The 57,671-nt window shown below is 37.0% G+C and carries 56 protein-coding genes (2 of these 56 running past the window's edge); 44 read left to right on the top strand and 12 right to left on the bottom strand.

Annotation, left to right across the window (positions count from 1 at the left end; genetic code table 11):
* The 18 genes from dltB to phnE (AN964_RS19510) all read left to right on the top strand — a co-directional run.
* Window positions 1-274 carry the 3' end of a D-alanyl-lipoteichoic acid biosynthesis protein DltB gene (gene dltB / locus AN964_RS19595; protein ID WP_055741506.1) on the top strand. It extends 893 nt beyond the left edge of the window, so 274 of the gene's 1,167 nt are visible here — the last part of the coding sequence; its start codon lies off the left edge, out of view; its stop codon occupies window positions 272-274.
* Window positions 275-372: 98 nt separating this feature from the next.
* The gene (gene dltC, locus AN964_RS19590; RefSeq protein WP_055741505.1) at window positions 373-606 is read left to right on the top strand and encodes a D-alanine--poly(phosphoribitol) ligase subunit 2; all 234 of its coding nucleotides are present in this window, start codon (window positions 373-375) and stop codon (window positions 604-606) included.
* Window positions 603-1,790, top strand: a complete 1,188-nt coding sequence (gene dltD / locus AN964_RS19585; RefSeq protein WP_055741504.1) for a D-alanyl-lipoteichoic acid biosynthesis protein DltD — start codon at window positions 603-605, stop codon at window positions 1,788-1,790. Before dltC ends, dltD begins: the two co-directional genes overlap by 4 nt.
* 361 nt (window positions 1,791-2,151) lie before the next feature.
* Window positions 2,152-3,597, top strand: a complete 1,446-nt coding sequence (locus AN964_RS19580; RefSeq protein WP_055741503.1) for an amino acid permease — start codon at window positions 2,152-2,154, stop codon at window positions 3,595-3,597.
* Between the two features lie 273 nt (window positions 3,598-3,870).
* Window positions 3,871-5,058, top strand: a complete 1,188-nt coding sequence (locus AN964_RS19575) for a serine hydrolase domain-containing protein (protein WP_055741502.1) — start codon at window positions 3,871-3,873, stop codon at window positions 5,056-5,058.
* Between the two features lie 254 nt (window positions 5,059-5,312).
* Entirely contained in the window at window positions 5,313-5,780 is a 468-nt protein-coding gene (locus tag AN964_RS19570) for a MarR family winged helix-turn-helix transcriptional regulator (RefSeq protein WP_055741501.1), read from the top strand.
* 9 nt (window positions 5,781-5,789) lie between these two features.
* Entirely contained in the window at window positions 5,790-7,517 is a 1,728-nt protein-coding gene (locus AN964_RS19565) for an ABC transporter ATP-binding protein (protein WP_055741500.1), read from the top strand.
* Window positions 7,514-9,403, top strand: coding sequence for an ABC transporter ATP-binding protein (locus AN964_RS19560; protein ID WP_055741499.1), 1,890 nt, complete (start codon window positions 7,514-7,516; stop codon window positions 9,401-9,403). The genes AN964_RS19565 and AN964_RS19560 overlap by 4 nt, the downstream gene beginning before the upstream one ends.
* Window positions 9,404-9,589: 186 nt before the next feature.
* Window positions 9,590-9,901 (top strand): helix-turn-helix domain-containing protein, encoded by a 312-nt coding sequence (locus tag AN964_RS19555; protein WP_055741498.1) that lies wholly within the window; start codon window positions 9,590-9,592, stop codon window positions 9,899-9,901.
* A 74-nt stretch (window positions 9,902-9,975) separates the two neighbouring features.
* Window positions 9,976-10,854 (top strand): IS3 family transposase, encoded by an 879-nt coding sequence (locus AN964_RS19550; protein WP_244885895.1) that lies wholly within the window; start codon window positions 9,976-9,978, stop codon window positions 10,852-10,854.
* Between the two features lie 770 nt (window positions 10,855-11,624).
* Window positions 11,625-12,380: a threonine/serine exporter family protein gene (locus AN964_RS19540; protein ID WP_055741496.1), complete on the top strand. Its 756-nt coding sequence runs from the start codon at window positions 11,625-11,627 to the stop codon at window positions 12,378-12,380.
* A gap of 39 nt (window positions 12,381-12,419) precedes the next feature.
* Window positions 12,420-12,863 (top strand): threonine/serine exporter family protein, encoded by a 444-nt coding sequence (locus AN964_RS19535; RefSeq protein WP_055741875.1) that lies wholly within the window; start codon window positions 12,420-12,422, stop codon window positions 12,861-12,863.
* 190 nt (window positions 12,864-13,053) lie between these two features.
* Complete coding sequence (asnB, locus tag AN964_RS19530; protein ID WP_055741495.1) at window positions 13,054-14,901, top strand: asparagine synthase (glutamine-hydrolyzing); 1,848 nt, start codon at window positions 13,054-13,056, stop codon at window positions 14,899-14,901.
* A 128-nt stretch (window positions 14,902-15,029) separates the two neighbouring features.
* Entirely contained in the window at window positions 15,030-16,277 is a 1,248-nt protein-coding gene (locus AN964_RS19525) for a DEAD/DEAH box helicase (protein ID WP_083489478.1), read from the top strand.
* A gap of 71 nt (window positions 16,278-16,348) precedes the next feature.
* Window positions 16,349-16,486 carry a protein YpzF gene (gene ypzF / locus AN964_RS26790; protein WP_163258634.1) on the top strand — a complete coding sequence of 46 codons (138 nt, stop codon included), beginning with the start codon at window positions 16,349-16,351 and terminating at the stop codon, window positions 16,484-16,486.
* A gap of 338 nt (window positions 16,487-16,824) precedes the next feature.
* The gene (gene phnC, locus AN964_RS19520; protein WP_055741494.1) at window positions 16,825-17,595 is read left to right on the top strand and encodes a phosphonate ABC transporter ATP-binding protein; all 771 of its coding nucleotides are present in this window, start codon (window positions 16,825-16,827) and stop codon (window positions 17,593-17,595) included.
* Window positions 17,595-18,371, top strand: a complete 777-nt coding sequence (phnE, locus tag AN964_RS19515) for a phosphonate ABC transporter, permease protein PhnE (protein WP_055741493.1) — start codon at window positions 17,595-17,597, stop codon at window positions 18,369-18,371. Before phnC ends, phnE (AN964_RS19515) begins: the two co-directional genes overlap by 1 nt.
* Window positions 18,368-19,165 carry a phosphonate ABC transporter, permease protein PhnE gene (gene phnE / locus AN964_RS19510; protein WP_055741492.1) on the top strand — a complete coding sequence of 266 codons (798 nt, stop codon included), beginning with the start codon at window positions 18,368-18,370 and terminating at the stop codon, window positions 19,163-19,165. Before phnE (AN964_RS19515) ends, phnE (AN964_RS19510) begins: the two co-directional genes overlap by 4 nt.
* A gap of 99 nt (window positions 19,166-19,264) precedes the next feature.
* On the opposite strand, the gene AN964_RS19505 is transcribed toward phnE (AN964_RS19510), so the two are convergent.
* A complete protein-coding gene (locus tag AN964_RS19505) occupies window positions 19,265-20,191 on the bottom strand; it encodes a phosphate/phosphite/phosphonate ABC transporter substrate-binding protein (protein WP_055741491.1) in 927 nt (308 codons plus the stop codon).
* 291 nt (window positions 20,192-20,482) lie between these two features.
* Between AN964_RS19505 and AN964_RS19500 the strand changes: the two genes are divergently transcribed.
* From AN964_RS19500 to AN964_RS19485, 4 genes are all read left to right on the top strand, one after another.
* Window positions 20,483-22,057: a bifunctional metallophosphatase/5'-nucleotidase gene (locus AN964_RS19500; RefSeq protein WP_083489477.1), complete on the top strand. Its 1,575-nt coding sequence runs from the start codon at window positions 20,483-20,485 to the stop codon at window positions 22,055-22,057.
* 164 nt (window positions 22,058-22,221) lie between these two features.
* Window positions 22,222-23,610 carry an L-cystine transporter gene (locus AN964_RS19495; RefSeq protein WP_055741489.1) on the top strand — a complete coding sequence of 463 codons (1,389 nt, stop codon included), beginning with the start codon at window positions 22,222-22,224 and terminating at the stop codon, window positions 23,608-23,610.
* Window positions 23,611-23,754: 144 nt separating this feature from the next.
* Complete coding sequence (locus tag AN964_RS19490) at window positions 23,755-24,267, top strand: GNAT family N-acetyltransferase (RefSeq protein ID WP_055741488.1); 513 nt, start codon at window positions 23,755-23,757, stop codon at window positions 24,265-24,267.
* An 11-nt stretch (window positions 24,268-24,278) separates the two neighbouring features.
* Complete coding sequence (locus AN964_RS19485; RefSeq protein WP_055741487.1) at window positions 24,279-24,461, top strand: SE1832 family protein; 183 nt, start codon at window positions 24,279-24,281, stop codon at window positions 24,459-24,461.
* Between the two features lie 141 nt (window positions 24,462-24,602).
* On the opposite strand, the gene AN964_RS19480 is transcribed toward AN964_RS19485, so the two are convergent.
* A complete protein-coding gene (locus AN964_RS19480) occupies window positions 24,603-25,442 on the bottom strand; it encodes an alpha/beta fold hydrolase (RefSeq protein WP_161809296.1) in 840 nt (279 codons plus the stop codon).
* Window positions 25,443-25,612: 170 nt separating this feature from the next.
* Here AN964_RS19480 and AN964_RS19475 point away from each other — a divergent pair, with 170 nt between their 5' ends.
* The 10 genes from AN964_RS19475 to recQ all read left to right on the top strand — a co-directional run bounded on the left by AN964_RS19475 (window position 25,613) and on the right by recQ (window position 39,278).
* Window positions 25,613-26,701: a PRK06851 family protein gene (locus AN964_RS19475; RefSeq protein WP_055741486.1), complete on the top strand. Its 1,089-nt coding sequence runs from the start codon at window positions 25,613-25,615 to the stop codon at window positions 26,699-26,701.
* 564 nt (window positions 26,702-27,265) lie between these two features.
* The gene (locus AN964_RS19465) at window positions 27,266-28,444 is read left to right on the top strand and encodes a MalY/PatB family protein (RefSeq protein WP_083489475.1); all 1,179 of its coding nucleotides are present in this window, start codon (window positions 27,266-27,268) and stop codon (window positions 28,442-28,444) included.
* Window positions 28,445-28,767: 323 nt separating this feature from the next.
* Window positions 28,768-29,616, top strand: coding sequence for a MurR/RpiR family transcriptional regulator (locus tag AN964_RS19460; RefSeq protein WP_055741484.1), 849 nt, complete (start codon window positions 28,768-28,770; stop codon window positions 29,614-29,616).
* A gap of 133 nt (window positions 29,617-29,749) precedes the next feature.
* Window positions 29,750-30,634 carry an N-acetylmuramic acid 6-phosphate etherase gene (murQ, locus tag AN964_RS19455; protein ID WP_055741483.1) on the top strand — a complete coding sequence of 295 codons (885 nt, stop codon included), beginning with the start codon at window positions 29,750-29,752 and terminating at the stop codon, window positions 30,632-30,634.
* Window positions 30,635-30,650: 16 nt separating this feature from the next.
* Complete coding sequence (locus AN964_RS19450) at window positions 30,651-32,024, top strand: PTS transporter subunit EIIC (RefSeq protein ID WP_055741482.1); 1,374 nt, start codon at window positions 30,651-30,653, stop codon at window positions 32,022-32,024.
* A 57-nt stretch (window positions 32,025-32,081) separates the two neighbouring features.
* On the top strand, window positions 32,082-33,149 hold the full coding sequence (locus AN964_RS19445) for a DUF871 domain-containing protein (protein WP_055741481.1): 1,068 nt from the start codon (window positions 32,082-32,084) through the stop codon (window positions 33,147-33,149).
* Window positions 33,150-33,383: 234 nt separating this feature from the next.
* Window positions 33,384-34,574, top strand: coding sequence for a glycine C-acetyltransferase (locus tag AN964_RS19440; protein ID WP_055741480.1), 1,191 nt, complete (start codon window positions 33,384-33,386; stop codon window positions 34,572-34,574).
* Window positions 34,575-34,634: 60 nt separating this feature from the next.
* Window positions 34,635-35,582, top strand: coding sequence for an L-threonine 3-dehydrogenase (locus AN964_RS19435; protein WP_055741479.1), 948 nt, complete (start codon window positions 34,635-34,637; stop codon window positions 35,580-35,582).
* Window positions 35,583-35,880: 298 nt separating this feature from the next.
* Window positions 35,881-36,978, top strand: a complete 1,098-nt coding sequence (locus AN964_RS19430; RefSeq protein WP_235950718.1) for an ATP-binding protein — start codon at window positions 35,881-35,883, stop codon at window positions 36,976-36,978.
* A gap of 161 nt (window positions 36,979-37,139) precedes the next feature.
* Complete coding sequence (gene recQ, locus AN964_RS19425) at window positions 37,140-39,278, top strand: DNA helicase RecQ (RefSeq protein ID WP_152982434.1); 2,139 nt, start codon at window positions 37,140-37,142, stop codon at window positions 39,276-39,278.
* 52 nt (window positions 39,279-39,330) lie between these two features.
* Here the strand turns inward: recQ and AN964_RS19420 are convergent, their stop codons facing one another.
* Window positions 39,331-40,206 carry a polysaccharide deacetylase family protein gene (locus AN964_RS19420; RefSeq protein WP_083489474.1) on the bottom strand — a complete coding sequence of 292 codons (876 nt, stop codon included), beginning with the start codon at window positions 40,204-40,206 and terminating at the stop codon, window positions 39,331-39,333.
* Between the two features lie 278 nt (window positions 40,207-40,484).
* On the opposite strand from AN964_RS19420, the gene AN964_RS19415 reads away from it, so the two are divergent.
* A complete protein-coding gene (locus AN964_RS19415; RefSeq protein WP_055741476.1) occupies window positions 40,485-41,351 on the top strand; it encodes a Cof-type HAD-IIB family hydrolase in 867 nt (288 codons plus the stop codon).
* A gap of 174 nt (window positions 41,352-41,525) precedes the next feature.
* Here the strand turns inward: AN964_RS19415 and AN964_RS19410 are convergent, their stop codons facing one another.
* From AN964_RS19410 to AN964_RS19400, 3 genes are all read right to left on the bottom strand, one after another.
* Window positions 41,526-42,179 carry a TetR/AcrR family transcriptional regulator gene (locus tag AN964_RS19410; RefSeq protein WP_055741475.1) on the bottom strand — a complete coding sequence of 218 codons (654 nt, stop codon included), beginning with the start codon at window positions 42,177-42,179 and terminating at the stop codon, window positions 41,526-41,528.
* A 187-nt stretch (window positions 42,180-42,366) separates the two neighbouring features.
* On the bottom strand, window positions 42,367-43,374 hold the full coding sequence (locus tag AN964_RS19405) for an ABC transporter permease (RefSeq protein WP_055741474.1): 1,008 nt from the start codon (window positions 43,372-43,374) through the stop codon (window positions 42,367-42,369).
* A complete protein-coding gene (locus AN964_RS19400) occupies window positions 43,364-44,095 on the bottom strand; it encodes an ABC transporter ATP-binding protein (RefSeq protein ID WP_055741473.1) in 732 nt (243 codons plus the stop codon). Before AN964_RS19400 ends, AN964_RS19405 begins: the two co-directional genes overlap by 11 nt.
* Before the next feature lie 189 nt (window positions 44,096-44,284).
* On the opposite strand from AN964_RS19400, the gene AN964_RS19395 reads away from it, so the two are divergent.
* Complete coding sequence (locus tag AN964_RS19395) at window positions 44,285-44,836, top strand: RDD family protein (RefSeq protein WP_055741472.1); 552 nt, start codon at window positions 44,285-44,287, stop codon at window positions 44,834-44,836.
* 24 nt (window positions 44,837-44,860) lie between these two features.
* Here AN964_RS19395 and bshB2 read toward each other — a convergent pair whose 3' ends face one another.
* The 3 genes from bshB2 to pdxK form a co-directional block, all read right to left on the bottom strand.
* A complete protein-coding gene (bshB2, locus tag AN964_RS19390; RefSeq protein ID WP_055741471.1) occupies window positions 44,861-45,544 on the bottom strand; it encodes a bacillithiol biosynthesis deacetylase BshB2 in 684 nt (227 codons plus the stop codon).
* A gap of 24 nt (window positions 45,545-45,568) precedes the next feature.
* Window positions 45,569-45,919 (bottom strand): YojF family protein, encoded by a 351-nt coding sequence (locus AN964_RS19385; RefSeq protein ID WP_055741470.1) that lies wholly within the window; start codon window positions 45,917-45,919, stop codon window positions 45,569-45,571.
* A gap of 453 nt (window positions 45,920-46,372) precedes the next feature.
* A complete protein-coding gene (gene pdxK, locus AN964_RS19380) occupies window positions 46,373-47,188 on the bottom strand; it encodes a pyridoxine/pyridoxal/pyridoxamine kinase (protein ID WP_055741469.1) in 816 nt (271 codons plus the stop codon).
* A 789-nt stretch (window positions 47,189-47,977) separates the two neighbouring features.
* On the opposite strand from pdxK, the gene rsgA reads away from it, so the two are divergent.
* The 6 genes from rsgA (at window position 47,978) to AN964_RS19350 (ending at window position 52,084) form a co-directional block, all read left to right on the top strand.
* On the top strand, window positions 47,978-49,036 hold the full coding sequence (rsgA, locus tag AN964_RS19375; protein ID WP_055741468.1) for a ribosome small subunit-dependent GTPase A: 1,059 nt from the start codon (window positions 47,978-47,980) through the stop codon (window positions 49,034-49,036).
* A gap of 303 nt (window positions 49,037-49,339) precedes the next feature.
* Complete coding sequence (locus AN964_RS19370) at window positions 49,340-49,735, top strand: VOC family protein (protein WP_055741467.1); 396 nt, start codon at window positions 49,340-49,342, stop codon at window positions 49,733-49,735.
* 5 nt (window positions 49,736-49,740) lie between these two features.
* On the top strand, window positions 49,741-50,352 hold the full coding sequence (mobA, locus tag AN964_RS19365; protein WP_055741466.1) for a molybdenum cofactor guanylyltransferase: 612 nt from the start codon (window positions 49,741-49,743) through the stop codon (window positions 50,350-50,352).
* 10 nt (window positions 50,353-50,362) lie between these two features.
* Window positions 50,363-50,827: a molybdenum cofactor biosynthesis protein MoaE gene (locus AN964_RS19360; protein ID WP_055741465.1), complete on the top strand. Its 465-nt coding sequence runs from the start codon at window positions 50,363-50,365 to the stop codon at window positions 50,825-50,827.
* On the top strand, window positions 50,820-51,053 hold the full coding sequence (gene moaD / locus AN964_RS19355) for a molybdopterin converting factor subunit 1 (protein ID WP_055741464.1): 234 nt from the start codon (window positions 50,820-50,822) through the stop codon (window positions 51,051-51,053). Before AN964_RS19360 ends, moaD begins: the two co-directional genes overlap by 8 nt.
* A 14-nt stretch (window positions 51,054-51,067) precedes the next feature.
* Window positions 51,068-52,084 (top strand): ThiF family adenylyltransferase, encoded by a 1,017-nt coding sequence (locus AN964_RS19350; protein WP_055741463.1) that lies wholly within the window; start codon window positions 51,068-51,070, stop codon window positions 52,082-52,084.
* A 240-nt stretch (window positions 52,085-52,324) separates the two neighbouring features.
* Here the strand turns inward: AN964_RS19350 and AN964_RS19345 are convergent, their stop codons facing one another.
* Entirely contained in the window at window positions 52,325-52,678 is a 354-nt protein-coding gene (locus AN964_RS19345) for a YflT domain-containing protein (protein ID WP_055741462.1), read from the bottom strand.
* 190 nt (window positions 52,679-52,868) lie between these two features.
* On the opposite strand from AN964_RS19345, the gene AN964_RS19340 reads away from it, so the two are divergent.
* Complete coding sequence (locus tag AN964_RS19340; protein WP_055741461.1) at window positions 52,869-53,132, top strand: YwdI family protein; 264 nt, start codon at window positions 52,869-52,871, stop codon at window positions 53,130-53,132.
* Between the two features lie 54 nt (window positions 53,133-53,186).
* Complete coding sequence (locus AN964_RS19335; RefSeq protein WP_055741460.1) at window positions 53,187-53,558, top strand: DUF423 domain-containing protein; 372 nt, start codon at window positions 53,187-53,189, stop codon at window positions 53,556-53,558.
* Between the two features lie 285 nt (window positions 53,559-53,843).
* Here AN964_RS19335 and gerQ read toward each other — a convergent pair whose 3' ends face one another.
* Window positions 53,844-54,275, bottom strand: a complete 432-nt coding sequence (gerQ, locus tag AN964_RS19330; protein ID WP_055741459.1) for a spore coat protein GerQ — start codon at window positions 54,273-54,275, stop codon at window positions 53,844-53,846.
* 434 nt (window positions 54,276-54,709) lie between these two features.
* Window positions 54,710-55,462, bottom strand: coding sequence for a hydrogen peroxide-dependent heme synthase (gene hemQ, locus AN964_RS19325; protein ID WP_055741458.1), 753 nt, complete (start codon window positions 55,460-55,462; stop codon window positions 54,710-54,712).
* A gap of 213 nt (window positions 55,463-55,675) precedes the next feature.
* Between hemQ and pta the strand changes: the two genes are divergently transcribed.
* Window positions 55,676-56,647 carry a phosphate acetyltransferase gene (pta, locus tag AN964_RS19320; RefSeq protein ID WP_055741457.1) on the top strand — a complete coding sequence of 324 codons (972 nt, stop codon included), beginning with the start codon at window positions 55,676-55,678 and terminating at the stop codon, window positions 56,645-56,647.
* 192 nt (window positions 56,648-56,839) lie between these two features.
* Window positions 56,840-57,671: the 5' portion of an octanoyl-[GcvH]:protein N-octanoyltransferase gene (gene lipL / locus AN964_RS19315; RefSeq protein ID WP_055741456.1), read on the top strand. The gene runs 11 nt beyond the window's last position; the window shows 832 of its 843 coding nt (coding positions 1-832); it begins with the start codon at window positions 56,840-56,842; its stop codon lies beyond the right edge, outside the window.

Here is a 57,671-nt window from a genome sequence, read left to right as displayed (position 1 = left end):
GAAGAAATGGATTAAAGATCGTTACACCGTTTCCAATATTGGTTATTTATTATTATTTTTAATTATGGGTTTCTGGCATGGAATTGCCCTACAATATATTGTTTATGGTTTATACATGGCAGCTTTAATGATTGGGTATGACTTTTTCGATAGGTGGAATAGACAGCATAAATTTTGGCCGAAAAACAAGTTTACACATGTAGTTTCCGTGATCATAACATTTCACTTTGTTTGTTTCGGTTTATATATCTTTTCAGGACAAATATTTCGTTAAAGGCTCTTTTCTTAAACTAAGCAGTTTATGATGAAGGAATAGCCTTTTAAGAAATGTAACACCTATACGAAAAATACTATTAAAGGAGAATGATTATTATGGAAAAACAAGATATTATCAATTTATTAGCAGAGATTTGTCAGGATGATGTTGTAAAGGAAGATCCTAATATTGATCTTTTCGAAACAGGGCTATTAGATTCATTTGGTACTATTAACTTTTTAGTTGAGGTGGATGAGCGTTTCGGTATTAATATACCGATTACAGAATTTAATCGTGAGGAGTGGAATACTCCGAATAATATAGCTGAGAAATTAGCTGAACATCAATGAAAAAGTACACTTTTGGTCCACTTATTTTAGCGATTGTGCTATTTTTAGTGTTTTTATTTATCCCGAATGCTTGGATAGGACATTTAATTTCTAATAAGAAGATTGAAAAGGATGCTACAAGTCTAAGTCCATTAATGTTCCAAGGAGACTATATACAAAGCAGGATGTTGGATAACAAAAAGTATTTCCCTATGTATGGGTCATCAGAATTATCAAGGTTTGATCCTTTTCATCCATCTAATTATTTTAAAGCAAATCCACAGGGATTTACTCCCTTTTTAGTGGGTCGCGGCGGTACGCAATCTTTAATTGAGTTTATGAACTTGGCAGCACATTCCAATCAATTAAAGGGGAGGAAAATGGTTTTAATTATTTCTCCCCAATGGTTTCACAAGAAAGGAATTAATAGCGTCCATTTTGATCCAAACTATTCAATGTTACAGGCATATGATCTCGCATTTAACCATAACATTGATCCAAAGTTAAAGAAGGAAGCTATTCATAGGCTGTTAAAGTTTGATGTTGTAAAAAGGGATTATATGCTTTCGACTATGTATCGTTCGGAAATTGGTCGTGCCAATCCATTAAAGGCAACTATCATAAGACCACTAGCGTTTTTGAATTGGAAGCTGCTTGAAAAGAAAGATTTGTATTATTCTCTTTACAATGGTTATCCACGTAAACGATATGAAAATCCTTCGCTAGTTAAAGGCAAATCGTGGGAAGAATTGAAACGTAATGCCAGCAATTATGGGAGGAAAGATGCAAAGAGAAACCCTTTTTATATTTCACATAGTGTTTATAAAAAGAAAATCCGTCCAATTGAACATAAGATGAAGAATTATAATGTAAACGGATCCTATGGTAAATCTGTAGAGTATAAAGATTTACAGATGATTTTAGATCTTTTGAAGGAAAAAGGTGCCGAGCCATTATTTGTTTCGATTCCTGTTAACGGAAGATGGTACGATTACACTGGATTTCCAAGAGAAGGACGCGAAGTTTATTATAAGAAGCTACATCAGCAAATAAGAGCTGCCGGATTTCCAATCGCCGATCTATCTGGCCACGAATATGACCCTTACTTTTTAAAAGACACCTTGCATATAGCTTGGAAAGGGTGGGTCTATGTAGACAAAGCGATGGAACAACACTGGAAGACTAAAAACCCACACGTCGATTGACTTGTGGGTTTTCTTCGTCATAAATTACTAAAATTTCACTTATTTGAACGCTAGAACTGCGGTGCTAGCAGATTTGTTCCTATCTACCAAACTTCATTAAGTTTACTTATATTTACCACTGATGTTTTATCGTATTATCACTTTACCAAAGTAGAGAATTGAAGTATGCTTAACCCATGAACTCAATGATTGGCTCTATTAAATATATTGTTGATTAGTTTAAAACTCCTTTGGCGTGCATGGTCATTAGCTTATTTCATAGAATAATCTATTCGCATGACATACCAAAGTCAAAATCAACAACGAACATAAAGATTGCCTAGCGATTAAATGATGACATCTCAGGAAAAGGTGATATAGGATGGAAACGAAAAAATGGGGGTTATGGATTTTAACCACATTTGTAATTGGTAATATGGTAGGCGGCGGTATTTTTATGCTTCCAGCTAATCTAGCACATGTAGCTAGTCCAACTGGGTCTACACTTGCATGGTTAGCAACTGGACTTGGTGTATTTATGATTGCACTAGTATTCGGTAATCTAGCAACGAGAAAACCGGAGTTAAAGGCGGGGCCGCAAAGCTATGCTCAAAACTTATTTCCTTCTCCAAAGGCTGGAAAAGTAGCTGGATACAGTATGGCATGGGGATATTGGGCGGCTAATTGGGCAGCAACGGCATCCGTTATCATTTCATTTGCAGGGTATTTAACAACATTTTTTCCTATAATGCAAAGCAAGAAAATCCTATTTTCAATCGGAAACTTTCAATTAGAGTTTGGTAAATGCCTAACTTTCATAATATGTACTATCATGCTATGGGGAATTCAATTCATTCTATCTAAAAGTTTCAATGCAGCCGGAAAATTAAATCTTACGGCTACTATTACAAAGGTAATTGGTTTTCTGCTATTTGTCATTGTAACAGTATTTGTGTTTGATGTAGCAAATTTAGGAAATGCAAAGGCATTTGTGGATGCAACAGGTAACAAAGTTGGTCTTGGGGGACAAGTGAATGCAGGGGCGATTTCTACGCTTTGGGCGTTCATCGGAATAGAATCGGCGGTTATGCTATCCAATCGTGCTAAGTCACAAGGCGATGTAAAGAAAGCAACAATGATTGGTTTAGTCATTTCTCTATTAATCTATGTGGGTATTACTTTGTTAACGATGGGGGCACTTCCGCAAGATCAGCTCAAGGAATCACAAAAGCCCCTAGTTGATGCATTAGGTATGGTTATTGGGCACAGCGGAACTTATATTATGGCATTATTAGCACTTATTTCTTTATTCGGTTCTACAGTAGGTTGGATTGTCGTAAGCTCTGAAGTGCCATATCAAGCTGCGAAGGTAGGACTATTCCCGAAATTCTTTGCTAAAACAAATAAATCCGGCAGTCCGATTAAATCATTATCCATTACAAATATAATGACGCAAGTATTTCTTTTTTCTACCATTTCAGGTACAGTGACACAAGCATACAATTTTGCTATTGTAGTTGCGACCTTAGCCTATTTAATTCCATATCTAGTTTCTGCTTTGTATCAATTAAAACTAGTTATAACCGGTGAAACATATGACAAGGTAAAAGGGTCAAGAAAACTTGACGGCATCATAACTACGCTAGCCATTGTTTACTCTGTTTGGGTCATTAAAACGGGTACAGCTGATATGAAAACATTTTTCTTAGGAATTGGCTTATTTGTAGTAGGTTTAGTTTTCTATCCGTTTATTATGAGGAAAAAGTTTATAGAAAGAGATTTGGAGAAAGAATCTACAACAATATATCCACAAAAAAGCCAAGTTTGATGCTTGGCTTTTTTGTTTGTGTAATAAGGTGTAGATTCAGTTTATCTAAACCATGTTATGAAGGGTAAAACAAAGTAGAACGGATTATTTTAAGGATTTTTGAGAATAAATAAGGAGGTATTCTACCTTCTATTGCATTTGTAATTGAAGTTGATATTTTTTTTGTTTTATAAGAACCTTTAAGCCGAATTGAACGTCTATTATATTGGTAAGAAAAGATTGATATTAAGAATTGTTTAGACTAAGTATTTTACCTATATGAGGAGCGAGAATATGCATAATAATTCCAGATATAAATCAAGACATAGAGGAAAGAATTCCTTGCGAATTCCTGTACTTATTTGTCTGATATTCTTGGTTGTGGCAGGGGCTTTTTTTCACTATCGTTCTTCTTTCCGATTTTTATATACGACGGATCCCCAGACTGTAAAGAGCGTTTTAACTTCTGGGAAAAAATATAGTCCTCCCAAAAGGATTCCTAGTGAAGGTGTTTCAACTGATAAAAAAATAGATCATTATCTGAAAAAGATTCATTTTAACGGAACTGCCCTAATTGTGAAAAATGGGAAGGTGATAATAAATAAGGGGTATGGGTTTGCTAACCAAAGTAAGAAAGTGCCAAATAATCCTGATACTGCTTACTATATCGGCTCTATAACTAAATCCTTTGTTGCTACAGCCTTTTTACAACTGCAGGAAGCGGGGAAAGTGAATATTAATGAACCATTGTCAGATTATCTTCCCAATTTCCCGCATGCAAAGGAAATAAAATTATATCACTTACTGACTCATACTTCTGGTATTCCCGTTCGTAATGAGTCTGGTGGAAAAGTATCAAGAGAAGAGTTAATGCAAAGTATTGGGGAAACAGCGGTGCATCTTAAATCTATACCTGGAACTAAATGGGGATACTCAGATGCAAATTATTCCCTTCTCGGATATGTAATTGAAAAGGCAAGCGGAATGCCTTTACATGAATATATTAAAGAACACATTTTTAATGTAGCAGGGATGACTCATTCAGGCTTTGGAAGTGATTTGAAGAAGGAAAAATATCCTTCCATTGGCTATAAATTAAAAATGGGGATGATCTATATTCCGAAGATGCAAGATTTTTCGCAAGTGTTTGGCTGTGGAGATATTTATTCTACTCCATATGATTTATATAAATTTGATCATGCTTTACAAGCTGGGAAACTGATTTCCCAAGAAAGCTATAAGCAGATGTTTACGCCCCATAACATAGCAAGATATGGATATGGATGGTATATTAATCGAAAAGGCTGGTCTGTTCCACCGGGAAACTATTCAAGCCATGGTGTATTGCCAGGTTGGAATGGTATGAATAGTTTTTCAAAAGGAGGAAATGCTTACGTCGTGTTAATTTCCAATATACAAAACAGTGTAAAATCCTATGCGCCAATTAGTAAAAAGATTTATAATCAACTAGCTAATATTTAATAAAAATAATCTCGGGCTTTTTTTCCTGAGATTATTTCTTTTTTGAAGGTATTTTTTTAAAATCAAAATACTACTTTCACTTACTAATGAATTTAATAAAAAATGCCTCGAACCTATGTCTATCCTAGGATTTAAAATAAGTTACGAAAACACTCTTTATGAAATCTTATTTATTGACGATAAACCGTTAAGAAAATATAATTAGTTTACTTAATTATTTATTAACTAAACTAATAAAAATGGAGGTGGGAACAGTGGACAAAAACGATCTAATTGCTAAAGAACTTTTTCATTCATTGATGCAATTTCGAAGTCATTTTCGACCGAAAGCATATAAAGGGGTAAAACCCGGTGAATATAAACTGTTGTTCACGATTAAATCGGCGAAGAAGCATCATGGAGTTGACTTAACAGTATCCTGTCTAAGTAAGTATCTTCAGGTTACTGCACCCTCTGTTACTCAATTAATTAACCGTTTAGAGGCAGATGGGTTAGTTGAGCGTCGTATAGATCCCAATGATAGAAGATCTGTCAAGGTAATGCTAACGGAGAAAGGCGAACAGGTAACCGAAAAAGTGGTGGATGCCTATTTACAAAAACTTCATGGATTAATTGGCCACTTAGGGGAGGAAAAAAGTAAGCAATTTGCAGAGTTACTTTCCGAGACGATTGAGTATTTTGCAGAAAATGATGTTAGTTCTAAACGGGATGAATGGAGATGATGATGTAATATGATACGTTTGTTCAGACATTTGAAGCCATATCGATTATTAATTGGCCTCGTGATCATTTTAGTTTTCCTCCGCTCCCTTTCCGACCTATATTTGCCTTCTTTAATGGGTGATATTGTTGATAAAGGTGTTGTCCGGGGGGATGAGCCTTATATTTTAAAAATTGGCGGATGGATGCTGTTAATAGCAGGCATCGGGGCTGTTTGTTCTATTGCTGCAAGCTTTTACTCTTCTAAAGTAGCGTCGAGTTTTGGTAAGAACCTTCGTACAAAGGTTTTTTCTCATGTTGAAAGCTTTTCACTTAATGAATTTGATCAAATTGGAACAGCTTCCCTTATTACAAGAACTACGAATGATATTAATCAGGTCCAGCAAGTACTCATTATGATGCTGAGGATGATGGTTATGGCACCGTTAATGTGTATCGGTGGGATTATTATGGCCGTTTCAAGGGATGCAAAGCTTTCGTTGGTTCTTGTTGTTTCATTGCCAGTTTTATTTATTGCTATTCTCCTTGTTCAACGAAAAGGAATTCCATTATTTAAAGCAATGCAGAAAAAGTTGGATAAATTGAATCTTGTATTGCGTGAAAATCTAACTGGTATTCGAGTGATCCGTTCGTTTAACCGCATCGACTACGAAAAGAAACGCTTTGAAGAAGCAAATGCTGATTTAACTCAAACAGCCATTAAAGTAAATAAAATTATGGCCACCTTAATGCCAGTTATGATGCTTATTATGAACTTCTCGACCATTGCAATTATATGGTTTGGCGGGATCCGAATTGATCACCAAAATATGCAGGTTGGGGATCTTATGGCATTTATCCAATATGCAATGCAAATTATGTTTTCTCTCATCATGCTATCAATGATGTTTATCATGATACCCCGTGCATCTGTTTCAGCAGTACGTATTAATGAAGTTTTAGATATTAAACCAAATATTAAAGATGCTGAAAATGTTCAAAAAGCAACGGATAAAAGCGGATATATTGAATTTAAAAATGTTACCTTCAGCTATCCGGGTGCGGAAAACCCTGCTATTTCGAATATATCCTTTAAAGCTAATCCCGGAAAGGTGACAGCTATCATTGGCGGTACAGGTTCCGGAAAGTCAACGCTTATTAGCTTAATACCAAGGTTTTATGATGTTAGCAGCGGGGAAGTCCTGGTCGATGGTGTTGATGTACGTAGTATGTCACAGGAGCATCTTAGGGAAAAAATCGGATTCGTTCCGCAAAAGGCAGTTCTTTTTACCGGAACGATTACAGATAATATTAGTTATGGAAATGAAAAAGCAACAGTCGAGGACGTCAAACATGCCGCGGAAATTGCGCAAGCTACTGAATTTATCTCTGAATTAAAAGATGGATATGATTCGGTTATCGCACAAGGTGGTACGAATGTATCGGGGGGACAAAAGCAAAGGCTTTCCATTGCAAGAGCACTTGTGCGAAAACCGGAAATTTATATATTTGATGATAGTTTTTCAGCACTTGATTTTAAAACGGATGCTAAATTGCGTGCCGAGTTGAAAAAGGAAACAGGGGATTCGACTGTTTTGATTGTGGCTCAAAGGGTTAGTACGGTTATGGATGCTGACCAAATTATAGTACTAGATCAAGGAAAAACGGCCGGAATTGGCACTCACAAGGAATTAATGGAAACATGTGAAGTATATCGTGAAATTGTATCCTCACAGTTATCAGAGGAGGAGATTGCATGAGCGAAAGAGATAATCGAAATGTCCATCAAGCCAGAAGAGGACCAATGCGAGGGCCAGGACATGGGCACGGATTTGGAATGCCTGTTCAAAAGGCAAAAAACTTTAAAGGTACGTTTAAAAGGTTAATCGGATATTTAAAGCCGCATCGAGTACGATTAACGGCAGTATTTTTGATGGCAATTTTAAGTACTGTTTTTACTATTATTGGCCCGAAATTAATGGGGAATGCTACGACCAAGTTATTCGAAGGCATGATGATGAAAATAAAAGGTGTGCCTGGTGCAAAGGTTGATTTTGATTATATTTTACACATCCTAATAGTTTTAGCAGGGCTTTATATTTTCAGCTCCTTATTTAGTTATTTTCAGCAATATGTAATGGCAGGGGTGGCTCAGAAAACAGTTTATGATTTACGGAAAGAAGTAAACGAAAAATTGACGAGGCTGCCACTGAAATTTTATGATTCCCGTACACATGGGGAAGTATTAAGCCGAGTTGTGAATGATATGGATAATATTAGCAATACTTTGCAGCAAAGCTTAACACAGCTGATTACGTCGATTGTTACACTGGTTGGTGTAATTGTGATGATGCTTACAATAAGTCCTTTGATGACATTGATTGTTATTTTAACTTTGCCTTTAAGTATTTTGGCAACAGCCGGAATTGCAAAGAAATCCCAAAAGTTTTTCATGGGACAGCAAAAGGCACTTGGGGAATTGAATGGACATGTGGAGGAAATGTATACTGGTCATCAGATTGTGAAAGCGTTTGGCAGGGAAGAGAAATCGATTTCCGATTTTAACACCATTAATGAGCGCCTTTATGAATCCGGAAGGAAAGCACAATTTATTTCCGGTATTATTATGCCTTTAATGGCTTTCATAAATAATATAGGCTATGTGCTTGTATCGGTTGTTGGTGGAATTCTTGTAACAAAAAGAGCCATTACGATAGGAGATATTCAAGCGTTTATCCAATACGCAAGGCAATTTTCACAGCCAATCACGCAAACAGCCCAAATTGCAAATATCATTCAATCAACCATTGCATCCGCAGAGCGTGTGTTTGAACTTTTAGATGAGGAAGAAGAAGTACCGGAAGTGGTTGATGCAAAGGTAATCAAACTACCTAAAGGTGACGTTGCATTTGAAAATGTGGTCTTTGGCTACAAGGAGAATGAGACGATTATAAAAGGAATGAATATCGATGTGAAAAAGGGGCAAACCATTGCAATTGTTGGTCCTACCGGAGCAGGTAAAACAACTCTTATTAATTTGTTGATGAGATTTTACGAAATTAATGAAGGGAAAATTACCATTGATGGCGTTGATATTACCGAGCTAAAAAGAGGAAATTTACGCAGTATGTTCGGGATGGTTTTGCAGGATACATGGCTTTTTAACGGAACGATCAAGGATAATATTGCATATGGACGTGAAAATGCTACAGACGAAGAAATTATACGGGCTGCAAAAGCGGCAAGGGCTGATCATTTTATCCGGACGCTTCCGGATGGATATGAGACCATTTTGAATGAGGAAGCATCGAATATTTCGCAAGGCCAAAAACAATTGCTTACAATCGCCCGTGCCATCCTGGCAGATCCAACTATCCTTATTTTGGATGAAGCAACAAGCAGTGTGGATACAAGAACCGAAGTCCTTATTCAACAAGCAATGAACGAATTGATGAAAGGAAGAACAAGCTTTGTCATCGCACACCGTCTATCAACGATCCGTGATGCGGATTTAATTCTAGTTATGAATCATGGAGATGTAGTAGAAAAAGGAAATCATGAAGAGCTCCTTGCTAAAGGCGGCTTTTATGCGGATCTTTATAATAGTCAATTTGCACAGAATAAGGGGAATGCAGAAGTTATTTAGCTTCTGCATTTTTTTATTATTTTGTTGATAAGATCCAAACACTAATGCTGTGGTGCCTCGCGTTTTTCTTATGACTGAATTATTCTATGTAGCTTTTTAGCCCCCTTAATCATTTAGACACGATAATACCTTAGGTTTACACTTAATGTATAACATACAAAATGATTCATAGGGAGGTGAAGACCCATGCCTGGAAAGAAAATTGATGTAATTGAAGATGTAAAAAAGAAATATGTTCGGCTTGCGTTAGAAACGGGTAACCATTCTTCTATTGCCCGAAAGGCGGGAATATCAAGAGATACCTTTAGAAGGTGGATGAATGAATATAAAGATGAAATGCTTGATCTAATGGAAAATGAGGGTACAACCATATTATCTGATAACCCCACTAAAGGCGAACTACTAGAAAAGTATGAACAAGCGATGAAATTGCTTGGAGAAAAAGAACTGGAAGTTGCCATGTTAAAGAATTTAATAAAAAAAAACGAATCTCTATAAATTCAAAATTAGATGAAGTGAATCTTTGGGTTGCGGAAGGTTTTCCTGTAAAACAAACGATGAAGGCATTGGAGGTGAGTCGCTCTTTGTACTACTATCATCAGGATATTGAAACAAATGAAAAAATAGTAACGAAGCGAGGGCGTCCTAGTCCAGGTTATTCATTAAGAAAAGATGGATCTATGGTTTCCGACGAACAAATTGAAGAGCTTTTAATGGAAGGCATAGAAGGAGAAGAAGGAATCTATGGTTATCGTAAGTTAACCAATTATTTAAGGGTGGAACATAATCTAGTGATTAACTTTAAAAAAGTGTACCGATTATGTGATAAGTTAGGCATTCTACTGCCAAAGCGCAACGTTTCTCCTTCCTATCCAAGACGACTAGCTAAGCAGCACTCAATTACCGGACCCAACCAATTATGGCAAGTAGATATTAAATATGGTTCGATAGAAGACAGTGGCCGGTTCTTTTTTCTGGCAAGTGCCATAGATGTATTCGACCGTTGTATTGTAGGTTATTATCGAGGATCAACATGTAAAGCCGAGAACATTAATACAATGCTTCAAGAAGCCATTATACGGCGTCAGGTTCATTTGCCACAAGATGAAAAGGAATATAGTATCATTATTCGAACCGATAATGGTCCACAATTTGTAAGTAAAGACTTTGGGGAATTTTGTGAACTCCATAAAATTTATCATGAACGTATTCCCCCAAAATCACCCAATTTAAATGCGTATATAGAATCATTTCACAGTATCATCGAACGGGAGTGTTACCAACGGTACACCTTTGAGTGTTTTGATGAAGCGTATTACCGAATAGATGAGTATATGGAATTTTATAATCACCGAAGATATCATGGGAGTCTTCATTATCTTTCCCCTACTCAGTTCCATAAGAAATTTAACGAGGTAGGTAGTATGGAAGAAATGGTTATTAATTTGTAGTGAGAATAGGATGAGAGGAAATTGGCCCCTTATTTGGTATAAAAGCAGAACGAATTAGGAGCACGACTTGATATGGAGCAGCGCATGATAACCTAGTTGGTGAATACAGCTTCTTAAGAGGCTGGGTTCCTGGATAGAGAATCATGCGCGAAGAGGCTCCATGTCAAGTCGATATGATACTATCACAAAATTAGGCAAGACAGAGGGGGCAATTTCCATCTTAAACAAAAAAATAAAATACTGCGAAAAAGAAAGATAATAGGAGTATGTGTCTAAAATAAGGGGGCCAACTCGGTAGTGACCGAATTATTTGTAGTAGCGACTGAATTATTTCTCCAAACGCCTGAATTATGTCTGAAACTGCCTGAATTATTTATTTCAGAAGCAGGATTTCTACCTTTGAGGGTTATTATTAGACTTAGAACTTCCAAATTCAGGTACGACAAAAGGGAATCATTCCGTGACAAAGGTATACATTATCCACGGGGCCTCGTTTTTACTTGTAAAAAACTGTATAGTAGCATTAAGAGGGCTCTTTTCATAAACTTTGTTGCTTTTATATACAAAAATTTAGGTAACAGCCGTTAAAAAGTAGTAAATCTTATAAGAAAAAATGCTCCCAAACCAAGCTCGCTTATGATTTACATCAAATGGCGAAAGGTAATAATTAATTCAAAAAACAGCATTAAAAAAAAGGTATTGATAAATAGCTTGTCTTTCTTTTAAGATGATATAGGATTTCTTGAATATGAACCGTATAGGAGTAAAAAATGGAACAGGAAAATAGCAAAACATATAAAATTGTGGAAGTATGTTTACTTGCGGGTAAAATCATGCTGCAAAGCGGCGGAGAGACATACCGTGTAGAAGATACAATGACCAGAATTGCAAACGCATTTGGCATTTATGGTTCCCATTGTTTCGTAACACCGACCGGTATTATTTTTTCCATTGATGGTGTAGAACCAACGAAGCTTGTGAGGATTGTAGAACGATCCACAGACTTAAAAAAGGTTACGGTAGTCAATAGTATATCACGGAAAATAGCGAGCGGTGAATTAGAGCTGGATGAAGCCTATCAAAGGCTAAAAGCGGCGGAAAAGGCGGATTATAAATTTCCGATTTGGATTCAAATTGCGGCTGCCTCTCTGGCAAGCGGTTGTTTCCTTATCATGTTTCAAGGACAGTGGAAGGATTTCATCCCGGCGATGATTACAGGTGGAATAGGCTATCCTTGTCTGTTGTATTTTGACAAGCTTGCCAGAGTTCGTTTTTTTGCTGAATTTTTATCTTCCTTTATCATGGGATTGATTGCGGCCTTATTAATAAAAATAGGCATAGGTACCGAATTGGATAAAATCATTATCGGTTCTGTAATGCCATTGGTACCGGGGTTATTAATAACGAATGCTGTTAGGGATTTAATGGCGGGACATCTTGTTGCAGGTTTGTCAAAAGGAGCAGAAGCTTTTTTAACTGCATTTGCAATAGGGGCGGGAATTGCCGTCATACTTTCCTTTAGGTAGAGTTGTTTAGTTTAGACTAGAGAGGAGTGAATAGCTTTGATGATGATGCTTGGGCAGCTTATAACCAGTTTTATTTCTACCGCAGCGTTCGGAGTTATTTTTAATGTGCCGCGGAGCAAGCTTTTGTTATGCGGGCTAGTTGGGATGCTTGGATGGATTGTATATATTGCTTTTTCTGTAAACCTCCATACAGATTCCGTCATTGCAACGTTTATTGCGGCTTTTATAGTAGGAATAATTAGCCAAACTTTTGCACGTATATATAAGGAGCCGATTATTATTTTTAGTGTGTCGGGTATTATCCCAATGGTCCCCGGCGGACTAGCCTATGATGCAATGAGGCACTTTGTAGAAAATGACTATAATTCGGCTATTCAATTAGCAGCAAAAGCTTTTATGCTATCGGGAGCCATTGCAATCGGCATTGTTTTTTCAGAGGTAGTGAAGCAATTAATTAGAAAACCGAAGTCTACATCAAATTAGTAAACACCCTTCTCCTAAGTGGGTGTTTTTTGTTTGAAAGTTTGTGGGTATAAAGATCTAAAACGAGCTGTTTAAATCCAATTTCGTGCCGCTTCCCTTTCTTTTCCTCTCAGGGACAACTTTCAATCTGGGCTACCCGCCCATATGATAAGTATGGTTTTTCAAAAGATAATTGGAAGGATGGTCCTTTATGTGTGGTATTACTGGATGGATTGATTATCGAGATGATTTAAGCAACAAACACACTATTTTAAACAAAATGACAGAAACATTGGCAAAGCGTGGTCCTGATGACACGAATATATGGGTAACGCCACATGCAGCATTTGGACATAAGCGATTGGTTGTTGTGGATCCTGAAGGGGGCATTCAACCTATGACGCGTATAAAAGGAGACCACTCCTATACGATTTGCTATAATGGGGAACTTTATAATACAGAGGATATAAGGAAAGAGCTTATTAAGAGAGGTTATCCATTTCAAGGGCATTCTGATACGGAAGTGCTGCTTACATCCTATATGGAATGGAAAGAAGACTGTGTTCAATACTTAAATGGTATTTACGCATTTGGAATTTGGGATGAAGAAAGACAGCAATTATTTATGGCACGTGACCGTATGGGGGTGAAGCCATTATTTTATTCTGAACAAAATGGGAGATTTCTATTTAGCTCAGAAATAAAGGCCATTTTGGCACATCCAGCCATGAAAGCAGAGATTGGCATGGATGGATTGGCGGAGGTGTTGGGACTTGGTCCGTCCAGAACCCCTGGGCATGGGATTTTTATAGGGATCCATGAAGTTCGGCCTGCCCATGCTTTAACTTATTCAAAAGACGGATTGAACATTTGGAGATATTGGAATGTGAAAAGTGAACAACACACAGATAGTGTGGATGAAACGGCGGAAAAAGTGAAATCCTTATTTACGGATGCTGTAACAAGACAATTAGTTTCAGATGTTCCTGTATGTACCTTTTTATCAGGCGGTATTGATTCTAGTGCCATCACTGCTATTGCATCGAATCATTTTAAAACAGAAGGGAAAGGGCCGCTGCACACCTATTCCATCGATTATGAGGGAAATGACCAGTATTTTAAATCAAATGATTTTCAACCTAATGCGGATGGACATTGGATTGACCTTATGACAAAAACATACGGAACCATCCACCATCATTGTGTCATCAGCCAGGAAGACCTTGCCGAATATTTAAAGGAAGCAGTTCTCGTTAGGGATACACCTGGGATGGCAGATGTAGATTCATCCCTATTATGGTTCTGTAGAGAAATTAAAAATGATTTTGTCGTAAGTTTATCTGGAGAGTGTGCAGATGAAATCTTTGGCGGCTATCCTTGGTTCCATCGTAAAGACGACCTAGAGCGAAATGGATTTCCTTGGATGCGTTCCTTGGATGAACGAGTAAGTCTTTTAAAGGATAATTGGAACGAAAGACTTCATTTAAAGGATTATGTTATGACTCAATATGAAAACACCATCCAAGAAACTCCAGTGTTAGAAGGTGAAAGTCCTTTAGAAGCTAAAAGACGGCAATTGTTTTATCTAAATCTAACATGGTTCATGACGACTTTATTAGATCGCAAGGATAGAATGAGCATGGGAGCAAGCCTGGAAGTTCGTGTCCCATTCGCAGATCATCGTCTAGTAGAATATGTGTGGAACATTCCGTGGGAAGTCAAAATGTATGAAGGTCGTGAGAAAGGTATTTTGCGTAAAGCTTTGGAAGGAACATTACCTAATGAAGTTTTATATAGAAAGAAAAGTCCATACCCGAAAACACATAACCCTGTATACACAAAAGTAGTGAAAAACTGGTTAAATGAAATATTAGAAAATAGAAGCTCTATTCTTTATGACCTGTTTAAAACAGAAAAATTGCAGGATATCATCGAGTCAGAGGGGAAAGCTTTTCAAGTACCTTGGTTTGGTCAATTAATGACAGGACCACAATTACTTGCCTACCTTGCCCAAATTCATTATTGGTTTGAAGAATATGGGATTAATATAAAAGCATAGAGAATCTTTGGAGAGATCGCTCATTATTGGAGCAATCTCTTTTTGTTTTTTTTGACAAATAACAAGAAAGTTTTATTAAAAAGGAAATGATATGATATAAGCAAGAATTATTTAAGGGTGTGAACGAGTTGTCAGATTTTGTAAAGCTAGGTGTGAGTTCGAATCTTAACCAGGTTCTGCGTTCCTTTGGGATTTTGGAACCTACTCCTATTCAGGAAAAAACCATTCCCCTCCTTCTTGAAGGAAAGGATATGGTTGCACAAGCAAAAACAGGTACAGGAAAGACATTCGCTTTTATATTACCAATACTTGAAAAGGTAAATGCAGAAAGTCCTTATATTCAAGCATTGATTGTTTCTCCTACGAGGGAATTGGCTCTCCAAATTACAACAGAATTAAAGAAACTAGCGGAAAAACTAGAGGGGGTCCATGTGTTAGCTATATATGGTGGACAAGATGTGGAGCAGCAATTGAGGAAATTAAAAGGGGCTATCCACATTGTCGTAGCAACCCCAGGAAGGCTGCTCGATCATATGCGTCGCGGTACAATTGAGCTATCAAATGTTTCAATGTTAGTTCTTGATGAGGCAGATCAAATGCTCCATATGGGGTTTTTACCTGAAATAGAGGACATTATTGGGGCGTTATCTACGAATAGGCAAACCATGTTATTTTCAGCGACGATGCCAAAGAAAATTAGGTCTATTGCAAAAGATTACATGAAAGATCCAATTGACATACAGGTAAAAAGCCCAAGAATAACGGTAGATGATATTAAGCAACTTGTAATAGAAACAACCGATCGTGCAAAACAAGACACGGTTTGCCAGTTGATCGATCAGTATCGCCCATTTCTTGCGATTATATTTTGCAGGACGAAAAGAAGAGCAAGCAAATTAAACAACGCATTAAAGGAACGTGGATATTTGTCAGAGGAGCTTCATGGAGATCTTTCGCAAGCAAAGCGTGAGAAGGTGATGAAACTATTTAGAGATGCAAAAATTCAATTATTGGTGGCAACAGATGTTGCTGCGCGTGGGATTGATGTGGAAGGGGTAACACATGTTTTTAATTATGACATCCCAGAAGATGTGGAAAGTTATATTCACCGAATTGGTCGAACAGGAAGAGCAGGAGGAACTGGCCTGGCACTAACACTAGTAGCACCAAAGGATCGTTCTTATCTGGAGATGATTGAGAAAGGAATTCATCTTCAAATTGAAAAAAAGGTGTTACATGCTCAAAAGAAGCCTTCGAATCCATCTCCTAACAATAAACTGAAGGAGATGAAAAAGGAGCATATTTCATCTGCTGAAAAGAGGAAAAGTAACCATAGGCGGAAAAGGCAGAAATCGAAAAATGCTTATAAAAGGTAGTTCCCTTGTATAATAATTTGTATTTTCATCAAACTACAAAATGAAGCCGATGAAAAAGAGGGGTGAAGGTTGTGGGAAGAACAAAACACGGAAATGCGAATGCACAGCGAAACAATAATGTAAAATCACAAAATGTTATGAGCGATGAATTAGTTGAATTTAATACTCATAAAAGAATCCAAAAGGGAAATGAATCTGGTAAAAAATAAGGCTGGCGTATGCCAGCCTTTCATTATTTTACATATGGGAAAAATTACATACCATACTATTTAATAAACTAAGTATATTTAAGAGTTTTATTATATAATAAATTTAGAAACATTTTCGTCACAAAATTGAAATTAAATAAAATCTTAACTTGAGTTTACTAGAGTTCTTTAGTAAATTTAATGTTGTAAATTGTTGTTTTTTGTATTTTTTTCTTTAGCTTCCATTAAAATAGATAAAAAATTGGGATGACACCCCCACCGTAGCAACATGCTTAGTGGGGGTTTACTGCCCATCACGGTCAAACAATAACTTTAAGAGAAGGGGAAATCAAGAGGAAATGATAGAATTTAAAAATGTTTCAAAGGTATATCCGAATGGGACAAAGGGCCTTAAAAATGTAAACCTTAAAATAAATAAGGGAGATTTTGTTGTTATTGTAGGACTTTCTGGTGCTGGTAAGTCTACGCTTCTTCGTTCTATTAATAGACTTCATGAGATTTCAGAAGGCGAAATAATGATTGATGGTAAATCTATCACTGCAGCTAAAGGAAAATCGCTTCGTCATATTCGTAGGGACATTGGTATGATATTCCAGAATTTTAACCTTGTTAAACGTTCAAGCGTTATTCGGAATGTTTTATCTGGAAGGGTAGCTTATCATTCCACTATTCGTACATTGCTTGGATTATTTCCAAAGCAGGATGTTGAATTAGCGTTAAATGCTTTAGGGCGTGTAAATATTCAAGAGAAAGCGTATTCACGTGCCGATGAGTTGTCGGGTGGGCAACAGCAGCGTGTATCCATCGCTCGTGCTTTAGCACAGGAGGCAAAAATCATTCTTGCCGACGAGCCGGTAGCGTCCCTTGACCCATTTACAACAAGACAAGTAATGGATGATTTAAAGAGGATTAACCAGGAGCTTGGAATTACAACGATTGTCAATCTTCACTTTGTGGATTTAGCTAGACAATATGCTACTAGAATCATTGGTATTCGTGCAGGAGAGGTTGTATACGACGGTCCTGTTGAAGAGGCTACAGATGAAGTTTTCTCTCAAATTTACGGACGTGAAATCAAGAAGGACGAGCTGTTAGGAGAGACGGAATAATGGAAACAGTAAAACCGAAGAAAACAAAAATCAAACCTCTCTTAACGATAGTTTTAATTATTGCAATTATTTGGGCGAGTATTATTAATACAGGTATCTCTTTTACTACTCTTTGGCAGGGGTTTCCTAATATTATTGAGCTGATAAAAGAAATGTTCCCGCCGGATTGGAGTTATTTCGGCTCCATTACAGATCAAATGCTTGAAACGATTAGGATGGCAGTATTAGGAACAACTTTAGGAGGAATTGTTGCTATTCCGTTTGCACTTTTATCTTCTAGTAATGTGGTGAAAATTCCAGTAGTATACCAAATTTTTAGATTCATAATGAACTTAATTCGTACGATTCCAGAGCTTTTATTGGCCGCACTCTTTGTACCTGTGTTTGGAATTGGGGAACTACCAGGTATTTTCGCAATCGCTGTATTCTCTTTTGGAATAATTGCAAAGCTTTTCTATGAAGCGATTGAAGCGATTGACCCTGGTCCGCTTGAAGCGATGACAGCCGTAGGTGCAAATAAGATTCAGTGGATATTCTTTGGTGTTATTCCGCAAGTTACCGCGCATTATATGTCCTTTTTCTTATATAGCTTTGAAATCAATATTCGAGCAGCAGCTATTTTGGGATATGTAGGTGCGGGTGGTGTTGGACTAGTACTTAATACTGCGTTAGGTTTCTTCCAATACGATCGTGTACTTACAATCATTATTTACACATTGGTTGTGGTTGTCATTGTGGATGCCGTTAGTAATAAGATACGGGAGAAGTTGCTATGAACCAAATAACAATAAAAAAGCCATTAAGAAAACGTTTGATGAAATGGGTTATTCTTGCGATAGTGGTAGCCATTTATGTATGGGCATTTTGGGGTGCACCGCATTTAGAAATTAAGGATTCTGCCAAACAAGCTATTAAAGGTATACTAAATGGTTTTGCACATCCGGATTGGGGATATGTATATGATCCAGAAGGTGAGGACTTATTAAGATCCTTACTTGAAACATTAGCAATTGCCGTTTTGGGAACGTTCATTTCGGCAGTATTATGTGTACCATTTGCCTTCTGGGGTGCACGTAATATGAGTAAGAATCGTGCTATTTCGAGCGTTGGTAAATTTGTTCTAAGTTGTATTCGAGTATTTCCGGAGCTCATCATGGCGTTAATCTTTATTAAAGCTGTTGGTTTAGGACCATTTGCTGGGATTCTTGCTTTAGGATTTCACTCCATAGGAATGCTGGGGAAACTCTTTGGAGAATCTATTGAAAATACGGAATTTAGCGCTAGAGAAGCATTAATTGCTTCTGGAGCAAATAAACTTCAAACATTGTGGTTTGCCATTATACCGGAAGTAATGCCGGCGTTTTTATCCTATACTCTGTATCGCTTTGAAATTAGCGTCCGTTCTGCGACCATTCTTGGTATCGTAGGTGCGGGGGGAATCGGTGCTCCGTTAGTCTTTGCTTTAAATGGACATTCATGGAGCCGTGTTGGTATTATTTTATACGGAATCATTATTATGGTTACGATTATAGATATTATTTCGGCACAGATTCGAAAAAGAATTGTCTAAATTAAAAGAGGAATGGAGAATCTCAAGGTTCTCCATTCCTCTTTTAGATTATATAAAAATGAAAGCACCGCTATTTTGCGGTGCTTTCTACAGAATTATTTACTTACCAATCTTATCTACTTGTTCTTGATATTTACGCACTGTATCAAAGTTAGAATCCTTAGATTTTACATAACCTTCATGTGTGTAGATAGATTCAATGATTTTCTTACCTTCTGAATCTTTACCGATTTTAATGAATGCATTAGCAATTTTATCTGCCCAATCTTTTGAAATATCAGGACGAATACTAATGGTATCATTAGGGATTTTTTCTGTTAAGAATAGATAATGTGTATCTTTATAAATGTTAGGATATTCTTTTGCAACGATATTACGAGCATCTACGAATACTGCTGCCGCATCAATGCTTTTATCCATAACACCCATAACGCCTTTGTCATGTCCTTGAAGTGTAACAGGTGTAACATCTTTTAGAGCATCAATGCCATGCTCTTTTAAGTATACTGCAGGCCATACAAAACCAGCTGATGATGTAGGTGCTTGATAGCCGATTTTCTTACCTTTTAAATCATCTACGGTTTTAATGCCAGAATCATTTCTTACAAGAACACCAGAATAATAGTAATCAACTAGATCGCTAGTTTGTTTACCAGTTTCAGGGTCAACACCGTAGCGTTGCGCTTGAAGAAGTACATTTGCAGCTTTTTGTTTATGTGCAAGAACGTAATCTGTTGGTGGTAAGAAACCGATTTCTAGTTGTTTAGATTTCATTGCTTCCACAACAGCGTTATAGTCAGTTGTTACAGTAACTTTAACTTTAATACCAAGTTCTTTTTTTAGTAATCCTTCTAAAGGCTTCGCTCTTGCTTCCAATGTTTCAGCATTTTGAGACGGTACGAAACCGATTCTTAATTCTTTTAAATCACCATTTCCATCTTTTGCTTTATTGGAGCTTCCACATCCAGCCAATGCAACAGCAGCAAGAGAGAGCGCTAACAATAATACAGCAAACTTTTTAAGCATACTTTTACCCCCGTGTTTATATTTTTTAGAACACGAAATAAGCATATAATATTTTTCTGTGAAAATAAACAAAAAATTTGCATTCTGGTAAAATATTTTGAAGGTATTTGACAATTATTAAGAGGGTATTAATAAAGGTTTAAAAGCTTGTTAAAACCGTGTAAATATTCTTTATACTGAAATAGGTTTTTCAGTATCTATCTTCAATTTTGATGGTAGTTTGAAAGTGGTTTGTGTAAAATATAGGTTAGAATAGTTTATAGAATAGTTCGTCTAGAAAGGAATTTTATAATGGATAAAATGGAACTGGTCATCCTTGAAACGAGTGATGTTCATGGAAATATATTTCCTATCAATTACGGAAATAATAAACCCTTTGATGTTGGACTTGGAAAGGTAGCAACTTTAATAAAAAAGGAAAAGGCAAAGCATGCACATGTATTATTAGTAGAAAATGGCGACCTCATTCAGGGAACACCTCTGACGTACCACTATGCACGGATCCAATCTGAACGCCCAAATCCGATGATTATTTTAGCCAATGAACTGAACTATGATGCTGCGGTTTTCGGAAATCATGAGTTTAATTACGGAAAAGAGCTGTTAGCATCGGCAGTGAATGAATCTAGTTTTCCATGGCTTTCAGCGAATATTATAAGTAAGGAGACCGGAGAACCATACTTTGGAAAGCCTTATATCATTAAAGAATTAGATTCAAACTTGCGAGTTGGTATTTTGGGCCTCACGACTCCTTATATCCCAAATTGGGAGCAGCCGCAGCATATTGAAGGAATGGAGTTCGAGGATGCTGTTGTGACAGCAAAGAAATGGGTTAGCCTATTAAAAACGGAAGAAAAGGTAGATATTGTTGTGGTTGCTTATCATGGCGGCTTTGAATGTGATTTAGAGACCGGAGAACCGACTGAAACATTGACTGGAGAAAATCAAGGGTACCAGCTTTGTATGGAGGTAGAAGGAATCGATGTTCTTTTAACCGGGCATCAACACCGTCAGATTGCCGGGAATATGATTAACGGTGTTATCGTTGTTCAGCCAGGCAACAATGGAATTGCTCTAGGAAAGGTAACATTAAAGTTAGAAAAAGATGAAAACGGATGGAATTGTGTTGGGAAGTCTTCCGAATTACTATCCGTAGCAGATGTAGAAGCTGATAAGGCTCTACTAGAAAAGGTAATGGAATATGAAAACGATACACAGGAATGGTTGGATCAGCCAATTGGAAAAATTGAAGGGGATATGCTCGTACGGAACCCGATGGAAATTAGAACAAAGGATAATGCATTGATCGAGTTTATTAATCGTGTTCAGATGGAAGTAGCTGGAGTAGATATTTCTAATACTGCTTTATTTGATAATATATCACCAGGATTTCCAGAAAATGTGACGATGAGAGATGTTGTATCCAATTATATTTATCCGAATACCTTAAAGGTTATCCGAATAACTGGACAAGATATGAAAGATGCATTAGAAAGGTCCGCTTCCTATTTTAAACAATATGAAGGTGGGGAAATAGAAGTGAATCCTGCCTTTTCAACACCAAAACCGCAGCACTATAATTATGATATGTGGGAAGGTATTGACTATTTGATTGATATTTCAAAGCCAATTGGCGAAAGGATTGTCAAATTGGAATATAAGGGACAGCCAGTTCGTTTCGAGCAGGAATATGACGTGGTGATGAATAATTATCGCGCTGGTGGCGGCGGAGATTACTTCATGTATAAAAACAAGCCGGTGATAAAAGATATTCCGACGGATGTATCGGAATTTATTGCAAACTATATTTTAGAGAAAAAGAGAGTCAAAGCAACGGTTAATCATAATTGGAAGGTTATTTATTAAGGATGGGATAAATCAGTCTTGAGGGCTGATTTTTTTCTTTTTATATTTAATCATTATCTGAAATCCGCATTCATATAATAAAGTGTTAATCCGACTTGACTGATTGGATTAATTATATTATAGTATGAACTTGTATTTCTTATTAATTTTTAGGGGGAAAAACAGTGAACTCGTTACTTATTATTATTAATATAGTTGTTTTGCTTTTACTCATTGTCGGTTTGGCTGTGATGCAGAAAAAGCATGTTTCTTTTTCAAAGCGTGTCTTTACTGGTCTTGGGTTAGGTATCGTATTTGGCTTGTTAATACATATCATCTACGGTACTGCCTCATCCATTACTACACATACTATTGATTGGTTTAGTATTGTTGGTAGTGGATATGTGAAATTATTGCAAATGATTGTTATGCCTTTAGTGTTTATTTCTATTGTAGGGGCATTTACTAAGCTAAATCTGACTAAAAATATCGGGAAAATTAGCTTCTTAGTTATTGGTATTTTACTAGGAACTACAGCAATTGCTGCGGCTATTGGGATTGGATCTGCTTTAAGCTTCCATCTTGACGGTGTGCATTTAGTTCAAGGGGATATGGAAAAAGCCCGAAACGCAGAATTAGCACAAACAGTTGGTACGGTAAAAGATGCTACGATACCACAGCAAATACTTCAGTTATTCCCAAGCAATCCATTCCAAGATTTAACAGGATCTCGCCCAACTTCTACGATTGCTGTTGTTATTTTCTCAGCTATTGTAGGGATTGCTTATCTTGGGGTTAAACGAAAAAATCCTGAGCAAGGTGAATTTTTTGCAAAGATTATAGATACGTTATACGCCATTGTTATGAGGGTGGTTTCTCTTGTTCTCCGCCTTACACCGTATGGAATTTTAGCTCTAATTACAAAAGTAGCTGCAACAAGTGATTATGGTGCTATTGTAAAACTTGGAAAGTTTGTTATTGCTTCTTATGTGGCATTAATTATTATGTTTATTATTCATTTAATTCTAATATCACTTGCAAAACTGAGCCCTGTTCAATATGTACGCAAGGCATTGCCAACTTTATCCTTTGCCTTTACATCCAGAACAAGCGCAGGGACATTGCCATTAAATATCAAAACACAAACAGAGGATTTTGGAGTTTCAGAAGGCATTGCCAACTTTGCTGCTTCTTTTGGATTATCCATCGGTCAAAATGGCTGTGCGGGAATTTACCCAGCGATGTTAGCCGTTATGGTAGCACCGGCTGCAGGAATTGATCCAACATCTCCAACCTTTATTATTACACTGATATTAACAGTGGCTATTAGCTCGTTTGGTGTTGCAGGTGTTGGCGGTGGTGCAACATTTGCTGCCTTAATTGTATTGTCAACTTTAAATCTGCCAATCGCGATTGTCGGTTTACTTATTTCTGTTGAACCATTAATTGATATGGGCCGTACTGCATTGAATGTAAGCGGCAGTATGACAGCAGGAGTTTTAACTGGTAAGATAACGAAAGAAATTGATACGAATGTATTTCATGAACCAAAACAACAGGCGGTAGAAGCTTAATTATAAAACCCATCAGCAGGGAAATAGGCAATAAAGTTAGTGGAAACAGCTTATCTTATTTAGATAGGCTGTTTTTTGATTTTAGCATCAATTTTCTAATGCTATAATTCTGGTAATTAATCATTTGGAAATGGGGTTTGGGGGATGAAAATTAGGATTGGAACAATAGAAGATATAAAGGGGTTGGCAAGGGTTCATTATGAAAGCTGGAAGACAACCTATTCCGGTATATTTTCAGAAGAAACTCTAACAAATCGAACATATGAAAAAGTGTTAAGCAACTGGAGACCGCGTCTTGAGAATAGGAATGAAAAATACCAATGCTATTTAGCGGAAACGGAGGAAGGGGAAATCGTTGCATTTGCTGAATGCGGTGTCGAACGAACAAACAATTTCCAAATCGAGGGGGAATTATACACTCTTTATATTTTGGAATCGTTTCAGAGAAAAGGAATCGGTACGTTGCTTTTTAAAAAAGTAATAGAGCATCTATCAAACCATAATATCCACTCTGTAATGGCATGGGTTATTAAAGACAATGAATCTAGAAAATTTTATGAGCGTCATGGCGGCGAGGTTATTGGAGAGCAATTGATAGGAGATACTGGTATACTAGAAGTGGCATATGCGTGGAAAAATTTAAATGATTTTATTTGAGGTGTAAAAAAGTGAATCGAAAAGAACTTGAATATAAGATAGAAGATCTAAAGGCAGACTATGTAAGGCTGCAACATGATTTAGAAAAGCTGGAGTTTGTGAAAGGAAATCTATCTCCATTAGAAAAGCAACTGGAAGATATTGAAAAGGAATTAAGCAAGCTTAATAAACAATTGGACGAACTAGAAAAGTAACAATAAGCGGGGAATTGTCTCCGCTTATTTTTTTGGAAGATAAGTGTATAAAAGTGGGGCACTACCTCACTGTGTTTCCTTTATCTCGAGGTGAGCGACTACGAAATCCGTGCGCCGATGGGCAAGGCGCTTCCGTATTTCTTAATATCCCCACAAAAACTCCCCAATATATTGATCCACTATCGGGTGTTCATGTAAGCCGCTATGCGTTGCATGAGGATCGTAGATGATTTTTTTGTGAAAATTGCTATTTGGAACTATATCTTGAAGTCCTAGTGCACTATTTAAAGAAACAACACCATCCCCATCTTCAGGATCTTTTGCTACCCCTGCAATGGATAGAACCTGAATATGTCGGTTAAAAGTATTCCTATTGGAAACAAGAGATTGGAGAAATGGTGAATGGGACTTCAAATCGAAAATAGCAGGACCTGTATTATGGACATTTTGATAGTAAGTTTCTTTTTGAATCCCCTTAAAAGGGCTGCCTATGGTAATAAGCTTTTGCACTTCCGGATATTGCCCATTAGACTGCTCAATGAAATTAGTTAAAACAAGTCCACCCATGGAATGCCCAACCACATAGATTTCCTTTACATTATACCTTTGATTCAAGACGGTCATAATTTCCTTTAACCAATTGGTCGTATCCTGAATGCTGGCACGATTATTTTTAAACACAACTTGGATAAAAGGGTTTTTGGAATAGGTAGGTATTCCACCGTAAATATGGAGATGACCATTTTTATCCACCTCACAAACCATCGTCTTCTTGCCCCAATGGTACTGATTCTGAAATCGCTCAAGCATGAAATTAAAGGATCTTGGGCCACCCTTAAAACCATGCACAAACAGGGTTGGTGTCGATTGAGTATTATGCTGAGATTTCGTTGTATCCGGTTTGATAAATAAAAATATGAATAGCGCAAAGGCGACTATAACAATCGAAAAATAGAGCATCTTTTTCTTTTTTGTGTTCACTTTCTTTTTCCCCCTATAAATCTTCCACCTATAGTATAGGCCAATAAACATTGTACTATCAATGAATCTAATACAGTATTGGGCTAAGTAACCAATTTTTCAAAGTTGCATAGGCTAATGTGTAGTTATTTCTGATTTTAATCCGATTACTGTAAGAGGAGTGTAAAGGTATGACAGGAAAGGTTCTAAATTATTATGCAGGCGGAAATACCGGCAGAGGATTTTATAATTTATTCGATTCGAATTTAAAAGGCCTTGATCGTCTCTATATTCTTAAAGGCGGACCCGGAACAGGAAAATCCAGCTTAATGAAAAGACTTGCAGCAGAGTGGGGAGAAAAGGGGTATTCCATAGAGTTAATTCATTGTTCATCCGATAATAATTCGATTGATGGTGTCATTATTCCATCGTTGAAAGTGGGAGTTGTCGATGGAACAGCACCCCATGTCATTGAACCATTAGCTCCAGGAGCGATAGAGGAATACATTAATTTAGGTCGTGCGTGGAATAGCGCTTATCTTATGCAACACAAAGAGGAAATTGTAGACATTCAAAAGGAAATTAGCGGTAAATTCCAATCCGCTTATGATTCATTTTCACAAGGATTGCGGGAACACGATGATTTAGAGGAAATTTATATTAAAGAAATGAATTTTGAAAAAGCAAATCAGTTAACTATGGAACTAGTCGATAAAATTTTTTCAGACCATATAGGAGATAAAGAAGCCATTGTTCGCGATCGCTTCCTAGGAGCAGCGACACCAAAAGGGGCTGTAGATTTTATTGCAAATTTAACGGAAGGTTTAACGAAGAGATATTTTATTAAAGGTCGTGCTGGAACAGGAAAATCAACTCTATTGAAAAAAATCGCTGCGGTTTCGGAAGAAAGAGGGTTCGATACGGAAATCTACCACTGTGGATTTGATCCTCACAGTTTAGACATGGTGATTATAAGAGAATTAGGAGTTGCTATCTTTGACAGTACAGACCCTCATGAGTATTTCCCAGATCGCGAAGGGGATGAAATTGTTGATTTATATTTAGCAGCAGTAACCCCGGGAACGGACGAAAAATACGCGATAGAAATAAAAGATGTGCATAAACGATATAAAGATAAAATGAAAGAAGGTACTGCTTATTTAGCACAAGCAAAGGCCCTCCACGATGAACTGGAAAAATATTATATCGAGGCTATGGATTATTCTATAGTTGAAGAGATTTATGAAGAAATAAATGCTGGAATTCAAATGCTTGAATAATAATTGAGACAAGAGTGACTCTAGTTCGAGTCACTCTTGTTTTTGCCTTATGTGTACACAAAATAAACGGTAAGAGAGCCAACAATTAAAGTGGGTTTTTACTAGTGACTGAATTAATTCTCGAACTGCCTGAATTATTTATTTTGGAAGCAAACGGGTGTCCACTGTCCACAATGTTTTCATTTACCGATGGAGAAAACAAGAAGGAAATGGAATTGTCCGCAATGTGGCCACTTTTCCAAAATTGCGCTTACAGAAACATTAAAAGACTTTTATCTATTATTCCAACCGAACATTACCAATAAAGAGGCGAGGGAATTCTTACAGATTTCTTCAGAATCAACCATTCGTCGATTATTGCTAGACTTAGGGATTCCGAATTCCGGCACAACAAAAGGAAGTATATATGTGCTTCCGTTTGATGATTGTGACTAAAAAAAAGAAAAAAAACTCATCGGCATTCAAGTAATTAAATATTTTTAAATAAGTTCATCGAGAGGTTTCAAAATTCACACAACTATATTAAAGTAGAGGTAATGAAGACAAAGTATAGGAGGAACAAGAGTGAATTGGAATGATTGCATCGAGAGAACGAACACCCATTCAGTAAAATGGTCAATGGCAGATGATGAAGTAATTCCAATGTGTATTGCAGATATGGATTTTCAAGTGGCCCCGGAAATTATTGAAGCCATGGAAAAGAAGGCAAAACACGGAATTTACGGATATACAACTTTTTGTGAAAATTATTATACATCTATCATAAAGTGGTGGAAAAAGCGATTTCAATTGCAAATTGAAAGGGACTGGATTTGTTTCAGCCCGGGAATTATACCCGGAATGAATCTGCTTCTTCAAGTATTAACGAAGCCTGGAGATAAAGTAATCGTCCAGGAGCCGGTATACTATCCTTTTTATAGCAGTATTGAAAACCATCAATGTGAAATCGTTACAAATTCACTTCTGTTTGTAGATGGGCACTATGAAATTGATTTTGCTGATCTCGAAGAAAAAGCTAGTGATCCATTGGCAAAGGCAATGATTTTATGCAGTCCGCATAATCCGGTAGGACGAGTATGGACCGAAGAAGAATTAAAAAAGATAGCAGAAATCTGTTTAAAACATGATGTCTGGATTATCTCGGATGAAATGCACGGAGATCTTGTCTATAAAGGAAACCGCCATTTGCCCTTATTTAGCGTGAATCCTGATATTCAAAACCGGAGCATTCTATGTGCAGCTCCTAGTAAAACCTTTAATATCGCTGGATTACAAACATCTATCATCATGATCCCTAACGACAAATTAAGGGAACAATATCAAAAGAAACTTTTTCAATTTGGAATGATGAGGCCGAATGTGTTTGGAGTAGAAGCAACTGTCGCAGCATACACATCCTGTGAATATTGGCTGGAAGACCTATTAAGATATTTAGAAGGGAATTTAACGTTTGTCGAAGAGTATTTCAAGACCAATATCCCGGAAATATCGCTTATTCATCCAGAAGCTACCCATCTCATATGGATGGACTGCTCGAAATTAGGACTTAAAGGTGAACAATTATTCCAATACTTTTTAAAAGAAGCTAAAGTTAAATTTGATGAGGGCTACAAATTCGGAAAAAGCGGAGAATCCTTTCTCCGCATGAACATTGCCTGTCCGAGGGACCGTCTGAAGCTTGCGGTCGAGAGGATTCGAGAAGCGGTTCGGGAGATGCAGATAAAAGAACAAAGTTATCGATAATAACGTAGAGTAAATGATATAATCCCACTAGAGTAATCAAATCGGAAGAACCATTTGATCTACTTTAGTGGGTATTTTTTAAGGATAAGAAAGTATAAAATTTTTCAACATCTAAATAATTTAAGAAGTTTAATCTTGTCTAGCTCCAGCGCCTATCGGCTAGCGGATTTCTCCGTCTCCTCCCTACGATAAGTCAACATCAGTTCGTGAACTACCTCACTGTGTTTCCTTTATCTCAGTCGAAGACTACGAAATCCGTACGCCGATGAGCAAGGCGCTTGCGCTTTTCTTATGAAAAATGTTTTATTACGGGGGTTGCACCAATGAATTCATTGCTAACGAAAATAGAGAATCAATTAAATCAACTTACGGAAGCAGAGAGACAAATAGGTAAATTTATTATAGAAAATGCAAAATTAGTTCCTAATATGACAACAAAGGATCTATCTGAAAAAACGGGAGTAAGTGAGGCAAGTGTAGTACGATTTTGTAAATCAATTGGAATGAAAAGCTTTAAATCTTTTAAGCTAGAACTAGTGAAAGATTTAACTTTGTCCGAAACAGACATTACAGACTTCTCCATTTTACAAAAAAAAGACTCTCCATATGATTTGTTTCATAAAGTAACCTATGTAAATAAACATGCTATTGAGTCCACATTAGCATCCTTAGATAAAAATGAATTAAACAAAGCAGTAGAATCCATCAAAGGTGCAAATAAAATTATCTTTTTTGGTGTAGGAGGTTCCGCTACAGCTGCATTCGATGGCCATTATAAATTCACAAGACTTGGTTTCCATTCGATTATGACTCATGATTTTCATTATCTAATTACGTTGATTCCTTACTTATCAAAGGGAGATATTTTTGTAGCAATTAGTATGTCTGGAAAAACGAAAGACGTAATAGAGCTTGCGCAATTTGCAAAGAAAAATGGTGCAACGTTAATTGCCATTACAAACATTGATAAGTCACCGCTTTATAAAGAAGCTGATATTCGCTTATGTACTCCAAATGTTGAACAGGATTTTCGAATAGGAACGATCGCCTCCCGGATGACGCAATTAAACATCATTGATACATTATATTTGAGTGTATTTAATAGTATTGGGGAGAAGTTAGTGAATCGTTATCATATGGCGAGGGAAGAAGCTGTTCGTCTCAGAAGGTAGCCCTTCATACAAAGGAGTTACATTTATTTTCCGATAAATGAAATTTTGATTCACGATAAATGAAAATTTCGTTGACATTTTATTTCGGTGCTATAAAATAAAAGTGTGAAATAAAATTTTAAAGGATGGTTTTATGCTTGAAAAACTGACAACAGAAAAGCGTAACAGTAGCACCATGGATCTTGATGTCATGTCGATTCATGAAATTTTGGAAGCGATGAATCGGGAAGACGTAACAGTACCTCAAGCAGTTGCTATGGAACTTCATAGTATTGAAGAAGCCGTTCAAAATGTAATCCAGTCTTTTCAAGAAGGAGGTCGATTAATTTATATTGGTGCTGGTACAAGTGGCAGACTAGGGATTTTAGATGCGGTTGAATGTAAACCTACATTCGGTTCACCATCTGAAATGGTTCAAGGTTTTATTGCCGGCGGCATGAAAGCGTTTACAGAAGCGGTTGAAGGTGCGGAGGATAATGAAGATTTAGGAGAAAGCGATTTAAAGAGTATTCATGTTTCAGAGAAAGATACTGTAATTGGAATTGCTGCGAGCGGACGTACTCCATATGTTATTGGAGCTCTTAAATACGCTGGTCATGTGGGGGCAAATACAGTAAGTATAAGCTGTAATAAGAACTCCGAAATTAGTAAATTTGCAAATGTAAAAATTGAAGTGGAAACAGGTCCGGAGGTTTTAACCGGGTCTACTAGATTAAAAGCAGGAACAGCGCAAAAGCTGATTTTAAACATGATTTCCACTGCGTCAATGATAGGGATTGGGAAAGTGTATAAGAATTTAATGGTGGATGTCCAATCTACCAATTACAAGCTAGTGGAGCGATCTAAGCGGATTATTATGCAGGCTGCGGATGTTGATTATGATACAGCTGAAAAGTATTTTGAAGATGCACAACATAATGTAAAAGCGGCGATTATCATGATTTTACTTCAATGTTCTTATAAGGAAGCATTAGAGAAATTAAAACTCTCAAATGGATTTATAAGAAAAGCTTTATAAGCAAGGGGGAGAGAGTATGAAGAAAGAACAACAAATTGCTGAAGGAATTTTAGAGCATGTAGGAGGAAAGGAAAACATAAGAAAGATCGCCTACTGCATGACACGTGTTCGTTTGGATCTTAAAAATGAGGGTAAAGCCGATATTCAGGGTCTGAAAAAGATAGACGGGGTTATGGGAGTAATAGAAGACGAGACTTTACAAATAGTTGTCGGACCCGGAACGGTAAATAAAGTATCGGATGTTTTAAGTAATATGACAGGATTAGCAATTGGCGAAGTAGCAGCTGCCAGTGACATGACGCTTGAAGAAAGAGCGCAAATAAATAAGGCTAGCATTAAGAAAAAAAATAATACTCCAGTTAAAAATTTATTGCGTAAAATAGGAAACATCTTTATCCCACTAATTCCAGGACTAGTAGCATCAGGTATTGTAAATGGTATTGCTAACTTTGCTAAAAATGCAGGGGTAGATCCGACTGCTACTTGGATGCAAATTCTCTTACTTCTCGGTAGCTGTATTTTTACTTATTTAGCAGTTCTAGTAGGATGGAATACAGCCAAAGAATTCGGCGGTACACCGGTTCTTGGTGCTATTGCAGGTATGTTGCTATTCAATCCGGGATTAGTAGATATTCATATTTTTGGTCATGCCTTAATAGTTGGCCGTGGAGGATTAATCGGAGTTATTTTTGCAGCATGGCTTATGACATTTGTGGAAAAACAAGTAAGAAAGATTATGCCTAATTCAATCGATATTATTTTCACACCGCTTATTACTATTCTGGTTGTAGCAATTTTATCATTATTTGTCGTAATGCCTATAGCGGGTGTAATATCAGACGGAATTACTAGTGCAATTAATGCTATCTTAGATTTTGGCGGAGTTGTAGCGGGAGCCATACTATCTGGTTTCTTCCTGCCGCTTGTTATGGTTGGTTTACATCAGGGATTAACGCCAATTCATATGGAATTAATTCAAAAGACAGGAAGTACAGCACTTTTACCGGTATTAGCAATGGCTGGTGCAGGTCAAGTAGGTGCAGCGCTTGCTATCTTTGTTAAAACAAAGAATCGTAAATTGAAAAACATCATTAAAGGTGGTCTTCCAGCAGGAATACTTGGTATCGGTGAACCGTTGTTATATGGTGTCACTTTACCGCTTGGTCGACCTTTCATTACCGCTTGTCTTGGTGCCGCAGTCGGTGGTGCATTCCAAGCAGTGGTGAAAACAGCTGCTGGTGGTATTGGGGTATCGGGTATTTCCCTCACGATGCTAATTGTCGATAATAAATACTTGTTGTATATAATAGGATTATTGATTGCATATGCATTTGGTTTCTTATTTACTTACCTATTTGGATTCAAAGAAGAAATGGCAGATGAGATTTAAAAACAATGAAAGGGGGGAGTAATCCTCCCTTTTTGTCTATGAAAGGAATGGTATAAAATGTTGGGGCTTTCCGTTTATCTCTCCGAACCTATTGAAAATCAAAGAGAGTATATTCTTCAACTATATGAAAGAGGATTTCAGTCTATTTTTACTTCCTTACATATCCCGGAAGATAACCCTTCTGTTTATAAAGAGAGATTATTAGAACTGGGGAGTATTGCGAAAAGTAAGGGTATGGAACTTATTGCAGATATTTCTCCTAAATCTATGGATTATTTAGGATACACTTGGGATTCCGCCCATGAGCTTCTTAATTGGGGATTAACGGGTTTACGAGTTGATTATGGTATTAGCGAAAAGGATATTGTTGATTTATCTAAAAAAATGAAGGTAGCTTTAAATGCAAGCACCTTAACAAAGGAATCTTTAGCACGATTAAAATCATTGGATTTAAATATTGATTCTGTTGAAGCGTGGCATAATTATTACCCTCGCCCCGAAACCGGACTCGATCGTTTAGAATTTAGAGAAAAAAACCAATGGCTGAAATTGGAAGGGATAAAAACAATGGCATTTATACCTGGAGATGGAAAGCTTAGAGGACCGCTTTATAAGGGGCTTCCTACTTTAGAGGAACATAGATATCAAACTCCATTTTCAGCCTTTTTGGATTTAAAAGAAAATGAAAATATGGATAAAATATTAGTAGGTGATTTTGAATTAAGTGAAAAATCACTAGAACAGTTTCAGTCATACTGCAACGATGGATATTTGTTGTTACGCGCTAATGCTAATACATCAGATGAAAAAATTCTACATTCCTTAGAATCAGTGCACACAAATCGCTGGGATTCAGCAAGAGATTGTATAAGGTCAATGGAATCCCGTGAATATGGTTTAATTGGCACGGAATCGCTTGAGCCATTCAATACGATTAAACGTGAATTAGGGTCTATAACAATAGATAACGTAAACTACGGGCGTTATAAAGGGGAAATTCAAATAACAAAACGTAGTTTACATGCTGACGAGAAAGTAAATGTTATCGGGAAAATCATATCGGAGGACTTAGTTTTATTGCCTTTTATGAAAGGTGGTACGAAATTTAAGATTCTATGGCAATAATGTATTAGAAATTATTCTTTCATTTTAATGAGAGGATAATTTTTTTTGTTTTTTAATACAACAAAGGAAATAATAAAAATAAACAATGGAAGAAAAATATTGTCCTCCACATATAAACAAAAATAAACTTTTGTGATAAAGTATATATACAAAGCATTATAAGATAAGTAAATGTCCACCTGAAATGGACAGTTGTGTATAAAACGCTTACATTTTCCAATGGAGGGATAACGAATGTCCAGCAATACATTAGATCATTTTTTAACAGAAAATCTTGAGGATTTAAGGGGCAAGGGTCTTTATAATGAAATCGATGTAGTGGAAAGTGCAAATGGTCCGGTTATAAAAATAAAAGGGAAAGAACTGATTAATCTTTCTTCTAATAACTATCTAGGCTTAGCAACGGACGAACGGTTAAAAGAGGTTGCAATCAACGCCATTAAAGAATATGGGGTTGGCGCGGGAGCTGTACGTACGATCAATGGTACATTGGATCTTCATATTAAGTTAGAAGAAACTTTAGCGAAGTTTAAAGGTACCGAGGCTGCGATTGCGTATCAATCAGGGTTTAATTGTAATATGGCAGCTATTTCTGCTGTAATGGATAAAAATGATGCGATTCTTTCTGACGAATTGAATCATGCATCTATTATTGACGGATGCCGTCTTTCCAAAGCTAAAATCATTCGCTTCAACCACTCTGACATGGAGGATTTACGCAAAAAGGCAAAAGAAGCAAAGGAATCCGGCCAATACAATAAAATCATGGTGATTACAGATGGTGTATTTTCTATGGATGGGGATATTGCGAACCTGCCGGGAATCATAGAAATTGCAGAAGAATTTGATTTAATTACGTATGTGGATGACGCTCATGGTTCTGGTGTAACCGGTAAAGGAGCAGGGACTGTTAAGCAATTCGGACTTGCAGACAAGGTTGATTTCCAAATTGGAACGCTATCAAAAGCCATTGGTGTTGTTGGTGGTTATGTAGCAGGGAAGAAAAACTTAATTGATTGGTTAAAGGTTCGTTCACGTCCATTTTTATTTTCAACTGCTTTAACTCCAGCAGATGTTGTGGCTGCAACAAAGGCGGTTGAGCTATTAATGAGCAGCACAGAGCTTAATGACCGTCTATGGGAAAACGGAAACTATTTGAAAAAAGGCTTGAAAGATCTTGGCTTTAATATCGGTGATAGTGAAACTCCAATCACTCCTTGCATTATCGGGGAGGAAAAAGCAACTCAAGAGTTTAGTAAACGACTTTACGAAGAAGGCGTTTATGCGAAATCCATCGTCTTCCCTACCGTTCCACAAGGCACCGGCCGTGTAAGAAACATGCCAACAGCCGCACATACAAAGGAAATGCTGGATAAAGCAATTTCGATATATGAAAAAGTAGGCAAAGAAATGGGCTTGATTTAAAAAATAATCGTACATTTGATCATACAACTAGATGAGCTATAGGTACAGGGGGATTCCATCGTGAAAAAAATACTTGTGACCGGATCATTAGGTCAAATTGGAACTGAATTAGTAACGAAAATGCGCGGTATTTACGGTGCGGATAATGTTATTGCAACAGATATCCGCGATAACGGCAGCGATGTTGTAAAAGCAGGACCGTTCGAAATTCTAGATGTAACAGATGCAGGTAAAATGCATGAGCTGGCAAGTAAATATAAGGTGGACACCATTGTCCATCTGGCTGCCTTATTATCAGCGACAGCCGAGAAAAATCCGTTATTAGCTTGGAATTTGAATATGGGTGGACTAGTTAATGCTTTAGAAACGGCAAGAGAATTAAAATGTCAATTTTTCACTCCAAGTTCCATCGGTGCTTTCGGTCCAACGACTCCAAAAGATCAAACACCTCAAGATACGATTCAACGTCCTACAACTATGTATGGGGTGAACAAGGTATCCGGTGAGTTATTATGTGATTACTATTTTTATAAATTTGGTGTAGACACAAGAGGAGTACGCTTTCCAGGATTGATTTCCTATGTGGCAGAACCAGGCGGCGGAACTACTGACTATGCGGTAGAAATCTACTATGAAGCAATTAGAAATGGACGATATACATCATACATCGGAGAAGGAACAAAAATGGATATGATGTATATGCCGGATGCATTAAATGCTATTATTAACTTAATGGAAGCAGATTCTGCAAAGCTAAAACATCGTAATGCATTTAATATTACAGCAATGAGCTTTGCTCCAGAGGAAATCGCTGCAGAAATTAAAAAGCATATTCCTCATTTTGAAATGAGCTATGATGTCGATCCAGCAAGACAAACCATTGCAGATAGCTGGCCAAATTCCATCGATCCGACTGCCGCAATGGAAGAATGGGGCTTCAAAGCGGAATATGATTTAGAAAAAATGACAGTAGATATGCTGGATAAACTAAAAACGAAATTAAAATAATGATAAAAATGACGTTCAGACGATAGCGAACGTCATTTTTTTTCGAAATAGAAAACTTATTTTCTACTTATATCTTTATGGTAGAATGAAATTCATAGGGTATATAAAAAAGGGACAGGAACTTTTTATGGGGAATCATAGAATAATTAACTTTAACACTTTTTGGGGAATATATCTGTTTATTTTATTTATTGATTTAGGTTGTCAAATAATCTTTTCTATTTTTTACCGAAATACTAATTGGTTTATAGAAGTTACGATATTTTTATTATGTCTTTTGCTAGGAATGGTATTGTTTTTGATATATCGGTACCTTTTTCTTTATAAAAAATATTGCAATCTTGAAGAGGAAGAAGAAAAGTGGTCTATCTTGATGCAGGCTACTCCTGATTTTATTTGTTTTAAAGATGGGGAGTCCAGATGGAGAAAAGTAAACGAGTTTGGTAGGAAGCTATATCATTTAGAGAATATCGATTATTATGGAAAATCAGATTTGGAGCTGGCAGAATTAGTACCTTTTTTCAAGGAAGGCTTTAAAACCTGCTACCTATCGGATGAAGAAGTATGGAATGCTGGAAAATTAACAAGATTAGAAGAATCCTTTGTTGTGCCTTCCGGAGAGCTTAAAAGCTTTGATGTTATCAAAATTCCGCTTTATTATGAAAATGGATCAAGAAAAGGACTATTAACGATCGGCAGAGATATTACTCAGCAAAAAGTAACCGAATCAATATTAATTAAGAGGGAAAAACTCTCAGTAGTCGGGGAGCTTGCCGCAGGGATTGCCCATGAGATTCGCAATCCGTTAACGAGTATAAAGGGACTTACCCAATTAATGCATGAATCTGGAAATGTAACACAAGAATATGCCAAAGTTATGGTATCTGAAATAGACCGAATTAATCAAATTGCTGGTGGACTGCTAGCACTGTCCAAACCGCAAAGCAGGGAAATGTCCACCATTATTTTAAACGAGATCCTGCAGTATGCTATTAATATTATGCGTTCGGAAGCTTTATTAAAGGATGTTCAAATTGTCATGGCAGCAAATGACCAATACAAAATTGAAGGAGATCGTAATAGCCTTATTCAAGTATTTATTAATCTCTTAAAAAATGCAATGGATGCAATGCCAAGTGGTGGGTTAATTAATATATCATGTCAAAAGGTAATGGACAAAATTCAGGTGATTGTCTCTGATCAAGGAATGGGAATTCCCCCTGAAAGATTGAAGAAAATCGGTGAGCCATTTTTTACCTTAAAAGAGAAAGGTATGGGGCTCGGCCTTACGATTAGCTGTAAAATTATACAGGACCATAAAGGTTCTTTCGAGTTTCGCAGCCAAGAGGGACTAGGAACAGATGTTGTCATTAAACTTCCTTGTGGAATTCTCTAAAATATAAGGGTGACCATTTCATCACTCTTATATTTTTTTGTAAAGTGAAAAAATCGTTTATTTTTTCTAGCAATTTATAAAACCATTTAATATAATCTAATTAACTTCCTTATCTTCATCGTCCCACCTTATCCTTCTAAAAAAAATCCTCGAAAGGAGCCATCATATTGTTATCAAAAGCAAAAGACATTCTTCAATCCTACTATGGTTATACTGAATTTAGGAAAGGCCAAGAGACTATTATTGATCAAGTTCTGCACGGAAAGGATACCGTCGCCATTATGCCAACAGGCGGTGGAAAATCCATTTGCTATCAAATTCCCGCGTTAATATTTCCAGGTGTATCAATTGTTATTTCTCCTCTCATTTCCTTGATGAAGGATCAAGTCGACGCCCTAACAAATGCAGGTATTCCCGCCACGTTTATCAACAGCTCTATAACCGGAAGTGAAATGGATGAACGTTTACAAGGGATGGAAGCAGGGAAATATAAACTAGTCTATATTGCTCCGGAAAGATTAGAAGCACCGGCATTTATTGAACTTCTCAATAGAGTAAATGTGTCTTTGCTGGCTATCGATGAGGCCCACTGTATATCGCAATGGGGACATGATTTCCGCCCAAGCTATTTACTTATTAAAAAACTAATCCAGCAAATCTATCCGAAACCAATTATTTTAGCTCTAACTGCTACGGCTACACCGAACGTGAAGGAGGATATTTGTGATTTATTAAATATTCCTTTATCTAACGTTATTTTAACGGGATTCGGAAGAGAGAATTTAGCATTTCAAGTGATTAAAGGGCAGGATCGGGATCTGTTTTTAAAAGAGTATATTCAAAAAAATGAGGACCAGGCAGGTATTGTGTATGCTGCAACACGAAAAGAAGTGGAGCGGTTATACCATCAATTAAATAATCTTGGCATTCGGGTTGGGAAATATCATGCAGGCATGTCAGAGACAGAGCGAAACCGAAATCAAGAGGAATTTATATATGATGATATTACCGTTATGGTTGCAACAAGTGCATTTGGCATGGGGATCAATAAATCGAATGTTAGATACGTGATCCATTATCATATTCCAAAGAATATGGAATCGTATTATCAGGAGGCTGGCCGTGCAGGTCGAGATGGTTCGGAGAGCGAGTGCATTCTTTTATTTGCTCCTCAGGATGTTCATATTCAAAAGTTTTTTATTGACCAATCTGATATGAATATAGAGAGGAAGGAATATGAATATTCCAAGCTGCGCAAGATGATTTCCTATTGTCATACGGAGACCTGCTTCCAGCAATATATTTTGCAATATTTCGGAGAAGTAAACGCTTGTAATTGCGGGAAATGCGGAAATTGCACAGATGATCGTAAGCAAGTAGATGTGACAGAAGATGCGCAAATGGTTCTATCCTGTATAAAGCGAATGAATGAGCGATTTGGAAAAACCTTTATTACAAAGGTTTTAACAGGCTCCAATGATAAGAAAATTAATAGCTTCGGTTTCCATCAGCTTTCCACATACGGCATCATGAGGGAAAAAACGCAAAAAGATGTTAATGAGTTTATTGATTATTTAACAGCGGAAGGATATTTACGGCCAACAGATGGTGCTTATCCGGTTTTAATGATCACAAATAAAGGGATTAATGTTTTAATCGGCGGGGAGAAGGTGTTTAAGAAGGAAAAGATTCAAGTGAAACGGCTGGCTCAAGATAATCCATTGTTTGAGGATTTAAGGCAGTTAAGAAGAGAGATTGCTTCAATTGAAAAAATTCCTCCGTACATTATCTTCTCTGACCAAACCTTGCAGGAGATGAGTATAAGAATGCCTACTACCGACAATGAATTACTGCAAATAAAAGGGGTAGGGGAAAGAAAGCTTGAGCAATATGGCAGTGCCTTTTTAACGGTTATTTTAGCTTATCGCGAACAAAATGGGATTAAGGATAGTTTTAAATTTAATGCGGAAAGTTCAAGGCCAAGTTCTGTTTCTGAGGAAGGAAAGCAAAAGGAGAAAAGTCACCACGCAACATACGCCCTTTTACAGGAAGGGTTAAATATTGAGGAGATCGCGGAAAGACGTGGGATGTCGACGAGGACGATTGAAAGTCATCTTGTTAAATGTTCTGACGAAGGGTTTGCTATTGATTGGGACCAATTTATCCCATCCGAATTTGTATCTATTATTGCGGAAGCCGTTGCAAAGGCCGATACTGATAGACTTACACCAATCAAAGAGCTTCTGCCTGATGAAGTGAGCTTTTTTATGATACGGGCTTTTTTACAGAAAAACCAGTAGATTGTGGGGAAATGAGACAAAGTGTTACGGCTTGTCCATTTCCTCCTTTTGTTTATTGTGGCGTTGCAAGTATTCTTGCGAAGCCCTCCAATGACATTCCTGGGAATATCCGTATTCGGTGAAGAGAATACATTCCTTGGTCACGGAAAGCATCTCCAGGCTCAGTTGTCACAGCCATTTTATACCCTGCTGATTGGGCAAGTTTTAATGTTTCCTCATTATAGACTCCAGCAGGATAACAAAGAAAGATCGTATTTTGATGGAGCATCTTATCCAATAGTTCCTTGGAGCGTTTCATTTCGCTAGTTTGTTGGTCAGCAGATAATTGATTAAGGTTGAGATGATGAATGGTATGGCTTTCAACGGAAAATCCATTTCTTGAAAGCTCCAGCATTTGTTTAGCAGTTAAGTGATTCTTTTTATTGATGGACCTTCCAATCATAAATATGGTAGCCTTCATACCGAATTGTTTAAGAATAGGATATGCTTTGGTATAGTTATCTTCGTAACCATCATCGAAAGTGATTAAGACACAATTTTCGCGAGGTTTTATATCTTTTGTTAAGACCAAATAAGCCTCCTCTGGGGAAAGGGTATAATATCCATTCTCCTTTAACCATTTCATTTGGGAAAAAAATTCATTTTCCGGAACGCACAAGCCATTACCTATGGATATACTATGATACATAAGAATGGGAATATGAACGGTTCCTTTAACAGGAATCCATTTCGAGGTATTTATACTTGCGTTTGTAGGCTTAATATTAAAATGATTAGTCCTTTCAAAATTTGATGGTTTCATTTTGGGACTTTGAGTATTTATTTTCATTGGTTCTTTATTTTTTTCAGCTTGATCGGAAGTATTGTTTCGGCACCCCGCAAATGCAACTGAAAGTAGAAGAATTAGTATAACTACCTTTTTACCCATTATGCTCCATCCTACTTTCTACTAATCTTTTAATCTATATATCCGAAGTTATTTATTTGAAGCAGAATATTCTTCAAAAGAATACCGGTATGAGCTATATAAGATTAGTTTGAATCGAATAAAAGTTTTTATTCGCTAGTAAATATTTACCAATATTTGTTGTTACGGGATATGTACTGTAAGAAGTTTGTTTTTGTATATAGTTTGTATCCCTATGTTGACAAATGGTACAATATTGAAGTTGATGAGGTTCGTGCAACTAGAAAGGATGGTGCTTAATGATTCGATGTATTGCATCAGATATGGACGGCACTTTGCTGAATTCGCTGCAAGAAATTAGTGAATTAAACCGGAAGGCGCTTCTTTATGCAAAAGAGCAGGGAATCGAGGTTGTGATTGCAACGGGGCGTTCTTATGATGAAGCACATACTCTTCTGAAAGATGCGGGAATTAAATGCCCACTAATAGCGGTAAATGGTGCGGAAATCCGAAATGAATCTGGTGAAATTGTTGGCTCAACCGGTTTAAATGGGGAGCAAGCTGCCGCCATAGCCAAGATTTTAAATGAGATTGGGGTTTATTTTGAAATCTACACGAATAAAGGCAAGTTTACCGAGGATTATGATAAAAGCATAAGTGTCATTGTCGATATATACAAAACTGCCAATCCAGAACGCCCAACTGAAGAAATTCGCAAAATGGTAGAGGATCGTTTTACTAAGGGATTCATTCAAACAATTAATGACTATGAAGTCCTTTTTAATAATCCCGGGTACATTTTTTATAAGTTCATCGTTTTTTCAAGTGACGAGGAACTATTGAAAAAGGCAAGTATAGCGTTGCATGAAGTAGAAGGGCTGAAAGTTACATCCTCTGGTCACAATAATTTGGAAGTAAACCATATTAATGCCCAAAAGGGAATTGCCTTAGAAGCATTTGTAAAAGAAAGAGGCATCGATTTAAAGGACACCATGGCAATTGGAGATAACTTAAATGATCTTTCTATGTTAAAAAGAGTCGGATACTCTTTTGCAATGGGGAACGCAGAAGAAGAGGTTAAACAACTTTGCAAATATCAGGCCGATTTAAACATTAATGATGGTGTAGGTAAGGCGGTTGCGCAATTGTTGAATGTAACATTATAAGATTTTGGACGATGTGGGAAAGGTGTTTTCGCATCGTTTTTTTATGTCTTTGTAAGTCTAAAGTCATGATTTACGCTGTTTGATTGCATTTTCGCGCCGTTGAATGGAAAATCGCACTGTTTATAGTTGAAGAAAATAAAAAAGAGCTATCCAAAAAGATAACTCGTAAAAAGATCACTTTGGATCCGGACTCAATCCCTTTACAACGAATCGAATCGTTCGTTCCATTTCTTGTTCATCATCCCATTCAGATTCGGGAACTAATAAGGTTCTAGCTAAAATAAAGCCAATGATGGCGGAAGCAGATAGCCGCATGACCGATGTTGGCGGAATATCAATAATTTGCCCCTTTTTTTGATAGCTTTCCACGATGTATTTAAAGCGACCAATTAGTTTATTAAAAACATGCTCGATAAATTGATTTTTTAATTCGGGATGAAATGGAATTTCTTGCAGACAAATTTTAAGTATTGGCATATGTTTCTTGGCGAATTCCATTCTATTAATAATGACAGCTCTTAAAAAGTCCTCAAAATCACCATAATCATTTAACAACACTTTATTGAAGTCCCGAATAAAAAATGGTGCTAATAGTTTTGCCATTGTTGGTGCTACAATGGAAAGCAGCAAATCTTTTTTTGTTTTATAGTGACGGAAGATGGTTCCTTCTGCAACACCAGCCTTCTTAGCAATTTCGCTTGTGGAAGTTGCGGCATACCCTTTTTCAGAAAAGGTTTCCACCGCTGCTTCAAGTATTTTCTTTTGCTTTTCTGTCATATTCTCATGATTTTCCAAAAGAATATCCAGAAAATCGCTTTGTTCAGACATTGTATTCTCTCCAGTCTACTTCATTCCATTTAGAGTTCTTTTTAAAAGAAAGATAAGTTTAATTACAGTCTAGCTTCAACGCCTATCGGCTAGCGGATTTCTCCGTCTTCTGTAGGCAAGGGCAATCGTCCCTCGCCCGTGAAGATTACGAAATCCATACGCCAGTGCTGCAGCGTCTATGCTTTTCTTATATTTTACGATATTTTTTCAATGCCGCAATGTTTACGATAATAAAGAACGCCGAAAAGACGAGTAACATTAAGATATCGAATAGTGTATCTTGAAAATGTGCTCCACGAATCATAATGTCTCTTAACGCATCCGCCGCGTAATATAATGGTGTAATAGGACCAATCCAGCTTAACCAATCTGGAATGGTATCCAGATTGAATAAACCTGAAAAAAAGATTTGTGGGACAACTACAATGGGAATAAATTGCATCATTTGTAGCTCTGTTCTTGCAAAGGCGGAAAGCAGCATACCTAGTGTAAGTGCGGTAAAAGACAAAAGCAAGATTACCAACAAACTAGTTAAAAAGGATCCGACCATCATTAATTTTAGAATATAAACAGCATAAGAGGTTATTAATGCGGATTGAATAATCGTAAATATTCCAAATCCTATGACATAGCCAAATACCATATGGGAAACTTTGATTGGACTCGCCATTAATCTTTCTAACGTTCCGGATGTACGTTCCCGCAAAAAGGAAACCCCGCTAATAAGAAAAACAAAGAAAAAGACAAAAAAACCGAGTAATACAGGTCCAAAATAGTCAAAGGATTTCATATCCTTATTGCCATGTAAATATTCTATTTCTATAGGAGATTGTTTGCTTTGGAAAAGGGACTGTACTTTCTGAATAACGGCTTTATTTACATTAGGATCGCTTCCTTCCAACACGAGAGAAGGAGATGGAGCAATAGTAAGGTAGCCGTCAATTTTACTTTCCTTTAAGGCCTTTCTTGCTGACGATTCATTTTTATAATGATGAAAAGAGCTTCCTAATTTAATCGGAGCCGTTTGTTGTGCTGTTGGTTCAACATACCCAATCTTCGGCTTATAATCTTTCCCGTTAAAAACAGCCCATAGCATGGTTAGCACTAAAATAGGGGCAAGAATCATCAGTGCAAGTGTTCTTTTATCCCGCATGAACTGACGAAGGATACGGATAATAAACGCTTTAATGGTCATGTGCCGCACCCCCTACCGCCAAAAAGATTTCCTCTAATGTATTTACTCTATACATTTCCTTCATTTTCTCCGGAGTATCATTCACAATCAGTTTCCCGCTTTGGATAAGGCCCAATCTGTCGCATTTTTCGGCTTCATCCATTACATGGGTTGTAAGGAAGATGGTCGTTCCTTGTTTAGTAAGTGTTTGAAATTGACCCCAGATGGATTTTCTTAATACAGGGTCAATGCCCACTGTAGGTTCATCTAAGATTAATAGTTTTGGTTCATGTAAAAGCGAGATGGCAAGCGATAATCTTCGCTTCATGCCTCCAGAATATTGGTGGAGTGTCTTATGCAAGTGGTTTTGTAAATCAACCATTTCCATTACTAATTGAATGCGCTCTTTTAGCTTTTTTCCCTTTAATCCGTATAGGGAACCAAAGAATTCGAGATTTTCCTTTGCTGTTAAATCTAGATATAGTGCATCGGATTGCGCCATATATCCAATTATTTTTTTTGCTTCGAATGAGGGTATCTCCAATCCCGCAATACTTATGTTTCCAGAATTAATGGACTCAATACCCATCATCATTTTTACCAGTGTTGTTTTACCGGAGCCAGATGGACCTAATAAGCCAAAAATTTCACCAGTACCAACTGTTAGAGAAACATCCTCTAAAATTTGTTGGTTACCGAAGCTTTTACTCACATTAGTAATGGATACAATAGCACTGTTCATATTTCCCCCTCCTTGAAATGGAAGTGAGTAATCACTCATTGTTAATAGTGTAAAATGATTTTAATCATTTGTAAAGTGAGTAATCACTCACAATAAAAATATATTATTAAACAGCGGTGTAATAAATTCAAAAAATTCGTTCATTACGTGATATATTTTTATTTAGAAAGCGTGGGAGGAGAGAGTCATTTGGAACCAGTAGAGAATAGAGAAACAAAGTGGAATACTGTTGCCCCTTACCGAAGAAGATTATACGCTTTTTTAATAGATTATTTGGTGATTATTGGATATGGCTTGATTTTAGTTTTACTGTCCTTTGTTTTACGTTCTTTTTTCCAATCGTTGTTTTTAAAAAATTCATTTGTAGCTGAGCTTGCGGGATTTTGTTTCATTACCTTACCTGTTATGCTGTATTTCATTTTCATGGAGGCATCGAGAAAAGGAGGTACTTTAGGGAAGAGGATGCAAAACATCCGGGTTGTGAAACAAGATGGGAAAAGGATTGGATTGGGAAGAGCTGCTTTCCGTTCCATCATTAAATTTCTACCTTGGGAAATTTCCCATTTCTCTATATGGAATATGGTGAGACCGTCTGACTTTCCTGACAGTTTCATAACTTCTATTTTAATTACCGTAAATATCTTGGCATTTCTTTATATTTTCTTTCCATTAACGAACAAACAGAGAAAAAATGTATATGATTGGATTGCGGGTACAACTGTTGTTTCTTATAAAAAATAAAAAAAATAAGTCCGATATTCGAACTTATTCTACCTTGTCATTGTCCCATGGATAAGACCAAAATCTTTCTGTTTGGAGCCACGCTAATGTTTCTGGGTCTTTTTCTGCTACTTTCTTTTCTCTTTCTTCCATCATCCAACCAGTTTGGGAAATATGTGCTTTCATCGCTCCAATTTTTTGATCAATAACGTCACTCACATCATTTGCGATATCCGGTTTTCCAATTTCCTCTTCATGTCCTTTGGAGAAAGCAACACAATGAACTTTTGGACGTGCTTCAATAGGGATTTTTCTAACCGCCCGAATTACTGCTCTTCCTGTAGCATCGTGGTCCGGGTGTACAGAATACCCCGGATAGAAAGTGATGATGAGCGAAGGATTTAATTCCTCTATTAAATCAGTAATCATGTTGGTCATTTTTTCGTCATCTTCAAATTCAACGGTTTTATCACGTAATCCCATCATTCGAAGATCTTGAATTCCCATTACTTCTGCGGCGTTTTGTAATTCCCTTCTTCGAATATTCGGAAGGGATTCTCTTGTCGCGAAAGGAGGATTTCCTAAGTTTCTGCCCATTTGTCCCAGGGTTAAGCAGGCATAAGTAACAGGAGTCCCGTTTTTTACATGAGTAGAAATCGTGCCGGAAACACCAAATGCTTCATCATCCGGATGTGGAAATACGACTAAGACTTGACGTTCTTTTTCCATATAAAAAAACTCCTAACTAAAAAATTATATTTCAAACGGGTTTTTGCTAATTTCTAACGCAACTGCGAGTTTACCATCATAACCATGACCGGCAAGCAATAAACGATTTTGTTCATCTACTTCGAAATGGGTAATGCCTTCTGCATAAATCCAACCGATTTCCATTTTTATCCCAACTCGGAAAGGACCATCACCAGTAATTTTTCCATGCTCATATTTCACTTTTGCATTCCGAATATAAGCGCCCGCAGAAAAAAATGATTCATTAAAATGGGAAGCATAGGCTCCATTTGTTGTTTCAAGATGTATGTAAACCTCTTGATTAGCAAATTCATTTATTTTTTCTTGTACTTTTGACATGTTAATTGGCTCCATGGAAAATTCCCCTCCTTTTCATTAAAAAATTAATGATTGTATAAGTTTTATTATTTAATTTATTTATTAACTCTAGTCTTGTCTAGTACCTACGCCTAACGGCAAGCGGATTTCTACGTCTCCCCCTGCGATAAACGGGCATCAGGTGAAATTTGAAATGCTAATCTCATTCATTCGTACGCAGATGGGCATGGCACTACCACTTTTCTAAGTATGTGAACATTTTACTAAAAATAGTAACAGAATGCTAAAATTTAGCTTCAATAAAAGGCTCTTTTCTTAAACGATGATCCATAATAAATCAATAACCTTATAAAATTCTCTGTTCAGCATAGAATTAAATTTTTTGAAAAAAGATGCGCCGAAACTTACAGCATCTTCTTACACAAAGAGAGAAAAACAATTTATACGAAAACAAAAAAAGCGGGTGTCATTCCACCCGCGGTATATTTTTTACTTTGTCGAAACAAAGCGAGTATAGGCTCCGTGCATAACTGGACCAACGTATTGGTTAAGCTTAAAGCCGTGTTCGATAGCTGCAGTCACAAATTCTTTTGCAGTAGTTACAGCATCTTTAACAGATGCACCTTTTGCAAGCTCTGCCGTAATGGCAGCCGCAAATGTACAGCCTGCACCATGATTATAAGTTGTTTCTAATTTTTCCTTCTCAAGAAGAGTGAATTCTGTTCCATCATAGAATAAGTCTACAGCTTTATCATGATTTAGTTGTTTGCCGCCTTTAATGACAACATTTTTTGCACCCAACTCATGAATTTTAACAGCTGCTTCTTTCATATCATCAATGGTTTTAATAGGACCTGTTTTGGCTAATTGCCATGCTTCAAAAAGATTAGGAGTTACAACAGTAGCACGTGGTAATAACAGATCGCGCATTGCTTCTGTGTTTTCTGGTTGTAATACCTCATCTTCCCCTTTACAAACCATAACAGGGTCAATGACCACTTTATCCAGTTTATGCTCATCAATTTTTTTTGCTGCAAGTTCGATAATGTCAACAGAACCAAGCATACCGGTTTTCATTGCATCGATGCCAACAGACAAAATGGTTTCTAATTGTGGTTCAACGGTTTTTACATCAATAGGAAAAACATTATGATGCCAATCATTTTTAGGATCCATTGTTACAATCGATGTAATGGCAGTCATACCATAAACGCCTAATTCTTGGAATGTTTTCAAATCAGCTTGGAGCCCTGCACCACCGCTTGAATCAGATCCAGCAAGAGTAAAGGTCTTTTTCAATGTCATATTACGATTCCTCCTCCATTACCAATGATGAAATACTATTTGAATGAATAATATGTACTATCTACATTAGAATAAACCAAAATTTTTTGAAAAACAATGGAAACAAGAAAAGCGGAAGCGCTGGTGAAATTTGAAGTTCCAATTTCACTTGGAGATGGACAGGGATCAAAAGAGATAAATAATTGGGCAAAAAAAAGAGGGTGTCCTTTTATAAAGGTCACTCTCCACAAGAGGGGGTTTCATCGTCTATCACCATTATGGACAATGATTTAGCAAACTATACATCTAGTAAAAAATTATTTTTATTTTTCGAAAATGACTTTACTTTCTTAAATGAAACGTTTACAATATGCTTGTAAATCAAACATTTTCCAAAGGAGGTATGTATTATGAACGCAAATGTATATATGACGAATCAATTTAATTTCATAATGCAGTCCATGGAAAATGTAATGTGTACGAATAAGCGTTAGGCAACATATTATTCATGTTATTTAACCATGGGCTGTCACTTAAAGGCTCATGGTTTTTATATTATTAGGGTGTAATATACCCTTTTTTCAACAAAACCGTGTTCACACGGTTTATTTTTTTTACCTAAGGCTCTTTTCTTAAACTTTATTGCTTTTGTATACGAAATTCTAAGTAACAGCCTTATTTAAGTTAAAAATCAATAAAATTGGTAAGAAAAGATGCCCCGAAACCAAGCCTACTTAGGATTTATAACTAATGACGAAAGCAACAAATATTGTGAAAACAGCCTTATTATAAAAAACGGAGGAATCACATTTGAATTTAAAAACATTAGGTTGGAATGAATTTTTTGAAGAGGAATTTTTGCAGTTTAAGGAACAAGGATATGAGGTTGGCAGAATCGCGCTTGAACATAAAAAAATTTACAGGGTATTAACGGAATATGGAGAGCTTTTAGGTGAAATTTCTGGAAAAATGCGTTTTAATGCGCTGGATCGTGGAGATTATCCTGCTGTAGGGGATTGGGTTGTAATTTCAGCACGTCCGGAAGAACAGAAGGCTACGATTCATGCTGTCCTGCCTCGCAAAAGTAAATTCTCCAGAAAGGTTGCCGGTCAGACAACAGAAGAACAAATTGTAGCATCAAATGTTGATACAATCTTTTTAGTAAATGCTTTAAATGCAGATTTCAATGTGCGACGAATTGAACGCTATATTTTGTCTGCCTGGGAAAGTGGTGCAAATCCCGTTATTATTTTGAGTAAAGCTGATTTATGTGAGGATATAGATGAAAAGATTGCTGAAGTAGAAACCGTGGCATTCGGAATTCCAATTCTTCCGATCAGCGCGGAAAAAAATATTGGGATAGACCAGCTTTCTCCGTATCTTCATGAGGGGCAAACGATTGCTTTACTTGGATCCTCGGGTGTTGGAAAATCGACGTTGACCAATACATTGATCGGTCACCATAAACAACAGGTAAAAGAGGTTCGGGAAGGTGATGATCGTGGGCGTCATACGACAACTCATCGGGAATTAATCGTTCTTGAACATGGTGGTATATTAATCGATACTCCAGGGATGCGAGAATTGCAGCTTTGGGAAGCGGATGAGGGTCTAAGCCAAAGCTTCTCGGATGTAGAATCTTTAGCGGAGCATTGTAAATTTAGAGATTGTAAACATAAAAAGGAACCTGGGTGTGCTATCCAACAAGCGATTTCTGACGGAACTTTGGATATTGACCGATATAATAGCTATGTAAAACTGCAAAAAGAGCTTGCTTATATAGAAAGAAAAGAAAATCAGCGGGCGGCGTTAGCGGAAAAAGCAAAATGGAAACAAATCTCTAATGGTCAGAAGAAGATAAAGTATTAATGGATGTATAAAAAAGCTTAGTATGCTGCTAAGCTTTTTTCTCTTTAGGATAACCATTATTAATGGATGACTTTGTGCACAAATACAAGTCTATAACAGAGAATCGGAAACAGTAGAAGAAGTATCGTGCCCAAAACCAGATCGAGAAGGAAAGCGGGAACAAAAACGTGTGGAACTTGCATGAAATAATGGTTACATTAAAAGCACTAAATTCAGAACTCTGTAAAAGTTAAATGAAAGGAAGGTACTATTCCTCTCACTATAGAAATAAATAATAGTTAATATTGTAAAGGGGAAAATATGATGCTTCACCATATCGAAATATATGTATCGGATCTCAATAAAACAATAAAATTTTGGGATTGGCTTTTAACGAAATTAGATTACCAGGTCTATCAAAAGTGGGACAAGGGGATTAGTTGGAAGGCTACGTCCACATATATCGTATTTGTTCAGGCCGATGAAAAGTATCTGGATATCCCATATCATCGCTCGAGGGTTGGGCTAAATCATCTTGCTTTTTGTGCAAAATCAAGGCAACAGGTCGATGATATTACATTGGAGCTACAGGAAAGAGGGATAAACATTCTGTATTCGGATCGCCATCCGTTTGCAGGAGGGCCATCCCATTATGCCTTGTATTTTGAGGATCCGGACCGTATTAAGGTGGAATTAGTGGCACCTGTGGAAGGGGAGTAATTTAGATGAAAACCATTATTTTAGCCGGTGGAAAATCCAGCAGAATGGGGAAAAATAAAGCGTTACTTCCTATAGGGGGAAAAAGTATTATTAAGAGAATAGCAGAGGAATTTACTCCTATTTCAGAAGAAATCATTATTATTGCGAATATACCTGAAATATATAATGAACTGGATCTTTCTATATTTCCGGATGTGCCGGAATTTAGGGGTGAGGGTCCTTTGGCAGGTATTTATACAGGTATAGATGTAGCTGATGAAGACTTTTGTTTATTTATAGCCTGTGATATGCCGTTCGTATCTCGAAAAATAGGAGAATATTTAATAAGAGAATTAAAGAATAGCGGAGTGGACGCTGTTATTCCTTCACATCAAGGAAGAGTTCATCCTCTATTTGGAGCCTACCATAAAAGAATTCAGCCCTTCATTAAAGAAAATCTTTTAAATGGAAAGCGAAAAATGTCACATCTTTTAAATGAAGTGAATGCTAAAATTATAGAAAAACAAGATATTCCGGAAGAATTGCAGGTTGAGTGGGAATATTGCTTATGGAATTTGAATACATTGGAAGATTATCAAAAAGCTTTAGAATTTTATCAGAATATCAACAAGCTCTAGAGGTGATAGAATGAATTTTCAAATCACGAAGGATCCAATTGAGATAGAAAAAATAGTGCAAAAAGTGGTACGAAGGGAAGCTGGGGCTATCACTACTTTTATAGGGACTGTCCGGGAACTTACTCACGGCAGACGTACTTTATATCTTGAATATGAAGCATATGAATCGATGGCACTCAAAAAACTTGAGGAAATTGGAAACGAAATAGCTGAAAAATGGCCAGGGACGAAAACAGCAATCACACATCGTATCGGCAGATTAAAGATTACCGATATTGCCGTGGTCATTGCCGTTTCTACTCCTCATCGAGCAGAAAGCTATGAGGCAAATAGATACGCGATTGAACGAATAAAGGAAATCGTTCCTATTTGGAAAAAAGAACATTGGGATGATGGGGAAGAGTGGGTAGGCAACCAATTAGGAACAAAAAAATATACAGATGGAAAGCCAGGAGAGGATGAACTCCATGATTAAACTGCTACTTTTTGCAAAGCTTCGTGATCAAGCGGGGAAGCAAGAAATAAATGTTGATATAGAAGGTAAATCGGTAAAAGAATTAAAAAGAGTTTTAAAGGAATCTTATTCTTTCGATGAATTAGATAGCATTATGGTCGCAATTAATGAAGAATTCGTAAATGATGAAGAGATTATCCGTAAAGGTGATGTTGTCGCTCTGATCCCGCCAGTCAGCGGGGGTTGAAAGGAAGTACGCTTATGAATCGATATTCACGGCAAACTTTGTTTTCTCCTATTGGAATTGATGGACAGGAAAAGATAAGAAAGAAGCATGTATTAATTGTAGGGATGGGCGCGCTAGGATCTGCTATTGCTGAAACTTTGACCAGAGCGGGTGTTGGAAAATTAACCATCATTGACCGGGATTATGTGGAGGAAAGCAATTTACAACGTCAGCTTTTGTACTCGGAAAGAGATGCACAGGAACGAGTACCGAAGGCAGAAGCGGCAAAAAAAAGACTTAATGAAATTAACCAAGATGTGGATGTCGGGTCCATTGTAGGGGAAGCGGACGCACAGCTATTAGAAAGTGTAGCTCCTGATATGGATTTAATCATGGATGGTACAGACAACTTTGAGACACGTTTTATCATGAATGATATCGCCCATAAGTTTCGCATTCCTTGGATATTTGGTTCATGTGTGGGAAGCTTTGGCTCTGCTTTTACCATCATTCCGGGAGAGACTCCATGTTTGCAATGTTTAATGAAGAAATTGCCGATGAATGGACAAACATGTGATACAGTTGGCATTATAGCGCCTACCGTACAAATGGTTACGGCATATCAAACTGCTGAAGCGTTAAAAATTTTATCGGAAAATAATAATGCGTTGAGAAATACCTATGTAACTTTTGACTTGTGGCAAAATCAGACTCTTTCTATTAAAGCAGATGCAACCAAAAATCCCGATTGTTATACATGTGGACATCATCCAACCTATCCAAACCTTCATTATGAGGTAGCCACAAAAACAGCCGTTTTATGCGGAAGAAATACGGTTCAAATTAGGCCATCTGGCTGTTCGAATATTTCTATAGAGGGTCTTACGATTCAATGGAGAAAAGCTGGATATGAGGTTAGTGGGAATCCTTATCTTGTATCGGTGTTGAAGGGAGATTACAGAATGGTTTTGTTTAAGGATGGAAGGGCCTTAATTCATGGAACAAATGATGTGGCAATGGCGAAGAAAGTGTACCACTCTTTAATAGGATAAGTGTATAGCGGTCCTGCTGAAAGGACCGCTAATTTTTAATACTAACCAGAAAGTATAAGCCTATTATCAAATAAATAATTTTACAAGTTTTTGTCTAGCTCCAGCATCGGATTTCCCTGTCTTCTCCCTGCGGGTAAGGGATATTAGGTTTTAAGAGATAATTTCACAATCTAGTGAACTACCTCAGCTCTATGACTATAAAATTCGTACGTAAAGCTGCGACGCCCCGCGCTTTTCTAATTAAATTATAGTATAAGGAGGTTCATCTAAACGCTCTTCAGAAGCAATGACAACTAATTTCCCTTCGTCGAGCACTTCCTCATATTTTTCCGCCTCCATTTTACTTAATCCAAGTGAATGCATTTTGGAACGGAGCTCATCCCCACGTTTTTTAAACACATTTCCAAAGGAATCTAGAACGCCTTGTTCCTCGATACCGACGCTTCCTGTATGCGTAGCATCTGTTAAATCCTTCGAGCGCCCTTTTTCATGAGCAAAAATATAAACATCTTCTTTTTGGTATCCTTGGTTTTGCAATTCACTCACTAGGTTGGATGCGGCAAGTCCATTTTCTGCAACTTTTACTGTATACATAAAATCTCCTCCTTTGTGAGGTGCTTGTCACCTCGAATTATTATGTATATAACCTGTTTACCATATGGATAAACATATATTTTTTAAAACGACAATTATTAACATGTTTCACGTGAAACATGTCGAATTTAGAGAGAGAAGAGGAAATATGGTAAGATGAGAGTAATATACAGGTAAGGAGATAATGAAAGTGACAATCTCAAATCATTCTCTTTTGAAAAAAATAGAAGAAGAAGTTCTGAAAGCAAAACAACTGCATGATTCCAGCAAGCAAAAACAGCATGTATATACGATCAAGACATTATGTGAATTAATTCTGGAACAGGGAGCCGAAACTGCAGCGGATATTTCTCACCATGTAAATCCTGCACCAACAACTACTCTAACGTATGAAAAATCGCAGCCTTTAAAGACTGATGACGGTTCAAATGGGGATTCTATTTTTGATTTTTAATACGGCTTCTCTTACAATAAATGAAGAATAAATAGAGAGATAAGGAGTGTTAACATGAAAGCCTTTGTTATTATAGGAGCTATTAATGCCTTTTTAGCGGTTGCATTAGGTGCGTTCGGAGCACATGGATTGGAAGGGAAAATTCCGGAGAAATATTTAGAGGTTTGGAAAACAGGTGTTACCTACCAAATGTTCCATGCTCTCGGATTGATTGCAATTGGACTCATTGCGAAACATATTCAATCATCTTCTCTTTTGTCATGGTCTGGATGGTTAATGTTTGTCGGAATCATCCTGTTCTCAGGAAGTCTATACATATTAAGTGTAACGAGAATAAGTATTCTAGGCGCCATAACTCCTTTCGGCGGTGTAGCATTCCTTGTTTCGTGGGTATTGCTGATCATTGCTGCAGCAAAATATTATTAATAAAGGCTCTTTTCTTTGACTATGTTGCTCTAGAAGATGGCAACCTTATAAATGCTCTTAAATGGCTTAGGAATGAGAAAGCACTTAAAGGAAATGGTGACCCGAAACTAAGTCTACATTAGCAACTATTTACGATAAGTAAAAATCTATAACAATCTTAATAAAAACAGCTCTTTCATTAGAAAGGGCTGTTTTTGTCTAAAAAGCTAACTGCTTACCTTGATAACAAATTCTATACTGTTAGTCCTTTTCTAGCTCCACGCCTTTTGGCAAGCGGATTTCTAATTATCTTGTTGGATAAGTTGCCATCTGCTGAGCCGATCCAAAAGGATATTCGTACTCTACTTCTTCTGTAAATGTAATATAATCTACATACACCATTGGAATAAGATTACGTTCACCTGTTTGCGGATCACTGATAATGACATGGTCCCGGCCTGCTGCCTCTATAATTCCGGTAAATTGCTTCTCTCTTTTATTTTCGAATGTTGCATAAAGATGAATTAATTTTCCTTTGTTCAAACGTAAAATATTTTCGATGTAGGACTGTTCTGCAGGCAGCATTCCTGGTATATTAGGTCCCTGCGTTGTAGGTCCGCTAGCAGTTAAAGGCGGTGTCCCGAATTGCTGTGGCATATTTCCTCCATAATATGGTGGTTGCGATGCTTGCCTATAAGGATAGCCGTATGCATTTGGATTGACATAGGAATTTGACAATATTCTCCCTCCTTGATACACCCTAGTTAGAAATGGATAAGTTATTAATCAATACATAAAGGATTTTAATCCGCAAAGCGAAAAAATAATCATGAATTTTTACAGCACTTTTACTTAGATTATTTTTTTCTGTAAGCTTTACACCTCTCTTCAAGGAAGCCAGACTTGTACGGATGGTGAAAGGATTTATTTGATATTTTCACTATTTCATATGTATGTAAGTGAAGAAGGGGATATGCATGGAAATTTTTTTGTGGATTTTTAAGGAATAAAAGAGCCCCTAAAATGTAGGGGCTAATAATTTATTGATATCTAACTACAGCGCCTATTGGCTAGTGGATTTCTACGTCTTCTTCCAACGATAAATGGTTTCCTTTATCTCGCCTGTGACTACGAAATCCATATGCTAGAGCTGCGGCGCTTCCGCTTTTGTTTTAAACATGTAAAAACTTCGCAATTTTCTCTTCTTCTAATAGATTCCCAACAAAGAAGGAACCGAATTCGCCGTAACGTGCACTTACTTCATCAAAGCGCATCTCATAGACAAGCTTCTTAAATTGCAGAACATCATCTGAAAATAGGGTGACGCCCCATTCATAATCATCGAAGCCGACGGAACCGGTAATAATTTGTTTTACTTTGCCAGCATATTTACGCCCAATCATTCCATGACTACGCATCATTTCACGACGTTCTTCCATGGATAGCATGTACCAATTGTCATTGCCTTCACGTCGCTTGTCCATAGGATAGAAGCAAATATATTTGGATTTTGGTAGTTCAGGATACAGACGTGATTTCACATACGGGTTTTGGTATGGATCTTCGTCAGAATTACCGCCGCCAACATAATTACTTAATTCTACAACAGATACATAAGAGTATGTAGGAATCGTATATTCAGCTATTGTAAGCTTATTAAATTCATTTTCAAGCTCATTTAGCTCCTCCATAGTAGGACGAAGCATCCAAAGGATAAAATCTGCCTTTTGGCCAACGATTGTGTATAATGCATGACTGCCTTGTTTTTCACTTTGTGTTTTATTTAATTTATTGATAAATTGTTGAAATTCGTAAATAGCTGTTTGGCGTTCATCGCTTGAAAGAGCTTTCCAAGCTGGCCAATTCATTGCTCTTAAATCATGCAAAGAATACCAGCCATCTAATGTTTGAGCTGCCTCACTCATTTTGATCACCTCGAGTTTGTTTTGTCTATCCATACTATAGCATAGTTTTTCCAATCATAAAAAATCCAACACACAATTGTAAAAAAACGATCAAGAAAAGGAAACACTATATTCACAAAATATAAACATTTGGCCAAAAAGCCTAAACGATTCATTCTTCTTAAAAAAGTTTGCTATAGTTTGGGTAGGATAAAATATAAAGGAGGAAAATATATGACTGATTTATTCTCAGCAATTAAAGATAAGGTTTCTAATAAAAATTTGAAAATTGTTTTTCCTGAAGGATTGGATGAGCGAATTTTATCTGCGGCGAGCCGTCTTGCAACAGAACGAATTTTAACTCCAATTTTAATAGGTAATAAGGAAGAAATTGAAGCGAAGGCTAAAGAGCTTCAATTGGAGTTAGAAGGGGCGGTCATTTATGAACCTGCTCAATATGAAGGGTTTTCTGAAATGGTGGATTCTTTTGTAGCGAGAAGAAATGGGAAGGCAACAAAAGAAGAAGCAGAGAAGATTCTATTAGACGAAAACTACTTTGGAACAATGCTTGTTTACATGAATCATGCCGATGGGTTAGTAAGCGGTGCGGCACATTCAACGGCAGATACTGTTCGACCTGCCTTGCAAATCATTAAAACAAAGCAAGGTGTTAAAAAAACATCCGGAGTTTTTATTATGGTACGGGAAGAAGAAAAATACGTGTTTGCTGATTGTGCCATTAATATTACGCCAGACAGTCAGGATTTAGCAGAAATAGCTATTGAAAGTGCGAAAACGGCAGAGATGTTTGATCTTGAGCCAAGAATAGCTATGCTAAGCTTTTCGACAAAGGGGTCTGCCGTGTCACCGGAAACAGAAAAAGTAACGGAAGCAGTTCGGATTGCGAAGGAACGAGCACCAGAGCTTGTATTAGACGGAGAATTTCAATTTGATGCTGCTTTTGTTCCTTCCGTTGCAAAGAAAAAAGCTCCGGATTCTGTATTGAAGGGCGATGCAAATGTATTTATTTTTCCGAGCCTTGAAGCAGGAAATATTGGATATAAAATCGCACAAAGGCTGGGGAATTTTGAAGCAGTCGGGCCAATATTACAAGGCTTAAATGCTCCAGTAAATGATCTATCTCGTGGCTGTAATGAAGAAGATGTATATAAGTTAGCTCTTATCACGGCTGCGCAAGCGTTGTAATATAGTTATAGTTGATTAGAAAGGCTGTTTTCGTATCAATTGTTGCTTTAAATCCCTACTTCGACTAGCCTCGGGGGATCTTTTCTTAAAAAAGATCCCTATTCTTAAGACGAATGGAGAAGGCTATAAGATTTCCTTTTACAAAGCAACAAAGTTGAAGAAAAGAGCCATTGAAAAGCGAGATGAGGAACGGTGGAAACAAATCTATCATTATTACAGCAAGATAAATGGAGAATTATTGATCAATCAAGCTTAGGACCGATGTTCGAGGCACTGCAGTCCTTTGCTATGGATGATACATTATGTACTTCAGTGGGAGCAGGGGTTTCACCTGCCACGGCCAGGTCTTGGGTACATCATCAAACTATTGTGTTGGGAATACAAGATACAAAGCTGCCTTTCTTAGAAGATGGATTGGCCTATTTAAAAAAACAAGGATTCCGGTTCATTGTCAGAAATTCCGGGGGATTAGCAGTTGTTCTGGATAGTGGAGTGTTAAATTTGTCCCTCATTTTCCCGGATACGGAAAAGGGAATCGATATTAATCGCGGTTACGATGCGATGTGGGCGTTAATTAAGGAAATGTTCTCAGATTTTAATGCTGAGATTGAGGCGAGAGAAATTGAGGGATCTTATTGTCCCGGCAGCTATGATTTAAGTATTAACGGGAAAAAGTTTGCAGGGATTTCCCAACGAAGAATCCGAAAAGGGGTCGCAGTCCAAATTTATTTATGTGTATCTGGCAGCGGACAAAATCGGGCGAAACTCATTCAGGAATTTTATCAAGTAGCTAAAAAGGACCAGGAAACCAAATTCACCTATCCTACTATTCATCCGGAAGTAATGGCATCCTTATCCGAGTTGCTTCATACAGAATTAACGATACAAGATGTTATGCTGCGATTTTTAAATGTACTAAAAGATAGGAGCGGCAAACTATATGGAGAACCATTATCTGGACAAGAATTAGAATGGTATGAGGTTAATTACCAAAGAATAGTGGAACGAAACGAAAAAATAAAGG

The organism is Heyndrickxia shackletonii (assembly GCF_001420715.1).
GTDB classification, from domain to species: Bacteria; Bacillota; Bacilli; order Bacillales; family Bacillaceae_C; genus Margalitia; species Margalitia shackletonii.
This window is presented reverse-complemented; position numbering and strand designations above follow the sequence as displayed.

Coding starts and splice junctions, on each gene's coding strand:
- AN964_RS19505 (WP_055741491.1), bottom strand. CDS start 20,191: ATGCTTAAAAAGTTTGCTGTATTATTGTTAGCGCTCTCTCTTGCTGCT.
- AN964_RS19410 (WP_055741475.1), bottom strand. CDS start 42,179: ATGTCTGAACAAAGCGATTTTCTGGATATTCTTTTGGAAAATCATGAG.
- AN964_RS19400 (WP_055741473.1), bottom strand. CDS start 44,095: ATGAACAGTGCTATTGTATCCATTACTAATGTGAGTAAAAGCTTCGGT.
- AN964_RS19345 (WP_055741462.1), bottom strand. CDS start 52,678: ATGTATACAGTAAAAGTTGCAGAAAATGGACTTGCCGCATCCAACCTA.
- AN964_RS19415 (WP_055741476.1), top strand. CDS start 40,485: ATGATTCGATGTATTGCATCAGATATGGACGGCACTTTGCTGAATTCG.
- phnC (WP_055741494.1), top strand. CDS start 16,825: ATGATAGAATTTAAAAATGTTTCAAAGGTATATCCGAATGGGACAAAG.
- phnE (WP_055741493.1), top strand. CDS start 17,595: ATGGAAACAGTAAAACCGAAGAAAACAAAAATCAAACCTCTCTTAACG.
- AN964_RS19580 (WP_055741503.1), top strand. CDS start 2,152: ATGGAAACGAAAAAATGGGGGTTATGGATTTTAACCACATTTGTAATT.
- AN964_RS19555 (WP_055741498.1), top strand. CDS start 9,590: ATGCCTGGAAAGAAAATTGATGTAATTGAAGATGTAAAAAAGAAATAT.
- AN964_RS19405 (WP_055741474.1), bottom strand. CDS start 43,374: ATGACCATTAAAGCGTTTATTATCCGTATCCTTCGTCAGTTCATGCGG.
- AN964_RS19450 (WP_055741482.1), top strand. CDS start 30,651: ATGAAGAAAGAACAACAAATTGCTGAAGGAATTTTAGAGCATGTAGGA.
- AN964_RS19490 (WP_055741488.1), top strand. CDS start 23,755: ATGAAAATTAGGATTGGAACAATAGAAGATATAAAGGGGTTGGCAAGG.
- phnE (WP_055741492.1), top strand. CDS start 18,368: ATGAACCAAATAACAATAAAAAAGCCATTAAGAAAACGTTTGATGAAA.
- AN964_RS19540 (WP_055741496.1), top strand. CDS start 11,625: ATGGAACAGGAAAATAGCAAAACATATAAAATTGTGGAAGTATGTTTA.
- AN964_RS19565 (WP_055741500.1), top strand. CDS start 5,790: ATGATACGTTTGTTCAGACATTTGAAGCCATATCGATTATTAATTGGC.
- AN964_RS19420 (WP_083489474.1), bottom strand. CDS start 40,206: ATGGGTAAAAAGGTAGTTATACTAATTCTTCTACTTTCAGTTGCATTT.
- AN964_RS19575 (WP_055741502.1), top strand. CDS start 3,871: ATGCATAATAATTCCAGATATAAATCAAGACATAGAGGAAAGAATTCC.
- AN964_RS19445 (WP_055741481.1), top strand. CDS start 32,082: ATGTTGGGGCTTTCCGTTTATCTCTCCGAACCTATTGAAAATCAAAGA.
- AN964_RS19350 (WP_055741463.1), top strand. CDS start 51,068: ATGAATCGATATTCACGGCAAACTTTGTTTTCTCCTATTGGAATTGAT.
- dltD (WP_055741504.1), top strand. CDS start 603: ATGAAAAAGTACACTTTTGGTCCACTTATTTTAGCGATTGTGCTATTT.
- asnB (WP_055741495.1), top strand. CDS start 13,054: ATGTGTGGTATTACTGGATGGATTGATTATCGAGATGATTTAAGCAAC.
- AN964_RS19535 (WP_055741875.1), top strand. CDS start 12,420: ATGATGATGCTTGGGCAGCTTATAACCAGTTTTATTTCTACCGCAGCG.
- AN964_RS19500 (WP_083489477.1), top strand. CDS start 20,483: ATGGATAAAATGGAACTGGTCATCCTTGAAACGAGTGATGTTCATGGA.
- AN964_RS19370 (WP_055741467.1), top strand. CDS start 49,340: ATGCTTCACCATATCGAAATATATGTATCGGATCTCAATAAAACAATA.
- dltC (WP_055741505.1), top strand. CDS start 373: ATGGAAAAACAAGATATTATCAATTTATTAGCAGAGATTTGTCAGGAT.
- pta (WP_055741457.1), top strand. CDS start 55,676: ATGACTGATTTATTCTCAGCAATTAAAGATAAGGTTTCTAATAAAAAT.
- AN964_RS19460 (WP_055741484.1), top strand. CDS start 28,768: ATGAATTCATTGCTAACGAAAATAGAGAATCAATTAAATCAACTTACG.
- mobA (WP_055741466.1), top strand. CDS start 49,741: ATGAAAACCATTATTTTAGCCGGTGGAAAATCCAGCAGAATGGGGAAA.
- AN964_RS19560 (WP_055741499.1), top strand. CDS start 7,514: ATGAGCGAAAGAGATAATCGAAATGTCCATCAAGCCAGAAGAGGACCA.
- AN964_RS19385 (WP_055741470.1), bottom strand. CDS start 45,919: ATGGAGCCAATTAACATGTCAAAAGTACAAGAAAAAATAAATGAATTT.
- murQ (WP_055741483.1), top strand. CDS start 29,750: ATGCTTGAAAAACTGACAACAGAAAAGCGTAACAGTAGCACCATGGAT.
- pdxK (WP_055741469.1), bottom strand. CDS start 47,188: ATGACATTGAAAAAGACCTTTACTCTTGCTGGATCTGATTCAAGCGGT.
- AN964_RS19360 (WP_055741465.1), top strand. CDS start 50,363: ATGAATTTTCAAATCACGAAGGATCCAATTGAGATAGAAAAAATAGTG.
- AN964_RS19440 (WP_055741480.1), top strand. CDS start 33,384: ATGTCCAGCAATACATTAGATCATTTTTTAACAGAAAATCTTGAGGAT.
- AN964_RS19335 (WP_055741460.1), top strand. CDS start 53,187: ATGAAAGCCTTTGTTATTATAGGAGCTATTAATGCCTTTTTAGCGGTT.
- bshB2 (WP_055741471.1), bottom strand. CDS start 45,544: ATGGAAAAAGAACGTCAAGTCTTAGTCGTATTTCCACATCCGGATGAT.
- AN964_RS19475 (WP_055741486.1), top strand. CDS start 25,613: ATGACAGGAAAGGTTCTAAATTATTATGCAGGCGGAAATACCGGCAGA.
- hemQ (WP_055741458.1), bottom strand. CDS start 55,462: ATGAGTGAGGCAGCTCAAACATTAGATGGCTGGTATTCTTTGCATGAT.
- moaD (WP_055741464.1), top strand. CDS start 50,820: ATGATTAAACTGCTACTTTTTGCAAAGCTTCGTGATCAAGCGGGGAAG.